This is a genomic window from Virgibacillus oceani (assembly GCF_041521345.1).
GTDB classification, from domain to species: Bacteria; Bacillota; Bacilli; order Bacillales; family Amphibacillaceae; genus Virgibacillus_N; species Virgibacillus_N oceani_A.
Genome location: NZ_JBGOHB010000014.1, coordinates 57,672 through 113,355 on the forward strand (window position 1 = coordinate 57,672; position 55,684 = coordinate 113,355).

A 55,684-nucleotide genomic window follows, 5' to 3' on the forward strand; every position below is an offset into this window, starting at 1 on the left:
AAGACTAAAAAAAATATTATATTATTTTTCAATTTATGCATTTCATCATAGCCTCCTTAATTGATTTTTTTCACGATAAACCTTATTTGAGGTTTTATCTCTTCCTGAACAGATAATATAAAACTTCTACAAGATTTGTATTTATAAGAACTTATCACCTCTTTTCTACAGTCATTTATGAAATCTATTAATATGTTTTTTTATTTTATATATTACATCCCCTTCCTATTAAATTATTATTCTTTTCATAATATATTTTCTAGTTTGATAACAAAAAATCCTTTATTATAAAATAAATTAGTAAAATAACCTATTCTAATTAAAAATACCTATGCATTTATATGAAAGGTGATAATAGTGCGAAGGTGACGGTATATTAGTAAGTTAACATTTCTTTTAGGAAGATTTCGGTGTCAAAGTTATGTAAGAAGGGGAACTCGTTCGTTGGCTAAATCTTAGTGGCGATGATCTAGTTTTGCATGTAAGGAAACGTGCGTTAGATTGTGGGAAAGATAGCTGGGGTGATGTGCGGCTACTTTGGAGAATGCCGGAGTTAGTGCTTACTCCAGCTCGTTTTAATTTTTTAAGTCCTTTAATTTTAAATCTGATAGCAGGCATAATACAGCCTGGAATTAATTCACTAATTAAGTCTGATAAAAATGTATATATAGTTATCTAACAATACAAGAGCCAATAAGATCCATCTTATCTTCAGCATTCTCCAATTAAAACACATCAGATAAGCAATTAGTTATGCATAATATAAATTAATATTAGTCTACTTATACTAACTTCATAATAGGTTCATATTGACTTAATATTTACCCCCTAAGCTAAGAAGGGTTATGCTGATAGTTTTCCAGGATCCGTATGCTTCATTAAATTCTAAACTCAAAAAAAGGTGAGAATGTCGGTGAACCACTAAGAGTACATAGAATTGGAACAAAAAAAGAAAGACATGAAAAGGTTCTGTATTTGCTTGAAAAGGTAGGAATGGAAAATCTTCTCACATGATGAGATATCTACATTCATTTTCCGGCGAGCAGCAACAAAGAATAGGTATAGCTCGTGCACTATCACTCAATCCTAAATTAATCGTATGTGATGAACCTGTTTCTGCCTTAGATGTATCCGTTCAGTCACAAGTTGTTAATCTATTTCAGGATATACAGAAAGAATTCCAATTAACTTATATGTTTATCTCACATGATTTGTCCATTGTACGTTATATAAGTGATCGAGTTGCCGTTATGTATCTTGGTAAAATTGTAGAACTAGCAGAAACAAACGATATTTATGAAAATCCAGCTCATCCTTACAAGAGAGCTCTTCGCTCGGCAATACCAGTCCCGGACCCTGTTGAACAAAAATCACGTGAACGCATTATCTTAAAAGGTGACGTGCCTAATTCTGCATCCCCTCCAAAAGGATGTCGATTTCATACGCGTTGTCCACTTGCGACAGATTTATGTGTGGAGGAAGAGCCGGTATTTAGGGAGAAGAGTGAGGGGCATTGGGTTGCTTGTCATTATGCATGAAATAATGGTGAACAGAGGAAAAAACTTAGAAAGCCTTTGTATTTTTTAGTAAAAAGGCTTCTGTGTATTGTCAAATATAATTAACTAGTAAATAATTCATATTATTTGTAGAGATTACCCATATGTGAGAGTATTAATTTCAGCTTTACTTTCACAACCACATTTGGAGTTGATTTCTTAACTAAACTTTACTGAAGGAAATTATAAGAGCGGGATACATCGTTTTATTATAGCTAGTTGGATAAAGGATAAAAATTTCTATGTAAGCAAAATTATTGTGTGTAATCAAAAAGACTGGGTATAATAGAAATATAAGTAGTTACTTAAAATAACTATTAGGAGGAATTTTAATGGGTCGTTTATCAGATAAAGTAGCAATTGTAACAGGTGCAGCTGATGGACAAGGTGCTGAAGAAGCACGATTATTTGCAAGAGAAGGGGCAAAGGTCGTAGCTACAGATATCCAATCAGAAAAAGTTGAATCTGTAGTAAAAGAAATTAAAGAAAATGGCGGAGAAGCTATTGCACTAAAACATGATGTTGCTAATGAAGATGAATGGAAAAATATTGTAAATAAAGCAGTTGAAGCCTTTGGAAAAGTAGATGTATTAGTAAATAACGCAGGAATCACAGGTGATTTAGCTGCAAAAGCCGGTGATACAGATACTGCAGAATGGGATAAAGTTATTGATGTCGATTTGAAAGGTGTCTTTTTAGGTATGAAATATGTCATTCCTGAAATGCAAAAAGTTGGTAAAGGATCTATCATCAATATTTCTTCGATTGCTGGCTTGATCGGGAATGGAGGCCCGCATGCTTATACAGCAGCAAAAGGCGGCGTGAGGTTAATGTCCAAAAATGCGGCTGTAGATTATGGAAAGGAACAAATCCGTGTTAACTCCATCCATCCAGGTCATATTAAGACACCAATGACAAAAGACTTTCTTGGTAGTGAAGAGCTACTGAAAGGACAATTAGCAAGGATACCGTTAGATTGGATAGCAGATCCAATCGATATTGCTAATGGTGCTTTATATTTAGCTTCAGATGAATCTAGATTTGTGACAGGGACAGAATTAGTTATTGATGGAGGACTTACCGCTAAATCATAAGATTAAATCTAGGTCTGTTATAGTGGTTAGTGGCTATGGCAGCAAAAAAACTTAAAAATGGTTTCGATTATCGGTTCTAGGTGATCGAAACCATTTTTTATTCGTGTATTAGTTGGGTTAAGCATTAGAGTAGACCAGAATACAACAGCTCTGTGTGATGTAGCTGTTTAGCTGCTTGAGCATATACATACCTTTTTTATTGGTCCAATAACGAGTATGGGGTATGTATCCTCATGAATCTGTTTTGAGTAGAATTTATGTAAATTCGATAGCCCGTCACTTAATACCATCCGACACACAGGGAAAATTGGGTTCGACAAGGTCCCCTTTTTTGTATGTCTTGCTGCAAGAACTGCTGCAAAAATCATGTTAAATATGTTCCATATTGCAGTTTCCGTGTATTCAGTTATTGCTTCATATATTTCCGCTAGTTCACCGTGCGCCTGTTCCGCCTCTTCCTATTGGGATAGACCCACGTTCGCAGCTTTCAGGTTGAAAATTTCCGCTAATAATTCCCCATTCTCTGTGACGGCTTCTGATAGTTCCTGTGCTGTTTGAGCTTGAGGGGACAGACTTTGTTTTCTCTATTTCCTATAGTGACTTTCTGATCCTTAAATAGGATTCATTTATTGTTGTTTTTGTGATATCCTTATTCATGTTATAGCTCCTTATAATTGGGGATTTGGACAAGATTACTATCCTAATTATAAGGCTTTTTTTATAGTTGCATACATTATATATCTATATTGGGAATATTTGATTTCTAAATAAGTTGCTTGACAAATCGGGTGTTAACTTAATGCAATGCTGGTGAGTATTCTTATATATTATATATTTTACATGGAGGAGAATGTCATGACTGAAGTTCTAAAAAAAGAAATCCAAAAACTAGAAAAGGAAAATAAAGAACTAAAAATGGTCTTTCAACTAAATTCAGATGAAATATTCGTGACTGATGCAAATGGAATTTGTTTGATGGTGAACCCTATCGCAGAAAAGCATTATGGACTTGAAGGAAATCGATTAGTAGGGAAAAGTGTTTCTGAAATGTTGGAAAACAAACTATTTTACCCTTCAGCCACATTAAAGGTAATTGAAGAGCGCATTCCTGTAAATCTAATTCAATCTACACATGATAACAGATGGCTACATGTAACCTCAGTTCCTGTATTTGATGAACAAGGTAATCTAATAAGAGTAATATCAAATTCACGTGATATAACCGAGTTATTTATTTTGCGCCAAAGAGTAAAAGAGATGGAAAAAATAATTGAAAGGTATAACAAACAATTAGAAAAGCTAAGAAAGGAAAACGATGATTCTGCGGATGGCATTTTAGCCAAAAGTGAAAAGATGAATCATATTTTAAATCTAATTGATCGTATTGCTCTTGTTGATTCAACCGTTCTTTTGTCAGGAGAATCAGGAGTAGGAAAAACAAAAATAGCAAAGTTAATTCATAATAAAAGTCCGAGAAAAAACAACCCCTTTATTGAAGTGAATTGTGCCGCCATTCCTCCATCTCTTTTTGAATCAGAATTATTTGGCTATGAAACCGGTGCGTTTACTGGTGCATCCTCTACAGGTAAAAAGGGTTTATTGGAAGCTGCCAAAGGAGGAACAATATTATTAGATGAAATTAGTGAGCTTCCTATTGAACAGCAAACAAAACTTCTTCAAGTAATTCAAAATAAGACTTTTTTCAGTGTGGGTGGGAGAGAATTAAAACAGGCGGATATACGTATTATTGCAGCAACAAATCAAGATCTTGAAGAAATGGTAAAGAGAAAAGAATTTAGAGAAGATCTTTATTATAGATTATCCGTTGTACCGATACACATTCCTCCACTAAGGGAAAGAAAAGAAGATATTTTAAATCTCACAATTAATTTTCTTGAACAAATAAATATAAAGTATAATTTTAATAAAGTGATGTCTCCAAAAATATTAGAAATGATTTTGTCTTATGAATGGCCTGGAAACGTAAGAGAATTAGAAAACGCAGTAGAACGACTAGCTGTAGTATCTGAGGATTCTGTTATAGATGCTAATTTAAGATTTCTATTCGATAACAACTATGATAATGATGCTATTTCTTTAATTGAAACATTAGATATCGAGTCACAACTAGATAATGAAAATGATACTAGCTTAAATGAAATGATGAATATTGTTGAAGAAAGAATAATTCGTCATTATGTAGAAAAACTGGGTTCAACTAGGAAGGTCGCAGAAGTATTAAAATCGAGTCAGAGTACAATTAGTAGAAAATGTATAAAATACGGCATAGCTACCCATTAATAACGACCCGGGAATGAATCAATGAGAGTTATTTTGACCCACTAATGAATCAATTGCGTTGTAATCTTCTATAACATCAACCCTTTAGCAATTGGCATGATATTTGCATTATAATAAATGACATCATTGAGAAGGGTAGGAGAGCAAATGGTAAAGTACATCAAGCAAATGGAAGATATACAAGTTAGTGAGGTGAATGATTTAGAACAGAATGTAAGTACAATCATAAATAATGTCCACAAAAATGGAGATCATGCATTAAGAGAATACACAAAGAAATTTGATGATTTGTCCATAGATGAATTACGTGTTTCCAATGAAGAAATCGAAAATGCAATGAAAGATACTCCAGTTACACTTTTAGAGGATATTAAGTTTTCTATCGAACGTATTAAAGCATTTGCAGAAGCACAAGCGAACACATTAACGGAATTTGAACAAGAAATGATACCCGGGGTTTACTTAGGGCAAAAAGTTATACCTATTGAGTCAGTAGGTGCATATGTACCTGGTGGAAGATATCCATTGCTATCTTCTGCGCAAATGGCTATTATCCCAGCAAAAGTCGCAGGAGTTTCAAATATTAGAGTAGCCACACCGCCTACTAAGGATGGTGTTATTCATCCGGCTGTTTTATGTGCGATACATTTATCAGGAGCTGATGAAATTTTTTCAGTTGGGGGTGCGCAAGCAATTGCTGCATTAGCATATGGAACGGAAACGATTAAACCTGTAAATAAAATAACCGGACCAGGAAATCGCTTTGTTACTGAAGCTAAAAGACAAGTTCATGGTCAAGTAGGCATTGATTTACTTGCAGGACCGAGTGAAGTTTTAGTTGTTGCGGATAAATCAGCAAAAGCAAATTATGTTGCATCTGATTTACTTGCACAAGCGGAACACGATGTTGAAACACATGTAGTTTTAGTAACTGATAGTGAAGACTTAGCAAACAATGTTTTAGAAGAAATAGAAAACCAACTAACAACACTTCCTACTGCTGAGGTAGCTAGAGCAGCTTGGAATAAAAGAGGCCAAATTATTTTAACTGAAAAGCTTGAAGAATCTGTTCAAGTAACAAATGAAATTGCCCCAGAACATTTGCATATACAAATAGAAAATGCTTACGAACATAAAGACAAATTTACTAATTATGGGTCGCTCTTTTTAGGAGAAAATTCACCAGTAGTCTTTGCAGACAAGGTCTGTGGTACAAATCATATTTTACCAACAAAAGGTGCAGCAAAATACACAGGTGGTGTTTGGGTAGGTACGTTCCTCAAAGTAGTCACCTATCAGCGAGTTAATGAGACAGGTGTACAACAATTAGCGCCACATTGTATTAGACAGTCTAATCGCGAAGGGTTGATTGGACATCGCCGCTCCGCAGAAATTAGATTAGATGGGAAAATTTCTCTGGAATAATAAAAAATATCATTAAGTTTTGTCATGCAAAATTTTGTTCATATCAAATAATAAATCATTCAATATTATGAGGGAGATCATTATGAGAAAAGTTTATGTATTACTCTTTTTGTCAATTGTTTTATTGTTGAGTGCCTGTGGAGATACAGATGAAAGTGGAAGTCAATCAACATATATTGCATCAACGGGATATCCAAATACAGATGGATCTGTTGATACTTTTTCCATACCAATATTAGAAAATGTAATGGAACAATCAGATGCGGTAGATTTTGATATTTTTACAGGAGGAGAGCTTTTTGATGCAGACGATGCATTAGATGCGTTAAATTCTGAATCCATTGATATAGAGATGGTGCTATCACCTACTTTAGATCCGCAACGATTCCCTTATTCCAGTGTTGTGGGGTTGCCGTTGTTAGAATCAGATGCCAGTGTAGCAGCTGAAGCGATTCAAAAGTTAGTAGAAAGCGATGTTGAAATTAGTGATGGAAAGACATATTATGAACTTGAATTCTCGGATAAGGATTTATTTGCTTTACCTATTCATCCTACCGAAACATATGTTATTTCTACCGCAGGAACAAAACTGGATACATTAGATAATTTTAATCAATCTGTTAGTATTAGAGCTAGTTCAAATGTTCATGAAATGTTTATTAATGAATTAGGCCTTTCACCAGTGGCGTTACCAGCAACAGAGATATATGATGGTTTAAGTCGTGGCTCTATAGATGGTGTTATGCTAAATGTCCCTGACTGGCCACCGTATGGAGTCGATGAGCAGACAGATTATACGCTTACGGGGCTTAGCCTAGGACACTTCCCTGTATTCTTCTCCATGAAGCAAGAAACTTGGGATTCTTTTCCTGATGATGTACAAGAAATATTTAAAGAAGAAGCGAGTGAGTTAATTCAATCTGGTCCAGAAGTTTACAAAGGTCAAGTAGAAGAAATTTTACCTGAGTATGAAGAAAATGGTGGAGAGTTAACAGAAGTTACTTCCTTAGATGCAGAAGTTCAGGATAAAATTAATCAAGCGATTTTTAATACATGGGAAAATTGGATAGAAGATTTAGAAAGTCGTGACCATGCTGGAAAAGAAATCGCACTACTTTGGAGAGACTTAATTGTAGAATCAGGTGGAAGCTTACCGCAAGAAATCATGGATATGGAGTAATCATAAAGAAAAGTTTTTATTATTACTTTGATTTTAAAATTCTTTAATACAAAAGTGTTTGAACTTGCTTAAATGAAAAACGAGTTCAAACACTTTTAAAAAGGCTCTATACAGTATTTAACAAAATATCATCTCGCTTAATCAATAATGAAGGGAGTAATATAATATTGGAAAGTTTATTAATTATTATTCCATTCCTTTTATTAATCTATTTATTAATTGTTGGCCAATACATTAGCTCCCTATTTTTATCAATGGGGATTTTAGGTATCTTTTTATTAGGAGGAATGCAGCAATTAAATGGATTTTTACAAAGTGATTCTTTTACACAAGTAGCCAGTTATTCACTTACAACAATTCCTCTGTACATTTTAATGGCTCAATTTGTTATGGGAACAAGAATAGTTGAAGATTTGTATGGTTTAGCATTTAAAATATCGGGCGGAAAAAAAGGGTCACTAGGAGTAATTACGATTATAATTGGTGGTATGCTAGGTTCAGTATCTGGCTCTAGTTCAGCTACCTCAGCAACAATGGCTAAGGTATCTATACCAGAGCTAAAAAGAAAGGGATATAGTGATCAGTTCGCAGGTGCGACAGTAGCAGTAGCTGCTGCTCTTTCTGCAATAATTCCTCCGAGTGTTATGACGATTATTTATGCAGTTGCAGCTCGTGTACCTATAGGAGAAATGTTTATAGCTTCTATCGTTCCTGGTATATTAATAATCGTCATTTTTTCTTTCATTCTCCTGTTATATTTAAGAAAATACGAGCCTGAAGTACCTGTAGTAGATGAAGAACAGGTGGAGGATCCGCCTAAATCTCGTTACATTATAGCTATAACCATGGCAGGAGCAATGGCGTTAGCGATTTTTGGTGGGATTTTCACTGGAATATTTACACCAACGGAAGCAGGTGCAATTGGAGCTTTCCTTGCTTTCCTTATGGCGGTATTATTGAAACGGGTAAATAAAGAATTTTTAAAAAATACGCTGACGGAAACGACAAAAATTACTGTCATGACAATGTTTATTGTAATAGGAGCTTCTTTATTTGGACGCTTTGTTTCATTGTCACTTCTTCCTAGAAAGATAATTGGTTTATTAGAGCCCTTACAAAGCACGCCTGTGCTGATTTTAATCATTATATTAGTGTTTTACTTTGTTTTATTTATGTTTATTGATAATATAGCCGTTCTTTTAATGACAATACCTATTATCATGCCGATAATAGAAAATATTGGTGTAGATCCAATATGGTTTGGTGTCATGGTAATGGTTTCTTGTACAATTGGGCTAATTACGCCACCAGTTGGCACAAATGTGTTTATTGTAGGTAGTACAACAGGGATATCCATAGAAGGAATGTTTAAAGTTACGCTTATTTTTGCTATAATCACATCGATAATTGTGCTTGGATTGTTGATTTTATTCCCTCAACTTATTACTTGGCTACCAAGTATAATGATGAATTAAAAAATGGTGAATAAGTAAGTGTATTCATGTTTGGTTGGGACTTGAACTTCAATTATAAAATAAGTCAAAAGTGATTATCCCACTAGCTCAGAATGAGTAGACTTGGTAGTTGTGCACAACGATATTAAACGACTGAGCCACTCCTCCTTAACCCAGTACTTGTTGAATGAATGGTCATTAGTCCCCATTCCGAATATTTCAACCTGTTCGGTTGTCAGGGGAGCTATTCTGAGCAAAAGGGATACTCATTAAGTCAAATGATAAAAGAACAACTTAAATATTGGGGGTGGAATTATGCAATATATAATGAAGACGAATAAATTCATTCAGGAAATTGGCAAAAATATAAGTGGATTAGCAATATTGTCTATGATGATTATTATTGTATTAGACGTAGTAATGAGGAATATTTTTCAAATATCTATCCCCGGTTCATATGTAATCATCGAAAATTTTTTAATGCCAATTGCTATTTTCCCTGCATTAGGTTATGTATATATGGTTCATATTTTACCTAGGTTAAGTGAGTTTATTGAAAGAAGATCGAGACGCTTTGAAAGATTTAATAGGTTTTTGCTATTGGGAATTGATATCATTGTTTTTGGGTTATTAACGTATTATACGTTTTTATTCTTTCTGGATGGTTATAATAATCAAATTGCAATACCGGTAGCCACAAACTTTATACCATTGTGGCCAATATATTTTTTAATACCACTAGGATATTTTTTAGTGTTACAAGAAGTAATACTACAACTCATACAGGAAATAAGGCTCTCACTTATGAAATAATCCAGTGAACCATGGTGACAGCTGCCGTGGGCCTTGTAGTAAATCTTCACCAGCGTGAGTTTCCTACCCTTTGTAAGAAAGGCATGATATTACAGGCTTTAAAGTTTTCGTATAAACTTAATAAGCATCTGAGTACTAAGTTGGGTCAAACAAACGATCTCACCTGATTTGGCTCGTTTCCCCCGGATAAATTGGATAGCCGGCACTTCTGAAATCAGATGGGTACAGTTACAAATAAGTAATTGGAGGAGGCAGGAAAAGCAGTTACGCGTCACATGATGGATTAAGATCTATTGTCCTCGAGTTTACGATTTTATGACTTGACCAATTTCGCGACGTTGCCACAATGCATGAAAAATCGGATTTAGTGAAAAGTGGGAGGGAAAACAATAGCGAAATGATTGATAGCAATTCGCGTTGGTTCAGATGGTTACAAAAAAGCTCCTTTTTCCAGTGCCGTCATATATTTATGAGGGAAATCAAGTAAACAGTGCGAGATTTGTTTTTTAAACAATTAAAGGACAAATTGTCCGAATTTCAGATAGCTGTTGCAGTGTTTAAGATTGCCTTTGATAAGGGAAGTAATACAAAAAAGAATTTTGCCGAACTGGATGCCTCTGAGGTTCAGTATATGGCATTGTTATCATTGGCGTGTTATAAAGGTTTGGTGAACACCTAATTAATGTAGAGTTTCATACCCTGGGAGCTTCTTCCCGCGTTCCATTCCTAAGTTAGCTTCATGCATAATTCGAGCAACTTTCTTATGATTCATCATAGTGCCTTTTGATTTGAATTCCTTGGTGATCCGTTTGGCACTGTAGGTATTTTTATGCTCTCTGTATATTTTTTTATTTGACCCAGCAGCTTCTTTTCTTCCTTGGACACGATTTATTTAACATGCTTTAAATAAGCATAATAACCACTTTTGGACACACCAAGTACACGGCATAAAAGCACCACAGGATAGTGATGAGCCTTTCTTAAATAAGAATAGCGTCATATTTTTTTGCTACTCGTTCTTTTTGAGAAAGGCCTGAACGAGGAGAATTTGATTTATCGGAAGTCTTACTAACTGATGGTACTCTGAGATAGGGAAAGCCTATTACGCGGGGAAGCGGTTAGCAGAAATTGAATCAATCGAAGGAAACATGAGCTTCATTTAAAGGAAGATTTCGTCCCTTAATTCAACGTAAGGAGAAACCAATCATGAAAACTGGATTAGAGAGAATAGCAGTAAAAGCTCAACAAGATTCAAACCTACAATTTACATCGTTAGCACATCACATTACAAAAGAACTGATTTGGGATAGCTTGCACCATATGCCAAAGAACGCCTGCCCGGTATTGATGTGTCACAAGAGATATGGCTGCAATAGACTTTGAAAGTTGGATTGGCGGGATGATGAATGTAACCCACAGGAAAAGTTATAAACCGACCGCAGTAAGAAGGGTTTGGATACTAAAGCCTGGGAAATTGGGAAAAGACCAATCGGTGTACCTGCGGTTGCGGATAGTGCGTTACAAAGAAATACGGCAACGGTACTTTCTTCAATTTATGAACAAGACTTTCTAAATTGTTCATTCGGCGGACGACCAAACATAGGAGCACACAATGCCTTAGCTACACTTAACGAAACAATTTCAGGCAAGAAAGTTAGTTGGGTACTAGAAGCCGATCTAAAGAACTTCTTTGGCACCTTAGATCATGACTGGGTAATTGATTTTGTACAACATAGGATTGGTAATCCCAGAATCATAAGTATAATCGTAAAAGCAGGCGTAATGGAAGGTAAAGAAGTGCATGTCAGTGAGACTGGGACACCGCAAGGGGGTTCAATAAGTGCACTGTTAAGCAACATTTATCTACGTATTAGATTTATGGTTTGGCGTTATTGGTAGTAGAAGACAGAAGAGCTATATAACATGGGAAAAGTTCAATGAGATTAAAGAGATTTTCCCTCTGGAGCGTCTTAAACTTTCATTCCGTTTTCGAAACTGAAAATGTACGCAATACTGTGAAATAATTTCTGTAGAGCCCGGTGCGGGAAATCTGCACGCCGGGTTCTGTGGGGTTCCAGGTCGCCAATTGGGCGACCATTTCTACCCGGAGGCAGCCACACAAGTGGGTGCCTTACTCTCTGTCAATCAGCTTTTGCTATACGTTGTTGGAATCATGGCATAGCAGTTGTATTTCAATATTTTTTCCATGCTTCTTCCAACCTTAGTCCTTATTACTATTCAACAATATTAATGTTATACTCTTTTAGCCAAAGATTAACTTGGATTAGGTACGCCATCATTTGTGGCCCAGTCATTAACTGCCCGAACCATGGCGATGGATAGCTTTTACCGCCCGATTCTGCAATTTCCCTAACCTTCCCTGCATCAATTAACTCCAATAATGGGGAGGATGTGTCATCAAGAATGTTCAGTAACCAGGTCTTTACAGCTTTCGTATAATGTGGGTTGTGTGTTTTGGGATATGGACTTTTCTTGCGGTATAATATCTCATCGGGTAGCCAGCCTTTTAATGCTTGCCTTAAAATTCCTTTTTCACGGTTATCGATCATTTTCATTTCCCAGGGGATATTCCAGACATATTCCACGAGCCGGTGGTCTGAGAAAGGAACGCGAACCTCTAAACTTGCGCCCATGCTCATTCGGTCTTTGCGATCAAGCAGTGTTGACATAAACCAGTGGAGATTCAAGTAAAATAATTCCCGCCGTCGCGCTTCTGTTTGGCTTTCTCCATCAAGTTTCGGCGTTTCTGCAATCGTCTGTTGATAACGCTCGTGCTGATAAGCAGGTAGCGTTAATTTCTTACGCCAATCCGGTTTCAATATTTTTTCGCGTTCCTGATTATATTGCATCCATGGAAAACCTTTGTGAAACAGCAGCTCCTGATTATGAAACCACGGATAACCTCCAAAAATTTCATCCGCACATTCCCCGGATAAGGAAACAGTTGCCTTCTTTTTTATTTGTTTGCAAAACCAGAGAAGCGAGGAATCGACATCAGCCATCCCAGGCAGGTCCCGGGCTATCACTGCTTCTTCTAAAGAAGCAACAAGTTCCTCCGTATCAATCACTTCCGAATGATGGTTGCTTCCAAGTGTAGACACCATTTTTTTAATCCAGTGTTCGTCAGCGTTGGGCTGAAATTCACTTTTCATGAAATATTTATCGTTGTTGATATAGTCCACAGAAAACGTATCAAGTTTTCCTTTTCGATTCTTTTTATAGTAATCGTTTGCTATGGCGCTAATCGCACTGGAATCAACCCCTCCGGATAAAAAAGTAGAAAGCGGTACATCAGAGACAAGCTGACGAATAACGGAATCCACAAAAAGGTCTCTAACTTTTTCAGATGTTTCATCCAGTGTATCTTCATGGGCTTTACTTTCCACATCCCAATACCGCCATTTTTTTAAACCATTCTTAGAAAAGCTAAGCGCATGACCAGGTCTGAGCGAATCAATCCCCCGAAACACACCATGGCCCGGTGTTCTTGATGGACCCAGCCCAAAAACTTCCTGGAGCCCTTCCAGGTCCACTTCAGCTTTTATATGATTATGAGCAAGAATCGCTTTCTGCTCTGAACCAAAAAGAAATCCCTCTGATGATACCGAATAGAAAAATGGTTTTACACCTAAACGGTCACGTGCAGCAAACAATTGCTGCTTTGCTTCATCCCAAATGGCAAAGGCGTAAATACCATTTAAATATTTGAGACAGTTTTCCTCCCAGGCTATATATGATTTAAGCAGTATCTCCGTATCGGAATGGGATTGAAAGCGATGGCCAAGCTTCATCAGCTCCCTGCGAATGTCTTCTGTATTATATAACTCTCCGTTATAGCAAATAGTATAATCACTGTCGTCATATTCCCGGCTCATTGGCTGTTTGCCTCCAGCCGGATCTACTACGGTCAACCTGGTATGACCCAGCAGACAATGACGGGAGGACCAGACATTAAAATCGTCCGGCCCCCTTTTCACCAAAGTTTTCGCCATTTTGTCTACAGTACCAATCTGTTTCGTTAAATCTTTCTGAAAATGAACCCATCCGGTAATTCCGCACATATTTCTCACCTCTCTGCTGTATAAAAATATTGTATGCACTGAAAGCTTGCCCCATGTTACTATACAAAATCTGAGTTTATTAGTTGTTAAAAGAAATAAAATTATTTAAACTAAATATTTAGCAATGGCGGTTATCCTTACTTCAGGCTTAAAAGGCATAGAACAGCAATTGGAAGCGCCGGCGCCAATCGAGCAGAATATTTATGAAATGGATCAAGATGAAAGAATAAGAAACGGAATACAGGATCTTCCTGCCACACTACATGAAGCAATAAAGTTATTAAAAACGGATCAAGTGATCATCGGAGCGATGGGAGAGCACATAATAGACCATTTTCTTGAAGCGAAGGAAATTGAGTGGGATATGTTCCGTACAACCGTACATCCATGGGAAAGAGAACAGTATTTAACGTCTTACTAACATTGACATGACAACTTTGAACTGAATTTAATCGAAGGATTATGGGGTTGGTTGAAAAAAACAGTAATTTTTAATGTGTTTAATAAATCCGTTAATGAGATCCGTGAAGCCGTTCAATCATTTATCTCAGAAAACAGCAAGAGTCCTGGTGCCATAGTTCGTAGGTTGTGTACTAAATTATAATTGTTAAATTCGATTTATATAGTACAAGGGTATAGAAAATCAATAAACATTACACACAGGATAAATTGTATAAGGATTAATAACAATAAGACAAATTTAAAAGAAACATTCAGCGCTTAATAAGTCTGCTTATCGGAGAACAGCTGCCGATTTTCTTTATAAATAATTGTCGCATAACCTTCTTGCCTACTTTTCTTTCGATTGTATTATTGAAAGGTAAGGAGGCTTTTTCATATGGTGGATTCATTTAAATTATTACCACCACTTATTCCCCTGCACACCAGGCACCAAGGAAATAAATTGCCTCATAAGTGGAGTAATGGGTCTGTCTTTTCGATAAATCACTGAAATATAGCGGTTAACTGGCATTTTTGGGACTGGTCTTGCAACTAAGTGACCATGTTCAATAAAGGTGTTTACAGCACGTTTTGAAATGATTGATATACCGGATTTCATTTTTACCATTGTACATATAGCTTCAATAGAACTAAGTTCCATTTTAATTAATAATTTAATATTTTCATCCTGACTCCAACGATTGATCATTTCCCTTGTTGATCCTTGTTTATGTAAAATAAATTTCTCTCCTTGCAGGTCATCGATTGTTATAGCTTTCTCTGTGTTTAACGGATGATCCGGAGAAAGAATAAGCACTAAATCATCATCTGTTACCCTATGGATTTCTAATGTATCATCATGCATGTTCTGTTCAGAAACAATACCAAAATCTATTTTTCTCTCTTTAATCATTTGTACAGTTATTGGTGTGGACTGTACCGTCAAGGAAAGGTGGATATTCTGATTTTTTTCAGTGAAAATACTGAGAACCGGAGGAAGAATATAATTTGCTGGAATGTGGCTTGCCCCAATTAGTAATTCCCCTCTACGATAAGTTTGATAATCTTTCATCACTCTTTCAGTTTCTTGTACCAGTGATAGTATTTCCGCGGTGTAGGTCTGAAGCATTTTTCCTGCAGGTGTCAGGGTAAATATATTAGGCCGTTTATTATATAATTGAACCCCGATTTCCTCCTCCAGTTTTTTCAAATGAAAAGAAACCGTAGGCTGTTTAATTCCAAGCTCGTTCGCAGTTATTGTGACACTTTTTGTTATGGCAAGCTTATGGAAGATTTCCATTTGATGTAAATTCATATACGTACCTCCATAGATAAAATCTATCATACTATTGATACTACATTAGTTTTTTTAAAAGAATATTAACGTTTAGTTAAAAATCAATTAATATTTCTTCTGTATAGTTAACTGTGTAGACAATTTTATGCTAGTCTTTCAGAATTTCCAGAGAGAAAATGAGGTGACTTCCAAAAATTAATGGTAATAGAGTTAGAAATAAGCTTTGCCAGTTTATTTTCATAAGCATTTTTCAAAAAAGAGCATGCTACATAAGCCTGCGGATACTATTTTAAATATTTTTCAATCAGACGACAGCTGCTTCTTTTCATTGCGCCATAAGTAGGAAGGAAAACAAAAAATAGCTCAGTTAAGACCTAGTTCCGTATAACTCACTGCATGCAGAGTCTAATTATGTAGTAAAGGAGGAGCGAATTGCATATAGAAGTTTCTGGAATTGAAAAGAAATTTGGATATTTACAGGCGCTATCGCCCCTTGAATTGATAATTGAGAAAGGTGAGTTTGTCAGCTTGCTGGGACCATCCGGCTGTGGAAAAACTACCTTTTTACGAATACTTGCCGGACTGGAAACACCAGATCAGGGTGCGATCAAATTCGGAGGGGACACTATTTTTTCTAAAACAAAGAAAATAGAATTGCCCCCTCAAAAGCGTAACATAGGAATGGTATTTCAAGATTTTGCTTTATGGCCGCATATGACAGTATTCGATAATGTTGCATACAGTTTGAGAGCAACCGGTGAAAAAAAAGACCTGAAACTAAAAGTGGAAAAAGCATTGGAAAATGTTCATTTGGAGGCATATAGAAACAAGTATCCACACCAGCTATCAGGGGGGCAGCAACAACGAGTTGCCTTTGCCCGTGCGATTGCTAATAATCCACCCATAGTTCTTTTGGATGAGCCCTTAAGTGCATTAGATGCAGCACTTAGAGATGATATGCGTTTTCTTTTACAAACACTTGTGAAAAAACTTGGAATTACTGCCATTTATGTAACGCATGATCAGAGTGAAGCAATGGCTATGTCAGATCGAATTGTTGTTATGAACCAAGGGAAGGTTATGCAGTTTAATACACCGGAGGAAATTTATCATAAACCGGAAAATGAAATGGTGGCAGCTTTTGTAGGTCGAGGTGTTTTACTTAAGGGATCAGTAGATAAGAAAAATGGAGAGGGATATCTTTCATTGAACAAGCATGCAGGTGTTCGTTTTCCAATAAATAATTGGCATGCTGCACCAATCAGCGGTGACATTACAGCCATTGTTCGACCAGAGAATGTATCCATATCTGAAACAAAGGATGATCAAAGTATTGTTGCTATTGTGGAAAGTTCCAGTTTTTTCGGGGAGCATTATGAACTATTGCTTCGAATTAAGAAGAGCGATCAAACTTTGCTTGCCTATTCATCTTCACGTTTTGAGATAGGGAGAGAAGTTTATTGTCAGATAGATAGTCAGCATGTAAATTTAATTAATCAATCTGGAGGGCAAAATACGTATGAAACAGCTTAAATATTTTCTTGTAATGTTAACCATAGTTATTTTACTGGCAGCCTGTGGTGACGCTGAAGAAACCGATGTTTCAGAAGAAAATCAGGATGTGCAAACAGAAGATCAAGCAGGGGAAGCATCTGAAAACACGGATGAAGCTAAGGAAGAAACTGCACTGGAGGAAACAGGAGAACTTGTACTATATACTTCTGGACCCGGAGGTATGGCAGAGCAATTAGTAGAAGCATTTATGGAGGAAACGGATATTGAGGTGGACATGTACCAGGCAACGACTGGCCAGGTGTTGGGTCGTCTAGAAGCAGAGCAAAGCAATCCGATTGCCGATGTTGTTGTATTAGCATCCTTACCAGCAGCAATGGATTATGCCGATCAGGGTTTGATATACCCGTATGAATCTGAATATGCGGGTCAAATGCGTACAGGCTGGTATGATGAAGATTTTCATTATTATGGTTTTTCCGGGTCTGCTGTTGGGTTAAGCTATAATACGGATCTTGTTGAGGAACCACCGGCAGATTGGGCAGATTTACTTGATGAAAGTTACCAGGATAGTATTGCTATCCCTGATCCAAGTCAATCGGGAACTGCACTAGATTTTATCTCTGCATATGAGAATCAGTATGGGGATGAAGCGTGGGAGCTTTTTAGCAATTTGAAAGATAATGGACTCATTTTGGAAGGCGCGAACAGACCTGCTTTGGATTCCGTCATCAGTGGGGCGAACAAGGTAGTCATGGGTGGTGTTGATTATATGGTGCACAGCTCTCAGGCTGATGGTGAACCTGTTGATATAGTTTTTCCAAGCAGTGGTACCATGATTACTCCACGTCCGGCATTTATTTTGGAATCAGCACAAAATCTGGATGCTGCACAAAAATATATTGATTTCATCCTTTCAGACAAAGGGCAGGAAATTGTGGCAGATGCTTATTTAATACCGGGACGTGAAGATGTTTCCACTCATACGGATCGTGCACCAATAGAGGAGATTGAAGTGCTGGATTATGACTGGAATTATTTAATAGAAAATAGTGAATCCACTCTTCAGGAATTTACTGAATTGGTACGATAATCAATGAAGAATGTATCAGAAAAAATAAATAAGTATTTAGTATTAGTAGCACTTGTTATATTAGTTCTTATTCCTTTAGGGAGCTTGCTTCTGAGAAGCATTTTCCCTGAAGGAAACTTTGAGGGGTTTTCCTCCTTTGCTTTATTATTGGAGGAAAATAATCGGGAAATCCTGTTAAATTCTTTGCTGCTTGGGTTGGGCGTTGTATTTGTTTCCACTCTGATTGCCGGTCCGCTTGCCTATTTGATGTCACGTACGGAAATGCAGAAGCATCGATGGATAGATGTTGTTTTAATTATCCCATTTATGACACCGCCCTATATCGCATCGATGGGCTGGATTATTGCGATGCAGCGTAATGGATTTGCAGAACAAATTTTTCCTTTCCTTGATAAGATTACACCTTACTTTTTCTCTTACTTTGGAATGGTACTGATTATGAGTTTTCATTTGTTTCCGTTCATCTATTTAATTATGAGAAATACACTGTCTAATATTGGTGGTCGACTTGAGGAAGCTGCCATTATACATGGCGGAAGTTTTCCGTATCGCTTAAGGAAGATTATTATACCGCTTTTTTTATCCGGCTATAGTATGGGAGCATTACTGGTATTTGTAAAAACAATCGGTGAGTTTGGCACCCCGGTTACACTTGGAAATCGAATTGGATATAATGTCCTAACATCTGAAATTCATCGTTATACCTCTGTTTGGCCGATAGATTATGGAACTGCAGCTATTCTTTCCACCATGCTACTTGGAGTGAGTATGACGGTATGGTTTATTCAGCAGTGGATATCCCAAAGATCTCAATCACGTGTTGTGTCTGGAAAAGGACATACGGTTGCACGGGCGAGGCTGGGAAAAGGGAAAATATTTGCGTGGGTCTATCTGTTTATTATATTGGCATTGGCAATAGGAGTTCCTTATTTCTCGATTGCGACAACTGCATTTATGAAAATACAGGGTGACGGATTTATGTTATCGAATTTCACCTTGGATCATTTTAAAGAATTGTTTGCAGGCAGTGGAATGAGTGCATTGCTCAATAGTGTATGGCTTGCTGCGATTGCTGCAATTATTAGTGTGATAATTGGAATATGGATTGCTATTACGGTCTCAAATAAAAGAGGAACCGCTGTTAAAACAATAGATTTTCTTAGCCTTACACCAAACACCGTACCAGGGATTGTTATTGTCGTCGGTCTCATTCTTATGTGGAATGCTGAGTGGGTGAAAATTCCGATATATAACACATGGGTGATGCTCGTACTAACCTATGTTGTTCTTTATTTACCATTTACGGTGCAAAATATTAAAGCAATATACGGGCAATTGGGAGATTCCTTGTTCCAGGCAGCTATGGTGAGCGGTGCTAGTAAGTTTTATCAGTTACGGACGATTTTATTACCACTTTTGATTCCCGGTATTCTGGCAGGATGGGTGATGACCTTTACCATATCCATGCGCGAACTTGTGGGCTCTCTTATTTTGCGGCCGCCGGATATGCATACAACTGCAACATTTATTTATTCTCAGTTTGAACAGGGTTCCGCTTCCTTAGGTATGGCAATGGCACTGATTTCAGTTGGAATTACAACAGCGGTAATCGTAGGTATAGAACAAATTAAATATAAACTGCAATTATATCGCAAATAACCTTGAACAAAATTTTAGGTTTACATAGAGAATTATTTGTCTTTATTACTAAAGGGTGGATCGAATGATTGTAACTTTTTTAGGAGGGGTGGGCGAATATGGCCGTTCCTGTTTTTTATTGGAAGTAAATAAGCAAAAAATACTCATAGATTGTGGCGTGCTGAAAAGTGGAAGAACCGTACAGGAACAATATCCATTATTAACTCCTGAATTGGCAAGTGAAGTAAAAGCGGTATTTCTTACACATGCCCATGAAGATCATACGGGTGCACTGCCGTATTTAGTACACCTTGGGTTCACGGGTGAGGTTTATGCTACTGCTGAGACGATAAAGCAGACCAGGTTTTACCTGCGAACATGGAGAGAAACACAGCTTGTCTCTGGTAGAAAACTTCCTTACACCTTGGAGGATGAAGTTTCGTTGTCTTTTAGAACCCTGGATGAATGGAAGGGGGGATTGATACCCGGTCTTACTTTCGACCATGGGAGAAGTGGACATATTATTGGATCTGTCTGGTTTTTATTTCAGTACAATCAGGAAACAGTCTATTTTTCAGGAGATTTTTCAATGGAATCACTACTACTGCAATTTGATTTTCCAGCAAGTAATACTGTAGTTGATTTTGCCGTAATGGATGGTGCATATGGGATGGAGAAGCACACACAACATGAATACTGTGAGCAGATTGTTTATAAAGTAAAGCAAGCGGAGAAGGAGAATGCTTCTATCATTTTTCCACTGCCACCATATGGACGTGCACAAGATTTATTGTTTCTATTAAAATCTGTGTTCGTGGAATCCTCTTTTTCCATTATGGTTGATGAAAGAATCCTGGAGGCTACAGAAACTTATTTGAAAGCAGAGAGCTGGTTTAAGCCAGATGTGTTTACAAGCTATAAATCATGGATGAACTATTTAAAGGAGAATAAAACGAATGAAAGAACTTCTCCTTTTATTGCTTTTTATAGCGAAACTCATTTATTAAAAAATACATGGTGGTTAGAAGATGAAGGGAATATTCTCTTTGTATTTACTGGACCTAAAAATAAGAAGCTGATTAAAAAGATAACGGAAAAACAAAAAGGTACAGTCAGTATGGAAGAATTACGCTATAAAGTACATCCAGCTGCATATGAAACGGAGAAACTGCTGCATCGTATTAAGCCAAAACATACCGCGTTGACACATAGTTTAGTTGAGCGCAGTGGACCTCTGGCAAAAGAAATATCCATTCGAACTGGATTGGATGTAGGGGTACCTGTGTGACCCCTTTAAAAATAGACAATAAAATTGGCAAACAGGCATTCATCTTGTGCTGTAAATAATATGCTTTTATATAAATGAATCCAAATTTCTTTGGGTTCATTTATCATCACCCGAGTTCAACAGTAAATAGGCACAATTACAATATTTATTTTATTTGCCAGTGTTTTTATGATGAAATACAGGCATGTACATAAGAAGAGTTAGCCGTAAAAATAAAGTTGGATCAAAGGTTTCTTACATTCAGCCGGCTCATATCGAGTGGGATTCAAAGGCCAAATTTGCGAAAGCGAAGGCGATTTACACTTTGGCCGTGAAGCTTGAAGATAAAGCTGATATAGCCATACTTGGACGACTGGCCCAAAGTATTAGCAGATTCCTTACTCCGGAAGAAGCGCTGAAGTCAAAACAACAAATCGGTAATGCGGAGGAATTTCAATTTCATTCCGCTAAGCAGGTTGGTGGCGTGTGGCTGTATTATCCAGTTGATCCATTGACACTTTGAAATTGGTTTGGGAAAGAGATAGCAAATCTCTTTCCCAAATATCAGCATTTGAATAATCCCATAAATATGGACCAATCTTTAATATCTATGTCCATCTAAACTTACCTGTTTATTAAGATATAAAAATGATTTGGCATATGAAAAATTCTCGTAATCACAAGTTTTCAACATTTTGGCGATTGGATAACCTTCCTAAGGGCCGTGAAAAAGTGTCAAAACGTCATTGGGTATAAAATTAACTACGTGATCAAATATACGATGAACGCTTCCTATGATTTCCCCTGTTTCCCTATGATCCAGCCACTTGAGAAGCTGAAAATCCATACAATCAATCTTGTAAACTAAGGTATTACTCGTTTTGCCAGACTTCATTATGCTTTTTGGTCCTCCACATCATCCTTGTTACGATATAAATACAAAGCCAACAATCCAATACCCATGGAAATATAACCAATGGCAGCATTTAAGCCTGTTCCAATGCCGATTTCAGATGCATGTATAAATCCGAAATAGGATAATATGGCAGTAATGAAGCTATATATTGCTGCAATTTTATATTTTTTATCAATCAAAAATATAACGATTGTTATTAACATCATAGACACTAAAATGTCGGAAGATCCCAGTGTATTCCAGCCAATATAATTTATACCGTTATCAAGCAGTGTGTCGAATCCGACTGTGGCTGCATCTGTGCCTGCCGCAGTGAGCGCATTATCTACCTGTTGAATGATATAACTGGCTATAAAAGGAGTTAACCCGAGTATCATAGCCGGTAGATGCCTTGCTTCGGCAGAACCGAACGCTTGAGCCCCGATCGTCATAGTAATATAAACCAGGATTGGCAGTAATGCAACAAGTGGAATAATTGACATCACTAAAGGCAATAATCCAATAAACGCAATAACAATCACAGTTATCCCTGTTGCCATGGAATAACCTACACGAGCACCTGCTTTTTTCCAGCCGGGTTGTCCAATATAAATGACGGTAGGATAAACACTGCCCAATCCAGCCCCCAAAAGGGTGAGCAGCCCTGGAACAAGTAATGATTGTGTGGTTGGGTATTTGTCCCCGGCAACTTCTGCACTTTCGATATTATCCAAGCCTTCCAGAAATCCATATATGGCCAGCGGGATGGCAGCAGCTAAAAATGGAGATAGGTAAGCAAAACCTTCTGCAAGGTGGCTAAGAGCTAAAGTTGGTAAAGCAATGGAAAATCCGCTTGCAGCTTCTCTAACTGCTCCTACATCCATAAAACCTGTTACCCAAGCGATAATCATACCAATGATAATTGCTAATAATCCAGCCGGCATATTACCAGGTAACTTTTTATGGGCAAGCCACCCAGCCAGAACGATTACAAGTGTTAACAGACCAATGTAAGGTGTGCTGTAGATTTCTCCCATAGGATTCATCACAATGTAAGTCAAAGCAATACCTGCTAATGAACCAAGCAAAGCCGTACGTGGTATATATTTCTGAATAAATGGTCCTACAAATGCACCAATTGTCATGATGATACCTTGAACAAGGTTCCAGGCAATTCCCACAGACCAGGCTAATATCCAATCCTGCGTCTGTGCATAAACTGGCAGCATTACAGCAAATGATGCGACAAAGTAATGAGGTACACTCAGGCCATAAGGCATTGCAGTTACATCAGCCCTGTTTTCCTTTATGGATTTCTTCCGGGCCTGTACGGCAAATATAATACCCCCAAGCCCGATAGTTACTGCTGTTGCAGGAACAATATTTCCATAAATTATTTCTGCCGGCATGCTTATGGCAACTAATAAACCGATAGCTGCAAGAAAATTTGTTAATACATTACTAAATAACCCGAAGAACCCATTAATATCCCCTTTAACAAACCAGGAAGTTCCTAAATTATTATTCAGTTTCATCCCCCCCTTTCCCTAATTCTTGAGTGCTTCCAGAAGGTTTTTAGATGGAGCAGTCCATCCAAAAATGGCACCTTGCTGATGAATCATCCGGATAGAATCTTCATGATCTTTAGGGTCGAATGCAGCTGAACAGTCTTCCAACAGCAGGCAATTAAAACCACGATCATTTGCTTCACGAATCGTTGTTTGAACACATACGTGTGTCGTTACGCCGCCTACCAATAAATTAGTAATCCCTTTGTTCTTCAAAATAGTTTCTAAATCGGTTTGATAAAAGGCACCTTTTCCAGGCTTATCAATGATAACTTCACCTTCTATTGGTGTTAACTCGTCAACGATGTCATGTCCATATTCACCACGGACAAGAATTCTCCCCATTGGACCTTCATCGCCAATGCCTGCTCCTTGTTTTCGGCCGCGATTCAATTTGCTTGGGGGACAATCTGTTAAATCCGGACGATGCCCTTCCCGTGTGTGAACAACAAACAGGTCACTTTCACGCGCTTGGTTCAATACGTTTTCAATTGTAGGAATTATGGAACTGGTTGCTGTAACATCATTACCCAATTTTTCACCAAATCCTCCTGCCGCACAGAAGTCACGCTGCATATCAATAATGACCAATGCTGTTTTTTCAATATCAAAATCAAATTCATAGGGTTTAGCTTTCATTGTGAATTGTTTGCCCATTTCAGATGTCCTCCTGTTGTATTTGTTTTTTATTTTTATAGTGAATGACCATTAATATTAAACCAACCATAAGATAACTTATTGCTGTTTCAAATCCGACTGCCCAGCCTGGCGAGGCATAATGGATAATGCCAAAAAAGGATAAAAATCCTCCGATCCAACATGCCATCGATGCTTTTTTGAAATTCCGGTCAATGATAAAAACAAGGATACTTGCCCATAACATACCGATTATGATAGCCCCTGAGCCCAGACTTATCATACCGTTGTATTCCAGGCCTGCATCCAGCATCGCATGTAAGCCAATATCGTCCGCAGTAGTTCCTGCACTTTGGAATGCAGTATCGGCTATGTTTTGCCCCCAGTTAGCAAGCCAGGGAATCATTGCAAATATAACTGCTGGTGCATACTTCAAATCAACATGCTGGAAGGCTTGCGCTCCAATAATAAGTCCGATATATATCAGGATTGGAACGATAGCTTCAAGCGGGATCACTGTCAGTAATAATGAAACTAAGCTGAACCATGTTAAAATCAGCACTGACAAGCCTGTTGCCCAGCTGTAGCCAATCCTGGCTCCGGCATCTTTCCAGCCTACATGACCTACAAATACTGCTGTCGGAAAAGGACTTCCAAACATACTTGCAAGTAAAGTTGTTGACCCATTTGCTGTTAATGTTTGTTTGGTATCATAACGATCACCGGCAACTTCGGCACTTTCAAGATTGTCAATGGTTTCAAAAAAATTATAGATACCCATTGGAATGGCAGCAATCAAGAATGGAGCTGCTTCAGAAAAGCCGGATAGGATTCTTTCTACTGAAAAGGTCGGTATAGCAAGTTCGACTTGCTGCGAAGCTTCCTTTACTGCGTTCAAATCCATCTGTCCGGAAGCCCAGCCAATTAAGGTTCCAATAATAATTGCAAACAGTCCTACTGGAATGCGGAAAGGAAATTTTACCTTTCCAAACCATCCAAGCAATATGATAATCAATGAAACAAGACCAATATATGTAAGGTCGAATGTTTGCATAGCGGGAGTCATTACGATAAACGTTAATGATACGCCGGCAAGGGAACCCAACATGGCTGCTCTGGGCAAAATTCTTCTAACTGTAGGACCGATAAGAGATCCTGATAACTCTATAATACCTTCTATAAATCCCCATGCTAATCCAGCAAACCAAGCTAGATATGGATCTCCTGTTTTCCAGTAGACGGGCCCCATAATCAAAAACACGATCAAGAACATATGCGGTACACTAGTCCCTGAAGGCAGTGCAGTAACGCTATTTCTTTTTTCCTTTTTTGCAAGACGATAGGCCAGCCACGTATAAAGAATACTACTGGCAAAAATAGATAGACCTACTGCAGGAAGTATATTTCCATAGATAATTTTTGCTGGCAAATCAATAGCGATCAATAAACCTGCCATGACGAGTAAATTGGTCAAGTTATTTGTAAACAATCCAAAAAAACCGTCAATATCCGCTTTTTGCCACAGTTTTACACGCCCGTCAAATTGGTTCATTACTCCCCCTCCTTATATGGGGTTTCAATTTAGTCATATATCTAAACGTTTTATAAACACTAACTGGCTAATTTATTTCAGTCACCTGCCTATACATATTTATCACTAACTGGCTAAATTTTTATAATCCCTCCTTCCTGTCTCTTATTTAAATCTTATCAAGATTCTGGTCGGAGAGTGTTGTGCATTTTATACAAAAAAAAACTTTATTTTTGGCACATTTTCATATTAAGAATTGATTTGTGGTAAAAAGCAGGGGTGATAGTAAGACAAAAAAGTATAGGAAATATGCTGATTAGCTGAAGAAACCGGTTTTACTGATAAGGGTGTCTGTTCCTGCTGCTGTTATAAATAGGACAGTATAGATGAAAAAGTCAGCCGGGGAATCCGGCTGACCTTGTACTACATATGGTGTATGGTTTGACTTTATCGCAGTGTAACTGGCTGGCCGACAAAAACGCCACGTCCTGGGACTGTGCGTAAATGCTCGTCCCACCGAAAACCTTTGGGACTACGGGACAGTAGTTCCTCGTCCCATCATAAAGAATTGTGGCATTGTCGGCACTAGCACGTCCTGTACGTCGTAAGACTCCCACTTCAAGAATGAAGGAAACATGAAAATGCTAAGTGGGAGATCCAACAGCCAGTAACGACCCGATTCGTTCAAGGGCCTTTAGGTCATACCCTTGCGGTGCTAACATTAAGTGGGGGATGAAAAGAAAACCCCCACTTAATGAAGTTTCACTTTATTAAGGACTATTTAATTTGTGCACGTCTCCACTGTAACCATGATTAATAAACTTGGAATATTGATGCAATTCGAGCGCAACAGATACTTCTGTTAAATCAAATCCATTTTTCATATCAATACCTAATTCTTTTAGTTTATTAACACGGTAGCGAAGCGTATTGTAATGTATATACATATCATTTGCGGTTTTTTGCAAATTGCCATTATTTTTGATCAAGTATTTGACAGTTTCCATTAGCTCTGCATCTTTCTTTTGATCATATGCAAGAATTTCACCTAACTTTTCTTCAACAAACTCCTGGATATACGCTTTATCCTTAATTCTGTAAAACAATTTATACAGACCCAGCTCATCATAGAATTCAATAAAAGATGTTTTATTCATACTGCCTGCATGAATATTATGTACGAGTATAGAATGTTCATATGATTCCTTGATCTCATCAACATAATTAGCCATATCAGAGATACTGATCGCAATATCCCCTATTTTTTTGAAATTTGATATGATCGATTTGCTTATTTCCCTTAAACGCGGTTTAAGCCTGCTTTCAAATGCAAGACTAATAAAACAAATAATGGAATCATTGTAATATAGGACCTTAAAATTTTCAGGAGGAATATCCAAAAAATGAGATATGATTCTTTCAATAAGTCCTGAATCAAGCATTTTATAATAAGCAGATAGTCTTTTTTTACTTTCTTTTATGTTTAATTTAATATTTAATATCGTGATAGGAAAATGAAAATTCCAATTAAATATTTTCGCTTTTTCAATTACATCGGGTTGTGATACGTAGCGTTCATTAAAAATATCCTGAATAAAATTTCCCAGATAGCCTCTTTCCCTTTGTATTATCGTGTTTTCCGTCTGAAATAGGAATGCAAGAAAAATGGTAGCCTGGCCAACGGCAGCAGTTATAGTATCCGTCACACTTTTTCCTTTTTCAATTAGCACCACCATATAACCAAAGTTTTCTTTCCCGGCCTGTATTGGTTGAACTAACAAGTTATCATTCTTATAACTTTTATCATTAATTGAAACTGTAATTTCATTCAACGGTAATGAGTAATGTAATGAATAATTCCTTTCCTGGTCTATTTTAATTTCATTTTCATTTTCATTCATATCAATAGAAGATTGTACATATCGAAAGTCATTGTCAAAAACGAGGATATGTTCGTGCACAATTTTTCCCATTGAAATAACGAACTGTTTCAAGTCTGCCCCCTCAAGGAGTAAATTTAACAATTGACCATGTATTTGATCACGAAATTCCAGCATGGATGTTTTTATACCCAGCAGGGCGGATAGTATATGATTCGTTAATGTCGATAAATTAGCATCATAATGCAGTTTGATTAGAGGAAAGTGATAATGATCAGCTTGTTCAACCATAAAAGCCGGAATTTTATTAATATACCTCCCTGGTTTAATAGCAATTCCTGCGAGATTTTGTTCTGCCAATCTAGGAATTAATGTTTTAATATCATTTTGATTATCAGCTATAGGAAACAGTGTTGTCAGCAACAAACCATTTTCATCAACAAAAGAATAAATATCCGGGACTTCCATAAAGTAAACATTTTGCACACGCCGTTGCAGTCCTGATGCCCCCGCTATGAACTCTACTTCTTTAAACGCTTCCATTTCCAATATATCTTTGACAGTTATATACATGCTATCATCCTATCTCCTTGATAATTATAATTATATAAAATTGCAAACGTTACTATAATACTAACGAATAACTTGTCCCTTTTTCCACATTTTAGTAAACTTTTGTTCGTTTATAAAGAATAGGTAACTATCATAGCAGCTAAAATCCATGTTTTGGAGAGCGGACGTTGTGCATTATTCGCCTTTTGACTGGTACTGTCTCGACTATTAATTGCTGTCTGGCAAAAGTTATGGAAATTCTGTCTGTATAAAAATAGATCGAGATATAAGTTGAATTTTCAAATGAAAAGATATAGTATAGTAAATACTAACTGGCTATAAATATCTACAAAATATATAAAAAATGTAAATATACATGACAATAGTAGGATATAGTCCTGTTTTTTAGGTATAAAGTAATGTTTATTGTTGACTTTGCCGTGCGATGATTATTATTAATTTAATTGCTTTTATTTAAACTTGACTATTCTTAGCCTCTTTGAATAGTCAAGTTTTTATTTTGGAACGAAAAATTCTTTGTTCGACTAAAATTACTTACATTTTGTGGCGTATCATCTTTTATATTTTGAAAGGAGAATTTAATATGGGTTTTATAAAGAATGCGAAAATCAGCAGGAAATTGTTAACATTAATTATTGTTTCCATTCTGATGGTTGGTACAGTAGGATTTACAGGTTATAAATATATGACAGATATGGCAGAAGGTTCGGAGGTTATATACAATGAATATTTAACTTACATTGACAAGTTAGGGAACATGCAGAAAAATAATTTTGCCATTGATTCTTATACAATGGAAGCAATGATCACAACGGATACAGCAGAACATAATCAACTGATCGAAAACATTGACAGTTTAGTAGAAGAAAACCTCAGTCTCGAATCTGAAGAACTTTTTCCTGAAGAAGTAATCGACATGGATACATATTATGAACTTATTGATGTCTATATATCAGGAAGAACTCAAGCGCTTGAAATGGCACAGACTGATAACCAAGCAGCTTATGAATATTATTTGGACAATGTTTATGACTATCGTTTTGAACTGGATAACATAGTGACAGAGATACAAACATATTTTGCCAATGAGGCTAATGCGATTAATCAAGACAATGAGCAAAGACTAACAGTAGCAAGTCTCATATTACTTGGAGTAACTATTGCAGGTTTAATATTATATATTGTACTTGGAATTTTGATTACAAGAGCAATTGTGAACCCGATAAAGCAACTTCAAAATCTGATGGCTAAAGCGGAAGCAGGTGAATTAAAATCCGGGGATTACCAATCTAAAGACGAAATTGGCCAGCTTGCTTCATCCTTTAATGGCATGATTGATGGGATTACACAAATGATTTGGAAAGCGAAAGAAACATCTGAAATTGTTGTATCATCATCAGAGCAATTAAGTGCTAGTGCAAAGCAAGGTACACAGGCTTCCGAGCATATTACCTCAACCATACAGGAGATGGCATCAGGTGCATCCAGTCAATTGCAAAGTGTGGAAGAAACGGCTGAAACCATGGATAAAATGGTGCAATACACGGAGCAAATTGCAGATAATGCAGAGGTTATTTCCAATAGTACAAATGATACTTCAAACATGTCTGCTCAAGGTAAGCAGTCAATCGACAAAGTAACAGCCCAGATGAATGTAATCAGCGAAAATGTAGACGGATTAGGTAGTACGATTAAGAATCTTAGTGAACATCTGAATCAAATCGGTACCATTAATGAAGCCATTACAACTATTGCTGAGCAAACAAATCTATTGTCTTTAAATGCAGCAATTGAAGCTGCAAGAGCTGGAGAACACGGAAAAGGATTCTCCGTTGTGGCAGAAGAAGTAAGGAAACTTGCGGAGGAGTCTGCGAATTCGGCAGAAAAAATAAACGATTTAATTGGAATGATACAAAATGAAACAAACAAAACAATGGAATCGATGGAATCCTCTCAACAAGAAGTGAAGGCTGGAACACTTGTAGTAAATGAAGCCGGAGAAGCATTTGACGATATTGAAGTATCAATCAATAACGTTGTTGAACAATTCAATAACATTAACACAATAATAAACGAATTAGCTACAGATGCCGAACAAGCTAAGCAGTCAATGGATTCAGTTAAGAATGTCGCAGAAGAATCAACTGCTAGTACACAAAATGTATCAGCCGCAACGGAAGAGCAATTGGCATCCATGGAGGAAATTCAGGCTTCCTCTGAAGATTTAGCGAAAGTATCAGAAGAACTACAAGATGCAGTTGAAAACTTTACAATATAATTTTTAAATCAAAACAGAAAATGTGCCGGACTTTGCCTAATTGGTAACAATTTGCGAAGTCTGGCAATAAGGATTGAATATATACAATGATAAGCTGAACAATTAGAATCCCGGTCGACTGTTCATCAGCTATGTACGCTGCTTCGAAAGCATTCATTATTTTGAAGTTCACGATGAATATAGCTGCAAGGGAAGAAGGACAGTTGAAAACATGTTTTATCAGATAAAGGCAAACTATTCGAAAGGGTAGGACGCAAAGCTTAGCCCAATTTTTTAATATACACGTATTAAATCTTTGGCTATTCAATTGCGTTTTGAATAGCTTTCTTTATGGGAGAATCATTAGATTTCTATTCATTAAATCTAACTAAAGCATACATAAAGAAAGCTAAATATGAACATAAGATCATTTACTATACGAATAAATAGGTAAATCGATATGAAATATTATGGAGGTTACATGATGGATAAAGCATCATTTATAGGGTTACTATTTGGGATTATTGCAGTCGGGGCCGGAATGGTGTTAAAAGGTGTAAGCCCGTTGGCAATTATAAACCCGGGGGCGCTATTGATCATCTTTCTAGGTACGGCAGCTTCCGTTTTGATCGCTTTTCCGATGAGTACTTTAAAAAAAATACCAACACTTTTAAAGATAATTTTTACAGAAGATAAGAACCATAACGCTGCAGAACGTATTACGGATTTTACCAATTGGGCGGAAGCAACCCGAACAGAAGGGATCTTGTGGCTGGAAGGGCAGTTGGACAAGATGAATGATCCATTTTTGCGCTCCGGAATGCAATTAGCCATTGATGGTCAATCCTCTGATTTTATCAAGGAAGTATTGACTGAAAAAATATATGCAATGGAAGAAAGGCATCAGAAAGGCGTATCCATATTCACGCAAGCTGGTACATATGCCCCGACGTTAGGTGTGCTTGGCGCTGTAATTGGTTTGATTGCTGCGCTTAGTGATCTGAATGATATGGAAACTTTAGGAAGTGCTATAGCAGCTGCATTTGTAGCGACATTATTGGGGATTTTTTCCGGTTATGTTTTATGGCACCCTTTTGCGAATAAGCTGAGAGAGAAGTCGGAGAATGAAGTCCGATTAAAACAAATCATGATAGAAGGCGTGCTATCTTTAACAAATGGGGAGTCTTCTCAAATCATTAAAGACAAGTTAAGCTCTTACCTATCTTCAGAGGAATTGGCCTTGCTAAGGCAGGAGGACGAAAATGCGAAGACAGCGGCAGCGTAAAAGTAATCATATCAATGAATCATGGCTGCTCCCATATGCTGATTTGCTAACGCTGTTAGTGGCATTATTTATTGTTCTTTTTGCAATGAGTGAGATTGATTCCCAGAAGTATGAGAGTCTTGTTCAGGTGTTTGAAAGTGAGTTTAGCGGTGGAATCGGGGTCGTTGAGAGCACCAATGACAATCACGGAGAGGTTTCAGTTGGAACAGACAGCGAAAATAATGATGAACCAAAAGAAGAACAAAATGAAGAACAAAATGAAGATCAACAGGGAATCAATGAACTGCGTATGCTAGAGGAACTGCAAAAACAGATCAATCACTATATTGAGCAAAATAATTTATCAGAAGTCCTGGGCACGAAATTATCAAATGAAGGGTTATTTGTGACTATTTCAAACGATGTATCTTTTGATACCGGCAGTGCTGAAGTAAAGGAGGAAGGCAGGAAGATTGCAAAGGAAATTTCCAATTTCCTGTATACCGACCCGCCTAATCAAATGGTGGTAAGCGGCCATACCGATAATCGTCCAATAGACAATCATGCGTTTTCATCCAATTGGGACTTAAGTGCTGCGAGAGCTATTAATTTTATGGAGCTGTTATTGGAACATGAAAACTTGAACCCTGAACAATTTAGCGCGAAAGGGTTTGGCGAGCACCATCCCCTTGTTCCCAATGATAACAAAGTGAATATGGAAATAAACAGGAGGGTGGAAGTACAGATTCTGCCAAACTATGACATTGATATTGAAACAGAGGAAGAGGAGTAAATAATCATGCAAATTACTATAAACGAACGAAATAAAGTAGTCACCACCTTACTGAATGGTGCTTTAACATCTTTGGAAGGTGTGGTTCCGATTGATTACACTAGATCATCACCACGGTTAGTACAGCAAAATTTTGTTCTGAACTTTGGCGTTTTGATTGGAATCATCGGTGATGTCAAAGGAAAGCTGGTATTATCCGGGGATCTGGAGGTTTTTGGCAATATTGGGGAAGCCATGTATGGAATACCCCTTGAAGGTGAAATGCTTCTATCCTTTAGTGGTGAACTGGGAAATATGATTGCGGGCGGACTATCATCGAACATTGCTGTCGATGGCGTTGATATTAATATTACTGCTCCAACTATTATGCAGGGGAATACAACATTATCGGGGTTTAAGCATGGGCTTAGTGTAGCAACTGCCTTTGGTCATCAAGAAGACTTGGAACTTTTCTTATTGCTTGATTAAACGAATCGTTAGGAAGGAGGGACTTTAAATGGATACAAGCGATTACCTTAATGTATTCCTTGAGGAAAGTGATGAACACCTGCAATCTATCAATAATCATATACTGGAATTGGAACAAAACCCCGGGAATCTTGAGATTGTCAATGAAATTTTTCGATCAGCCCATACATTAAAAGGGATGGCAGGGACGATGGCGTTTCATGATATTGCATCTTTAACCCATCAAATGGAAAATGTTTTCGATAAAATGCGGAACAATGAATTGGAAGTGAATGAAGGCGTTATTGAGATCATTTTTCAGGCGGTTGAAGCGCTGGAGGAAATGGTCGAAGCCATTCGTAATGGTGAAACCGGCAGCATGGATGTTGATGAGCTAGTTTCTCATTTAAAAAGTTTTGAAGGGAAGGATGTAGATTCAGGTGCTAAAAACCGTTCTTCGGAGGGTCAGCCGAATTCATATTTGCACTTGGATGAATATCAGTTGACCGTAGTCAAACAAGCTGAAGAGCAGGGATTTAGTGCTTTTCAAATTACAGTGAAACTTTCCGAGGATTGTTTATTAAAAGCTGCCAGAGTTTATATGGTTTTTGAAATCTTAGAGGAATTGGGAGAAATCATCAAATCGGTTCCCGGTGTTGAGGAGCTGGAGGAAGAAGCGTTTGAGACGGAGTTTTCGGTAGTTATTTTATCAAAAGCTTCAGCAGCTGATATTGAAGCACGAATATATAAAGTTTCAGAGATTCAGTCTGTAATGGTTATGCCCATTGATGCTGGGGTGATGAATAAGAAAGATAAAAAAGCTCAACAGGAGCAATCGGGAGGAAATAAGGGCTCACTGGATAAATCCAAAGGCAATTACAATAATGGGAAACAGGCATCCTCTAAAACCATCCGCGTCAGCAGTGAACGAATTGATCATCTTATGAATCTTTTTGAGGAATTGGTGCTGGATCGTGGACGCCTTGAGGATATCGCAATGAATAAAGATGATGATGAACTGACGGAGACAGTTGAACATATTGCTAAAATCTCACAGGATATGCAGGATTTAATTTTAACGATGCGCATGGTGCCTGTTGAACAGGTATTCAACAGATTCCCGCGTATGGTGAGAGGGCTGGCAAAAGAACTTGATAAGGAAATTGACCTCGAGGTTATGGGTGCTGAAACGGAGCTTGACCGTACAGTAATTGACGAAATTGGTGATCCGTTGGTTCATCTTATTCGTAATTCTATTGATCATGGAATAGAAACACGTGCAGAACGTAAGAGATCAGGCAAATCCAGTAAGGGCAAATTAGTCTTGCGTGCTTTTCACAGCGGAAATCATGTTTTCATAGAGATTGAGGATGATGGGGCTGGTATTAACCGGGACAAAGTCATTAAAAAGGCAATAAATTATGGGTTGATTACGACTGATAAGGCTGAGGATTTAAACAATGAGGAAGTCAATCAGCTGATTTTTTCTTCAGGACTCAGTACAGCAGATAAAGTATCTGATGTCTCAGGGCGCGGAGTCGGGCTTGATGCAGTCAGCAAGAAGATTGAATCACTGGGCGGACACATTTCGATTGAATCAGTGCCTGGTCAGGGAAGTAAATTTTCCATACAATTACCCTTAACCCTTTCCATCCTTTCGAGTTTATTGGTGAATGTGCAGAGCGAAATATTCGGGATACCTCTTTCTTCTGTTATTGAGACGGTGCTGGTGGAAGAGAATGATTTCATGAATTCTCACCGTCAAAAAGTGATGGATTTTCGCGGGAAGGTGATTCCGATCTTGTCATTACAGGAGGTCCTGGGAGTTCCGGATAATCAGCAGATACGGAGAACAGCTTTTGAATCGGTCGTAATTGTGAAAAAAGGGGAAAAAATGACAGGACTTGTTGTTGATTCATTCATCGGAAAGAAGGAAGTGGTTTTGAAATCACTGGGGAACTATATGAAGGGGACATTTGCCATTTCCGGTGCGACCATTTTGGGTAATGGAAAGGTTTCGCTAATTATCGATCCCAACGCACTGGTAAAATAATAAGGAGGTTTATAAATGGATGCATCTATGAAAGTAGTGGTTTTTCTTATGGGAAAGCAGCAATACGGTATGCCTGTGGAAAACGTTCTGGGTATAGAGAAGTTACATATGATCACCAGCGTTCCAAAAACATCAGATTTCATAAAAGGTGTTATTAATCTCCGCGGGGACATTACCCCTGTACTGGATTTAAAACAGCGACTTCAGCTTGGTGAAACAGCGTATGCTGAACAAACGAGGATTTTAATTGTTACCATGAATGACATGAAAGTGGGTTTAATGGTGGATGGAGCAACAGATGTGATGGATATTGATTCAACTATTGTAGAGGATGCGCCGGAAGTGATAAATGGGGTTAAGGAGTCATTTTTAAAAGGTGTTGCTAAATTAGAGGATAAATTACTGATATTGCTGGATTTAGAGTTTGTACTGGATTTAGCTGAGATTAATGAAGTAAATACAATCATGGAAAACTAATAGTACTGGAGGACATGGGAATGGCAAAAATACTTGTGACAGATGATGCAGCTTTTATGCGTATGCAGCTGAAAGATATTTTAACCAGGCTGGGCCATGAAGTAGTAGGTGAAGCTGAAAATGGCAAGGATGCGATAGAGAAATGTCAGCAATTGAATCCGGATCTGATTACGATGGACATAACCATGCCTGAAATGGATGGGATAGAAGCTGTTGCGGAAATCAAGAAGACAAATCTGGACGTTAAGGTAATAATGTGTTCAGCGATGGGCCAGCAGAGTATGGTTTTAGATGCGATAAAAGCAGGTGCTGCAGACTTTATTGTTAAGCCCTTCAATAGCGACCGTGTTAAAGAAGCATTAGATAAAGTTTTATAGTTGCGGTGTCGTCCAATAGGGACTTGCCGGGCATGGTAAATTATGTGATTGGAAACTGGCAATGAACATGTTTGAATGGCAAGTTTATTACGTGGGTTTATTTATTAGAAAATGAATATGTGAAAAAATTGGAGGGGACAGTTGCATTGAGGTCTGCCCCCTTCGGAATGATATGCGTTAGTGTTATAAAGTGATTTTATTGAAACTTAATTAAGGTACAGCATGCTATAAATTTGAACAAGTGAGTTTCTATTATTAATCGGTAGGCAGCTATGGAAAAATAAAATATTATGGCTCTCCGCTATCTAGTGTTGAAATTACAAATTGTTCGTGTAAAATGTATGCAATTAATTTAATTGATTCCATGGTGTATCTACTATTAACCATGATACGATCAAAGCAAAACCGGACAAGGGAATGAGTTCAGTTGCTCGCTCAACATTTTCCGCCTGATACTCAAATAATCATCCGCACTATTGAGACTAAGCAATATGTCCGGTTAAACACTATATAGCGAGGAACCAATATTATTTAGTCTAAAAGGGGTAAATAACAATGAGCAAGATTGCTATTTTAAAAGATCCTGACACGCTGCGTGAAGGAATTTTTACAGTAATTAAGGAAGAAATGCCTGGCTCAATCGTGCGGGTATTCAGCTTTTCACAGTTTAATGAACTCAAGGATAAGGCAGCTTCATTTGACTTATTGATTCTGGATATGGAAACGGTCATGAATAAAATTAGTCAAATTGATTATTTTCTAAGCCCACAAATAAAAATTGTCGTATGGATTTCCCAGGTAGACAATAAGGTGCTGACAGAGCTATTTAAAAAAGGGCTGGATGGTTATTTCTTTAATGGGATGCAATCTAATGAACTCGTATCTGCAATTAAAGCTATGTTAAACAATAAGCAATATATTCATCCGTTTTTGTCGCCTATACTACTGGACAATTATTTACATTTAACTCAAACCAAAATAAATCGTCCATCCGGTATATTGACTAAACGTGAGTGGGAAGTTCTAGAACAAATTGTAAAAGGGAATAAAAACTCTGATATAGCCGACTGCCTTTGTATATCAATTACGACGGTGAAGAATCATATACTATCAATTTTAAAAAAATTAAACGTATCTAATAGAACAAACGCGGCTTTATTGGCAGTTAGGAATAGGTGGTTTGCTTTGTAGACAAGAAGCAGAAAGGTTTAGAATGGAGATAACTGAAAATACAGCTGGCAAGTTGTAATAAGGTGTCTATCCTGCTGTGTAAGGAGTGATGATTTTTTGAGCAGATCATATCCAATCTTGGTGAAAAACATAAATATTTTTATAGAAGGGGACACCATCACGAATGGATCCCTTTTAATGGAAGGTAGTAAAATCACTGGTGTCTATTCTGCTGAACCAACTGATTTACCTGCACAAACAAAGATTATTGATGGGATGCATCTAAACGCAATTCCCGGGTTTATTGATGGGCATATTCATGGAGCAAATGGTGCGGATGTGATGGATGCAAAGGAAGAAGCATTGGATGCGATGGCTTCAGTTTTGCCGCAAGAAGGAACGACAAGCTTTCTGGCAACAACGATAACGCAATCAGAAGAAAGTATTGAAAAAGCATTAGAAAATGCTGCGAACTATGAAAACAAGCCTGAACATGCTGAAATGATTGGTATACATCTTGAAGGCCCGTATGTTGAAAAGTCGAAAGCTGGTGCACAACCGCTTGATTATATAGTGAAACCAAATCTTGACCAATTCAAAAAATGGCAAGCTCTTTCCGAGGGGAAAATAAAAACGATCACACTTGCGCCTGAGCATGATGAAGAAGGAGAATTTATCAACTTTTTAGCTGCATCTGGTATGAATGTATCAGCTGGTCATACGAACGCAGGTTTTGAAGGAATGAAAAAAGCAGTAAGAGAGGGCGTAAGTCAATTAACACATCTATGTAATGCAATGAATGGTATCCATCATCGTGATATTGGTGCGGTAGGTGCGGCATTTGAGCTGAAAGCATTGCGAGCGGAACTTATTGCAGATGGAATTCATGTGGTACCGGAAATGATGCAGTTGATTTATAACAATATGGGAAGCGAAAGATTAATTTTAATTACGGATTCCATGCGTGCGAAAGGGTTACCGACAGGATGGTATGAGCTGGGAGGTCAACCAGTAAAAGTAACTGATGAACGAGCTGTATTAGAAGATGACACATTAGCTGGGAGTATTTTGAAGATGAATGAAGCCGCTAGACAAATGTTGCAGTTAGATGGCGTGGAAATAGAAAATATTATTGAAATGGCTGCCATCAATCCAGCAAAGCAGATTGGTATTTATGATAAAAAGGGAAGCATTGCAGCAGGTAAAGATGCAGATATCTTATTGGTTGATGATGAAATGAATATTAAATGTACCTTTTGTCGTGGGGTAATGGCATATGAAGGAGAATGAAATGAAATTTATTAAAGTGAAAGATTATGAAGCATTGAGTGAGAAGGCATGTGATTTCATTGTAGACAAGGTAAAACGGTTAGAAAACCTTGCGTTAGGATTAGCAACTGGCTCTACACCTGAGGGGTTATATCAAAGGGTAATAGAAAAGTATCGACAAGGTGAGGTATCCTTTAAAGATGTATCCACATTTAATCTGGATGAATATATAGGCTTGGCCAAAGATCATCCTAATAGTTATTATCATTATATGTATGAAAAGTTGTTTAAGCATATTGATATTTCGATGGATCAGGTGCATATACCGAGCGGAGATGTTGTGAATTTACAAGAAGAATGTATGTCTTATGAAAGACGGATTCAACACGCTAATCAAATTGATGTGCAAGTATTGGGTTTAGGTGTGAATGGTCATATCGGATTTAATGAACCTGGAACGCCGTTATCCAGCCGGACACATGTTGTTGATTTAGATGCGTCTACAAGAAAGGCAAATGCCAGATTTTTCAATTCGATTGAAGAAGTTCCTGAGAAAGCAATTACAATGGGTATAGAAACAATAATGGAAAGTAAGGAGATTCTTTTACTCGTATCAGGAAAGAGCAAGGCTAAGGCTGTCAATCAATTAATAAATGAGGAAGTTTCCTCTGCGTTTCCAGCATCTGTTTTGCAGAAGCATGGGCGTGTTACTGTTATTGCTGATAAAGCGGCGTTGGGGGAGGTTGAAGGGTAGTAGAGTTATTGTAGGGAGAGGCTTCTTCAAGCCTATGAATTTAGCGTTTTTAAGGTTTTTAATCAGTTGAATTAAATCCTGAGAAAATGCTCTTATCTGAATGTTATTTGAGTCGACTATTTCCATCTGTATGGTGAAGAAGGAAAAGGAATTTCAGGATCCCCTACCTGCCATTATTGCTGAATACATAACCCCCTCACCCCCTTACCAAGAGAGCGAGGGGGTGTATTTACTTTTTAACTGCTGATGAATCCAAGCTAAACTAATATCAAAGACAGTGATTCAAAATAAGTAATAATCAGAAGGGCGATTATTAAAGCAATTAAATAAGGTATGATTTTCACGATTAATTTTTCGACTTTTAAATTTCCTATATTACTGGCGACATATAAACAAGTTCCTACAGGCGGGGTTATCTGGCCGATGGAAAGGTTGACCACCATAATAATACCAATCAGTATAGGATTAAGACCAACACTTGTTAAAACTGGAAGCAATATAGGCGTTAAAAGTATTATAGCTGCTGTTGGATTTAAGAATGACCCTGTAATTAATTCTGCTGATTTACTCAAAATATTAGGAATGTCTTTGAGTTTTATCTCTTTATATATCAATAAACCGACAGCTAGACCATAAAAAAACAGCTACTGCCGCTGCCTCTGTAGGTGCAAGAAGACCGAGGTAAATACCTCCGAGAATGATAATTGGCATTAAAAGCGCCCATAAATTGCTAGAAAGAACATTAGTCACATCTTTAAAAGAATACTTTGTATTGTCACGTGGAATGTTATTCTTTTTCGCATATGTATATGCGACTATTCCCATACTAAAAACAAGTAAAAGACCTGGTAGAATTCCTGCAATAAACATATCACTTACTGAAACACCAGCTAAAACGGCATAGAGTATCATCGGAATACTCGGTGGAATGACCATGCCAATGGTTCCAGCAGCAGCAACAGTCGCACCAGTAAAGTATTTATCATAATGTCTTTTATTCATTTCCGGCATCATCACGCCGCCGATTGCTGCGGTGGTAGGCGGAGAAGACCCTGATATTGCCGCAAAGATAGCTGATGCAAATATGGACACATTAGCCAAACCGCCTGTTATTCTACCAACTATCATACTCGCAAAAGAAACTAGTCTTTTAGATATTCCTCCAGCAGTCATTATATTTCCTGCAAGGACAAAAAAGGGTATAGCCATAAGCGGGAACGAATCAACACAGATGGATTGAATGCCTGCTACCAGCGGTACATCGGTTCCGAGAAATAGCGTTACCACTGCTGCTAAACCAAGGCTGACTGCCACCGGAACACCTATAATTAATAAAACGATAAAGGTAAGGAACAATATTATGGTCATTGGTAATTTACCCCCTTTATATTTTTCAATGCATATAGGAGGCATAATAATATGCTGCCTATGATTATTCCAAGATATGGAATTCCAATTGGCAGTTTCATTGCAGGAGAAGTTTGGGACATCAATGTATCAAAAACCGAAATGCCCAAAATAGCTAATAAGCCAAAGAAAAAAGAAGTTATTGTTTGAGAAATAGATTTAATCCCTTTTTTAAATTTTTTACCGAACACATTTTGAAATATCTCGATCCCTATATGTTCATTATTTCTACCCGCAATAACAGCGCCAATGAATGTCACCCATATAAACAAAAAACGAGCTAATTCATTTGCCCAGGGAATTGACGTTTGAAAAATATACCGGGATAACACTTCAATACAAATAATAAGGGTCATCGTACCTATTAACACTACTGCGGCCCACTTTAGTATAACGTCCATCTTTTGAATAAAAGCATCGAAAATTCTTGTCATATTTTACCTTTCCAGATATTCTATTATTCAGTTATTTCTAAAATTTGATTGAGGGTGTCTCCGTATTCGTTTTAATAGTATTCATAGACAGGGAGTACTGCTTCTCGAAACGCTTCTTGGTCCGGTGTTGTAACTTCATCAATATTATCTTTAATCTCTTCCAGATAGTCTTGTTCCATTTCAATTGATAGTTCACGTTGATAAGATTCGTTGTGAACTTACAAAATAATATGTAATTATTTTAATGAGGGTGTACTGTTCAAAGTACACCCTTTTTGTACGACGGGCAGTCGCTCAGGCCAGATGGAAGCGGGAGAAGTTTTATTTAGATTGGTAGGAAAATCTTGAATAATGTTTTCATATATTAAAAAACCCTAAAAAAAATTAAAAATTCACTCTTGACAATCATACTACTAAGGTAGTATGATTAATTTAATCAAAATTACTATCCAGGTAGTATTATTTGAAAGAGGTGAGTAAATTACAAAATAGAGATATTGTTAGCACATTAAAAGAACTTGGGTTCACAGAATATGAATCAAGGATTTATATTGCATTATTAACAAATCATCCTTCAAACGGAAATACAATTTCTACTCTATCAGGTGTTCCAGGTCCGAAGGTATATGAAGCCTTACGGAAAATGAAAGAACAAGGGTTAGTATTTACGGTAACCGAAAGTGTGAAGGGGAAGCAGGTTCATTATAGTCCACTTCCATATGAAGAGTTGTTAAAAAGTAAAAAAAATAAATTCATGAATGACTTAAGTTTTTTAAATCAAGCCTTTGATAAGATATCTTCAAGAGTAGATACTAATTGGTCTGAATTATTTGTTATTCAAGGGTATGCTGCATCAATAGAAGTTGTACGATCAGCGATATTAGAAGGTAAAAAAGAAGTTTTAATCAGTTGCTGGAAAAAAGAATTTACTGAAGTCAAGGATTATCTCTATCAATCCCATGAAAAAGGCATTGAAATTACAACTTTCCTATTTGATGGTAAACAAGAGGGGTTACCTTGGAACTGTTTCGGTCATTATAAAGAAAAACTAGCTTTAGATAGGCATACTGGTGAACTTTCGATTGTCATTGATGAACAAAAAACAATTTTACTTCACTCCTTAGATGAATCACCTCACTCTGTTGTATCAAGCCATCCAGTAATGGTATCTACAACTAAAAATTATATAAGGCACGATATCTACGTAAACAGAGTAATTAATGATTTTGAGAAGGAAATGAAAGGTTATTATGGAAATAATCTTGAAGGTTTGATTGACGATTTTTAATTTTTTTAAACGAAATTAACTGACAATGTTGACTATATTAAGATTTATAATATAGATAAAAATGAAAGCGTTTTAATGTTTATAGGAGGAGATTAAATGGAAAAATTAATTATTACTGTCGCAACAACGGGAGCTGTAACAACAAAGGAAAACACACCATATTTACCCACAACGCCCCAAGAAATTGCAGATGAAGTATATGAGGCCTATAAGGCTGGAGCATCTATTGCACATATCCATGTTAGAGATGATGATGGGAATCCATCCATGGATTTTGAGAAGTTTAGCGAAACCGTCAAATTAATTAAAGAAAAATGCGATATTATTATTAATTTAACCTCATCTGGTGGGTTAAATTTAAAAGAGGAAGATCGGTTGAAGGTTTGTGAATTACACCCAGAATTTGCCTCATTAGATGCAGGTTCAATGAACTTTGGCCCTTCCGTTTTTGTGAATAGTCCAGATTTTCTTGGGAAATTAACCAAGAAAATGCTAGAACATGATGTGAAACCGGAAATAGAGGTTTTCGAAACAGGGATGATTAATAACGCTTTGAGGTTAGCAAAACAAGAATTAATAAAACCTCCATTTCATTTTCAGTTTGTATTGGGAGTTCCAGGAGGAATGCCAGCAACTCCTAAAAATTTACTGCATTTAGTAGAAACGATACCTGAAGATTCGACTTGGTCGTCAATTGGGATAGGTAAGTATCAGTTACAAATGAATACAATTGCAATTGCGATGGGTGGTCATGTCAGAGTAGGGATGGAAGACAATGTGTTTTATAGACCAAAAGAATTAGCTACATCTAACGCTCAGTTTGTTGAACGAATAGCTCGTATTTCTAAAGAGTATGGACGAGAAATAGCAACACCTACTGAAGCAAGAGAAATGTTAGCGTTAAAATAACTCATGAACCATATATATTTTGGAAAATATTTTAAAGGCTTTCCTCGGATTGTTATAAAATAAAATTAATTCTAAGTAAGTTAAGGGGTAGGGTAAATTGTATTCACCCTACCTGGTTGAAAATTAAAAAATAAATTAGTTAATCTAGGGAGGGGTCATCTATGAAAATCATAGATTTAAGTGTTCCACTGAGTGAAAATATAAAGGAACCATTACCGGCAAAAATTGCATATAAAGACCATAAACAAGGGGCAAAACAAGCAGCTGGAATGTTGGGGTTAAAGCCTGAAGATTTTCCGGAAAGTAAGGCGTGGGCTGTTGAAGATATAACTCTAAATACGCATACGGGCACACATGTTGATGCACCGTGGCACTACTGGCCAACATCGGAAGGGGAGAAATCAAGAACGATTGATGAGGTGCCTTTGGAATGGTTTTATGGAGATGGGGTGGTTTTTGATTTTTCTGATAAGCCGAAAGGTTACGAATTGTCCATAACCGACCTTGAGAAAAAGTTAGAAGAAATTAATTATGACCTGAACCCTTTAGACATTGTATTAATTCGATCAGACGCAGACAAGTATATCTATAACCAAGAATACGCCAGTATCCATGTTGGTGTCTCTGCAGAAGCAACAGAGTGGTTGATCAAGCAAGGGATAAAAGTAGTAGGTACTGACGGATGGGGATGGGATATTCCCTTGAATTTACAAGCAGAGGAATATAATCAAAAGAAACAAGATGGAATATTGTGGGCTGCTCATTTTGTCGGTAAAGATTTGGAGTACTGCCAAATTGAAAAATTAGCAAACCTGGATAAGATTCCAAAACCATATGGATTTAAAGTTGCTACTTTTCCAATTAAAGTGGAAGGTGGTAGTGCCGGATGGGCGAGACCGGTAGCAATAATAGATTAATGGAAATTAACAAAGGTAGGTGGTATATCTAATGAGTTTTAATGTGACTTTTCTCATTTATGTTTTAGTATTTGCTTTAGTATTAATTTCTGCAGCGACGGTAACAAGAAAATGGGTCTCAAGTTCCAATGATTTTATACTAGCCGGCAGAGAAGTTGGATTAGTGGTTAATATCTTTGGTATAGCAGCAATTGGGTTTGCTGGTACAATTATTACTTTAGGTCCTGGGTTAGCTGTTCTTAATGGATTCTGGGGTTCTTATGGATTTGGCTTTGCATTTTTATTTTGTGGTCTTGCATTGTATGGTATATTATTCGCTCCTTATATAAGAAGATCTGGAGCCCATACATTACCTGAGTGGTTGGAAATGCGCTTTGACTCAAGAACAAGGCTATTAATAACATTTGCATCTATTCTAGGGTTATTAGGGATAATGGCAAATAACATTGTTTCTATGGCAATCGTCACAACTGGTTTTACTGGGTGGTCCTTAATGTGGACTTTGGCAGGAATATTTTTTGTGTTTCTACTATTCACTTACATTGGTGGGTTTTGGGCAGTTAATCTAACAGACTTCATTCAAATGTGTGTAGGTCTAATAGCCATGCCAGTTTTAATAATATCATTAATTTCAAGGTATGGAGGAATAAACTTAATTGGTCAGAATTGGCCAGGGGGCTTTAGTTTCTGGACACACGGTATAAGTGATGGTCAACTTCCCATCCTATCTTTTCAGTACCCTAGTATGCTAACTTTCATTATAATGTTTGGCTTTTTCTTAGTATGGGGTAATAATTATTATTGGCTACGTGTATCTTCTGCCCGTAATGAAAAAGTTGCAAAACGATCATTTATATATGCTGCAATTATACTGGCAGTAGGGCCATATCTGATTTTATCACTCGTTGGTGTCTATGCTGGTAGCTACTTCTATGAATCTTTCCCTCCATATGGAGATGGTGACCCGATGGCAGCATATGGTGTAGTGCTTGCAGGACTTCCAATAGGTGTTGCAGCTCTTGCGTTACTGGGTTCATTAGCTGCATCAGTATCTACGTCCACCACTGCCTTGATGGGAGCATCTAGTACAGCAATGCGAGATATTTACCAAAAATATATTAGGCCAAAAGCTAAACCGCAGCAATTAGTTTTACCTTCAAAAGTAATTACATTGGTCTTAGGGTTAATGGTTTGGTTACTTACTTTTTATCCTGGAGGCCCATTATATTTATTTGCATTCTCTACAGCATGGTTAGGACCACCATCACTTTTAGTGTTTTTAGGTATGTGGTGGAAAAGAACTACAAAACAAGGTGCATTTGCGGGAGCAGTTGTTGGTATAGTTGTTACTTCGATAGTAACGATCATTGATTTAACTGTATTTGATGTAAGTGCTTATACACATATAGGGGTAATTGGTCTAGCTTTTACTTTAATAACTACAGTGGGAGTTAGCTTATTAACTAAACCTAACTATTATGGAACTAAAGAGTGGGAAGAAATAAATACAATGTATTTAGAAAAATCTGGTTCATTAACTAACGCCGAAACTGAAGTTTTAGAATTAATTTATAGAAAATATAATACAATGTCTGAAATAACAGATATGTTAGGTGTTGATTCATCTGTAAGTAATAAAATGGTTGAAAAATTAGATCAGGAAGGTTACTTAAGGAGAAAAAAATTGGCAGGTCCGGGATTCTACACATTTATTTTATCCGATAAAGGGGATAAATGTGCAAAAAGAGGTATTGTATTTGATGTTGATAGTTTGACTAGTGAGGAAGTTACGTTTATAGATAATATTAGAAAGGGAGTAAATGCTTTTAATAATTATGTCCAAGAAGAATCCTTAGATTCATTGAAGGTTTCTGCAATATTTACAAAGTTACAGGAACAAGATTACTTAATCGAAAGGGGGATTTGGAAACGGAAAATATTGTTAACTGATAAGGGAGAAAGTATTATTAATGATCTTAATAATAAAGAGAAATTAGTATAATTTTTTCTAGTGATGCAGGAAGAAAGGGGGATGAGGTGAAAGAACCTAAAAAAGTGAGAGTACGATGAATTTTGATTGCATTATCACCGGTTGGGGCGTGGTAAATTCCAATTGACATTAGTATCCATGAATACCATCCTCGCCAATTGATCTGGCTGCGGGTGGCTTGCCAATCGAATAGAAGTAGGCACATCGGGAAGTGAAAGCGTGCACCATTCTTTAAAACATTGAAATATAGAAATATGGGAATTCGACTAAGCAACTCGGGTTCCTTGTCGTTTACCTGCCTTGGAAAATACAGTGGTTACATCAAAAGACAAAATTGAATATTATAAAGCGCGTAAAGAACAGCTCGAGATGGAAAAGCTGGAGGCAAAATTAAAATGGTACTAAGAGCAATTTCGTCTTAACCAGCAATGCCAATTCGGATCTTCCAGTGAGTAACCAATACAGATCAACTTTCCCTTTTCAATGAAGCTGAGGACACTGCCAGTCCAAATGTTGAGACAACTATATATGAGCGCAGAAACAAAAAGGTCAACGTGACCAAAAACTTGAAAACCTGCCTCGTAACGATCGAATATCGTTTATCTGATGAGGAACAGATCTGTTCTTGTTGCGGTGGTGCACTGGATAAAATGAGCAACGAAGTGCACGAAGAATTAAAAGTTATTCCAGCATAAGTAAAGGTGATTGAACATGTACTCGATGTTTATGGTTACCGTCATTGTGAACACAATAAAATTGTAAGACCTATTGTGACAGCGCAGATGCGTATTATCCAATTGGCTAGCGTTTAACGTGGTATAGAAACCCTAAATCGCTCCAAATTTTTTCCTGGTGATATAATGGCATAATTTCTACATATATTTGTCCCAAGCCATCGCGATAGAGAAGCCAAATTCCCTGAAAACACAGGTTCCGACGGCGTCAATACCTGGCTTGAGCTGATCTACGATGAGATACCTGCCCAACTATTGGAACTGGACACTTTACGTGCGGACGAGACCCTATCGTCTTGTATGTTATTAACAAACACCGAGCCGGTAAATACCCAAGCCTAATCTTGGAAGGTTTCCAAGGGTTCTAGCATGTAGACGGTTATCCTGGTTAAAACATCCTTTCCATTACCTGAGCTATTTGTTTGAAGAACTCCCTAATTTGTATACGATAGAAAAGAGAAATTAGCTCAACTTCTGCCATGGTCAGCGTCAGCCCCAAGTAATGTCGTGTTCCTAATAAATCTAAATAAAAATATCCCACCTGAAATAGTAGGCGGGATTTATTTGACACTTACAGTGATGACAAACAGAGGTGGCAGTGAAATGCCGGGGATAGGGTGACAGGTATAGGTTGCCTTTATTTGATCTCTATTTCTTTGGAATTTCAACAAATAAATTCTAGACACTGATCTCTGAAGCACAGTTTATAAAAGGTGAATGGGGGATGCTGAAGGGCGCATTTTCTTCATCAACTTACCAGTAACCCTTCTCAAATGAGCGAATCGAACACGGTATTCAAGCCCTATTTGTCTAAATATTAGATATTAGGATGAGCCATTATTAGTCTTTGTACGCAATGTATGACTATTATGTATTAAAATCTGGTACAATCTCACTAAAAACCGCCATAGACGTTATGAATTCAACGTTACTGGCGGTTTTAAAACACTCAAAAACTGCGTACTATTTTCCTTTTTTGGTTTGTTTTAAAATTTTTTTCATGTTTTTTTGAGTAACTATTTCAAAGTCGGTTCTGAAGCCAAATGCGTCATGTAAAGCATCCGTAATCTCTGTTCGGGTATATACAGGTATGTACCCTTCTCCGTCCAACTCCCACATGTTCATATTCCTCAACATACTGATTATTTCAGGGCATGTAAAGCGTTCATCTAATTTTTTTCCAAAATACGATACATTAATAAGGATAGAAAACATGTTAAAAAATGTGCTTTTATTCGAGATTCTCTTTGTAAGTAAACAGGGCGGCGGGCCTGGAATTCATTTTTTAATATTCGGAACGCCTCTTCAATCTCCCATCTTCTATGATTAATCCTGATGATTTCCTCAATAGTGGATTCCAGATTGGTACATACTGCATAAAATCCATCATACATGGATTCATTATCGATTTGGTCCTTATTCAGGGCTGCCTGAGTTTTGTCTGCAATTTCACCATCATCCGTAACATGTGTTGCTTTGATGAATCGCTTTGGGTCATTTTGATTATGTTTATTCAAAGAGCTTGGATTTTCCACTTTCTTCTTCATGAGTTCCACTTGAACGGGGGAGTCATTCTAGGGGCATATGATCAAGATGAAATAATTGGATTTTTATACAGTTTTCCGGGGTTTGATGGTGAAAGAACATACCTATGTTCTCACATGCTTGGCATAATGGCAGACTACCGTAAAGATGGCCTGGGTAAGAAAATGAAGCTGAAACAGGCAGAGATAGCCAAGCAGAAGGGTTTTTCCAGAATCAATTGGACATTTGATCCACTTGAAAGTCTGAATGCGTATTTGAATTTACACAAACTTTGCGCAGTCGGTGCCAGGTATAAAGAAAATCATTACGGTTACATGAATGATGACCTTAATCAAGGGCTTCCAACAGATCGGATACAAATTGAATGGGGTTTGGATAAAGACAGACTAGACAAAACCGTACCGCTGGAAAAAGAAAAAATACTTCTTGATGGAGACAAAAATCAACCAATACTCATGGATAGGTTCTCTACAGAACTTACATCAAGTGAACAATGGTTTGTTGCGATACCTGTCAATTTCCAAAAAATGAAGGTGGAAGATTTTGAAATGGCCAAAGCATGGCGCTACAAGACGCGTAAAGTATTCCAAGCTTTATTTTCTAAGGGATATGTGGCCACAGATTTAATACGTCATCATGAGGATGGAACATGCTATTACTATTTTTCAAAACAAGATTAAAAGGAGATAAGAAGCCGTGACGATACCCATTAATTATATTAAATTACATAAACTGAATATGCGTTTAAAGGAACCATTCACTACCAGTTTTGGCACCTTGCAGGATAAGGAGTTTTTTATCACAGAAGCTGCCGATGACCGTGACAATCGTGGTTATGGCGAATCTGTGGCTTTTACCAGTCCATGGTACAGTGAAGAAAGTGTTAAAACGAACTTGCATATGATGGAGGATTTTTTAATCCCTATTCTAAAGGAAAACGAGATTAAGCATCCGGAAGAGGTTTCTACGCTCTTTTCGCCAATTAAACGGAATAATATGGCTAAATCTGCTTTAGAAGGAGCCATATGGGACCTATATGCTAAACGGGAAAATCTTCCACTGGCCAAGGCATTAGGCGGGATAAATAAAGAAGTAGATGTTGGTATTAGTATTGGTATTCAGCCTTTGGAGGATTTTCTTAAAACAATTGATTATTACGTACAGGAAGGCTACAAGCGAATTAAAATAAAAATAAAACCCGGTTTCGATGTGGACGTCTTAAGGGAAGTGCGGAAACACTTTCCGGATACACCTATGATGGCGGATGCAAATTCTGCGTACACTTTAGATGATATTGAGCATTTGAAGCAGCTGGACGATTTGAATTTAATGATGATCGAGCAGCCTTTGTCACATGATGATATTGTGGATCATGCCAAGCTGCAGGAAGTAATGCACACTCCTATTTGCCTGGATGAGAGTATTCATTCACTGGAAGATCCAAGAAAAGCTATTGAACTTGGCAGCTGTAAAGTGATCAATATTAAAATCGGGCGAGTAGGCGGTATTACGGAGTCAAAGCGGATACATGACCTTTGGAAGGAGCATGGTATAGATGTATGGTGTGGCGGAATGCTGGAAGCAGGTGTTGGCCGAGCGCATAATATTGCACTGACAACCTTAACTCAGTTTACTATGCCGGGAGATACGGCAGGTTCTTCCCGCTATTGGGAAAAAGATATTATTAAACCCGAGGTCACTGTGAAAAATGGGGTCATCTCTGTTCCGGATCATCCAGGTATTGGTTATGAATTGGATGAAGAAGCATTGGCTAATTATATTGTGGAGGAAAAGAAGTTTGATTTTTATTGATAAATTAAATCCTTGTAATACATTTTATTCGCAACTTTGATATTAATACTAATACAGGATAAAATCCTATTATTTAAATTAAATGAAATTATTTTTCAATTTCTGTTGACCTGCTCATGATGAGAATGTATAATGACGTAAAGCTTTTGCTTTAATCAGAAAAATTATTGAAGTAAGAACTTCGTCATCATGAAAGGGGGTTCAAATGGAGGAACTTATAAAAAGGATTAAAAATTTGGACAATCTTTCTCCGGGACAGAAAAAAGTTGCAAAATTTGTTATAGACAGCCCTGATCAGGTGGCCTTGCACTCTGCGAAAAAGGTCGGAGCGTATTCGGATACAAGTGAAACAACAGTAATACGACTTTGTTATGCCCTGGGGTACTCCGGTTACAATGAGTTACAGACAAAAGTACGCATGTCGATGTGGGGCTCTAACAGCAGAGAACAAACGTTACAGGATTTCCAAGATGTTTCTCATCATCCCGATATAGGGAGCGGCTTCACGGAAGCCGTGCTGGACGAAGAGGATAAATATCGTCAGGGTAATCAGTGGGATGATGCTGTTATTCAAGAAGCAATTGAATCTATTAATCAAGCGAAGCAAATTATAGTGATTGGACTGCGTACATCATACGCACCTGCTCATTGGCTTACGTATACGCTAAATGTCGTGCGGGGAAATACTAATCTTTATCAAGGGCAATTGGCAGATCCAAATTTTCTTGCAACCAGTGTGAATAAAGAGAGTCTTATTATCGCATTTTCTTTTCCTAGATATACCAAGGAGACGCTTCATTTTGTGAAGGCTGGCAAAAGGAATGGTGCAACAATAATTGGTATAAGTGATCATGAGTTGTCACCGTTATCTCTTCAGAGCAACATATTCTTAAAAGTGCTTACGCCAAAGCCTACTCCAACGAAAGGAATGAGCATCATATTCTCTTTATTAAATGTTATTGTCACCGGAGTAATTGCAGAGAATGAGGCACAGGTAGAGCAGCGTATGAAAACATACAATCAATCAGAAGAACATTTACAATTTTTTTGGGACGAGAATAAAGATTAAAATTCAGAATGGTATGGGAATTCCTTTTTTAGGTGTAGGGTGATATATCATATATTGGATTTAATTTTCACTAGAAGATACTTAAACTGCGCCAAGGCAAGTAGGATATTACATTTCCTGTCAGTTATAAGTGTTGTAATATATTTCCATTTAAAATAAGGTAGTTTGCTATGAGGAGTTTGAGTCTTAAAGAAAACGGAGGGGAATGGGCATGAAACAAGATAATACGCATTGGGAGGAAGATCCCCGCTTTAAACAATGTAACCGAGAGTTTTTCGCAACTTTATTGTTATTTTTGTTCAATGTAATCATTGTATTAGGTGGCGCTTCTTTACTTGGCCATGGGGCAGTTGGTGAAAATATGCAAATGGTGTTTGGACTTCCGGCTTGGTTCTTTTGGGGAGGCATTGTTGCAACTGCTGTATTTTGTTTAGCTTCAATTATTATGGTTCGCACTTTTTTCAAAGACATGTCTCTGAAAGCGGATGACCATCGCTATGAAGAATGAGTTAAAAAATTAGTGCAACAAATACTTTTTTGGACTAAGCATTAAATCTATTATCTCGATAATCAATAGGCAAGTGCTAGTTGTAATATATTCCTCCAAATTGAGGCGACTACGAGAAGAGGTGAGCAAATGAATTGGGAAGTTCTAGCACCAATTATAATTTATTTATTTTTAACGTTTCTTATAGGTATTTTTGCCAATAAGCTATTGAAAAAGGGTAAAGGGGAGTTTAAAGAAAGTTATTTTGTTGGAGGGCGGAGTCTCGGACCGCTGCTTCTGACGTTTACCATTCTTGCGTCTGCTGCAAGTTCAGGTACTTTCATTGGTGGGCCTGGTGTAGCGTATGATATTGGTTTTGGCTGGGTGCTAGTTTTATTAACACAAGTAGGTATGGGGATATATATTTTAGGAATCTTGGGTAAAAAATTCGCAATTATCGCAAGAAAAATCAATGCGGTGACTCTTACAGATTTCTTGAAGGAGCGTTATAATAGTAATCTTGTGGTAATAGGCAGTGCCATTGGAATTGTTCTCTTTATGACAGCATATATGATTGCACAATTTGTGGGTGGAGCCATTATCTTAGAGGCGGTAACAGGTTTTCCCTATGAAGCAGGGTTAATTTTGTTTGGTTTGATTCTTGTTATATATACCACTATAGGCGGATTTATGGCAGTAGCGCTGACTGATGCCATCCAGGGTTTAATGATGATTCTTGGCGGCGTAGTATTGTGGGTTGTCTTCTTTAATACTACTGGAGGGTTTTCCTCGCTCGCCGGTGATATGGTATCAAATCATCCGGAATTGCTTGAGTTGCCGGGACCAGGTGGTATTTCTAGCGCATTGCTCTTCTCTTATTTTCTATTGTTCGGGATAGCTGCAATTGGGTTGCCACATGCGTCAGTACGTGGGATGAGTTTTAAAGATTCTAAAGCCATGCACCGTGCTATTATGTACAGTGGGATTGTCATGTTTCTATTCACAGTTGGTTTTGCCACTTTAGGCCCTTTTGTAAATTTATTTCTACCTAATTTGGAAAATCCGGATATGGCACTTCCTGCACTAATTCTAGAAATTATGCCAGGATGGCTTGCTGGGTTAGTACTCGCAGCTCCTCTGGCTGCGGTAATGTCAACTGTAAATGCTATGTTGCTTGTAGCAAGTTCCACCATTGTAAAAGATCTGTACTTAAATTATATTAAACCTAAAGCTACCCAACGAAGTGTGAAAAAGGTTTCTTACTTTAGTACAGCCATCATTGGTTTAATTGTCGTATTTCTATCATTAACGCCACCGGATTATTTACAGTACCTAGTCATTTATGCAATTGGAGGGTTGGAGGCGACGTTCTTCGCACCGATAGTTTTTGGTTTGTATTGGAAAAGGGCGAACCGGGCTGGTGCCATAGCCTCTATGTATAGTGGGTTAGGAAGTTATATTTTGCTAGATATATTTACTACAGAACCATTTGGCATGCATACTATTGCTACTTCGCTTGCCATTTCTGTAGTGGCGATGGTGGTCGTGAGCTATCTGACACCGAAGCCTTCTGAGCAATTGATACAGAAATTTTGGGGTAAAGAAACTACTAATGCTAAAAATCAGATGAAAGAGGGATCTTAATGTTTGATATTAAAATTGTAAATGGATATATTCTGGACGGTACAGGTAATCCTTGGACGAAAATGGACATCGGTATCACTGATGACACCATCTCTGAAATTGGACAATTAGCTGATGCTCCCAGCAAACAAACAATTGATGCAAATTGTATGACAGTTACTCCAGGTTTTATTGATACGCACGTACATTCTGATCTGCTGTGTACGCGGCCGGAGATTCATAAAATAAAGGCCCTACAGGGTGTTACAACAGAACTTTTTGGTCAGGATGGTATCTCTGTTGCACCGGTATCGGCTGAAACGAAGCCCCTTTGGCAAAAACAATTAAAAGGTCTCGATGGGGACATTGGTGACTGGCCTTGGGAGACAATTGATGAGTACCTTACTTTTCTTGAGAATTCAGATTTGATAGGCAATAATACTTATCTTGTCCCTCACGGTGGTGCTCGTACTTTAGTTATGGGCTTTGATGGAAGAAAAGCCACTAAAGAAGAAATGGTAGAAATGCGTAAGATTGTAGAAAAGGGTATGGAGGAAGGTGCTGTCGGCGTATCATCCGGCTTGATTTACCCCCCTAATTTATACTCAGATAAAGAGGAGCTTATTGAGATTTGTAAAGGTGCTGCGCGCTATGACGGCTGTTTCGTCGTTCATATACGAAACGAGAGTAATAAATCGTTGGAAGCACTTGATGAAGTCATAGATGTTGCCCGTATCACTGGTGTGCGCCTTCATGTATCGCACTTTAAGGTTGCAGGAAAACTAAACCGTGATAAATTTACTAAATCTTTGGGGAAGATGGAAGAGGCTCGCAAGGAAGGCATTGAAGTAACCTTCGATCAATATCCTTACACTGCTGGTTCCACCGTTTTCCATTCCATTCTCCCGCCATGGATGCATGAAGGGGGTACTGACCAATTACTTGAGCGACTACGTGATACTGACGTACGCAACCGTATTAAAGAAGATTTTCTTCATAATGATGAATATGAAAACTGGGTACGTAACTGTGGATGGGAAAATATTGTCATCGCTTCTGTAGCCACGGAAATAAACAAAGAAGCTGAGAACAAGAATATGCTGGAGGTAGCCAAATTGCGCAACAGCACACCTGAAGATGCTGCTTTCGATCTTCTTTTGGAAGAAGAGGCAAATATCACGATGATTGCGCATTGGGGAGACGAAGAAGATATTATTTATGGGATGCAACACCCTTTACAGATCGTTGGCTCTGATGGTATTTTTGGTGGTAAACCACACCCGAGACTCTATGGGACTTACCCTAGGGTACTTGGTGAGTATGTGAGAAAGAAAGCCGCTTTATCACTTCCGGAAGCAATTCGACGCATGACAGGTGCACCTGCACAATTACTTCGACTCCATGACCGGGGATTGCTGAGAGAGGGGTATAAAGCAGACATCGTTATTTTCGATCCGAAGACAGTAAAAGACCATGCGACCTATGAGGAACCACTACGAGAACCTGAAGGCATCAAACATGTTCTTGTTAATGGTCAAGTAGCTGTGGAAGATTCACAGTACACTGGGGAGACTGCTGGTGCTGTTATTAGGAGAAGAGGGGCAAATTCAATAAGTGTACAGTCTAGGTAACTTTCATTTTATATTAAAGAGCATCGATAGTCTGTGAACGCTGCTCTTATAAATCAAGGTGAGAGAATCCCTTCGAAATATGTATAGAGATGAGATGAAAAAAGATCTCCCTCCTGTCTTAATAGGAAGGCATACCCTCAAGGGAGGGAGATCTATTGTATTTTATTGGGATTGTGAGTGATTTGTACATTAAAAGAAAATGATATAGAAATAGCCATCGACTTGCGAATTTTACTAATGCGGTAGGGTCACGGTTTCAATTCCCTTTACTAGGTTCAGTCAGGTAGAAATGCCGTGGAGACTTAATTTAGTATTAAAATTTGATTATTCTGCTTACATTGTTTCCCAGTTGGTAAAAATGGTAGTGCCCTACTATATCATTTTGAAGAATACCTTATATAGGAGAGGTTATTGTGTTAAATCATAATTTTTCAAAATTGCAAGTAAGCAAAAGTGAAGAAAAATTTACCGAAGATAAATTGGCTGGCACTTTTTCCAGGTGGCTTGAATCAGATCAACAGCGCTTACGTGTTGTGCTTTATCCAACAGATTATGAAGCTGACCACATATGTTATAATGGACACGCGTTATTTATAGTTGAAGGAAGCATTAAAATTGGTTAGCACCCAAAAACTAAGGTTTTTATTTTAATTTACAATCCCAATCCATAAAAAAAGTATTTTCTTTGGTTCAGAAGTCTATTTTTTATTTTGAAAAAGAAATCCCACCACTTTATACGGT

Annotated in this window: 45 protein-coding genes, 4 pseudogenes and 1 riboswitch (1 of these 50 running past the window's edge); of the genes and pseudogenes, 37 read left to right on the forward strand and 12 right to left on the reverse strand. The window is 37.5% G+C overall.

Annotated features, from left to right (window positions below; all coding sequences use genetic code 11):
* Positions 1 to 41 carry the 5' portion of a M14 family zinc carboxypeptidase gene (locus ACDX78_RS11860; RefSeq protein WP_486028126.1) on the reverse strand. It extends 2,416 nt beyond the left edge of the window, so the window shows 41 of its 2,457 coding nt (coding positions 1-41); its start codon is at positions 39 to 41; its stop codon lies off the left edge, out of view.
* Between the two features lie 969 nt (positions 42 to 1,010).
* Between ACDX78_RS11860 and ACDX78_RS11865 the strand changes: the two genes are divergently transcribed.
* The 7 genes from ACDX78_RS11865 (at position 1,011) to ACDX78_RS11895 (ending at position 9,823) form a co-directional block, all read left to right on the forward strand.
* On the forward strand, positions 1,011 to 1,538 hold the full coding sequence (locus tag ACDX78_RS11865) for an oligopeptide/dipeptide ABC transporter ATP-binding protein (protein ID WP_486028128.1): 528 nt from the start codon (positions 1,011 to 1,013) through the stop codon (positions 1,536 to 1,538).
* Positions 1,539 to 1,888: 350 nt separating this feature from the next.
* A complete protein-coding gene (locus tag ACDX78_RS11870) occupies positions 1,889 to 2,650 on the forward strand; it encodes an SDR family NAD(P)-dependent oxidoreductase (protein ID WP_486028130.1) in 762 nt (253 codons plus the stop codon).
* A gap of 855 nt (positions 2,651 to 3,505) precedes the next feature.
* Positions 3,506 to 4,951, forward strand: coding sequence for a sigma-54 interaction domain-containing protein (locus tag ACDX78_RS11875; RefSeq protein ID WP_486028132.1), 1,446 nt, complete (start codon positions 3,506 to 3,508; stop codon positions 4,949 to 4,951).
* 147 nt (positions 4,952 to 5,098) lie between these two features.
* Positions 5,099 to 6,376: a histidinol dehydrogenase gene (gene hisD / locus ACDX78_RS11880; RefSeq protein ID WP_486028134.1), complete on the forward strand. Its 1,278-nt coding sequence runs from the start codon at positions 5,099 to 5,101 to the stop codon at positions 6,374 to 6,376.
* An 82-nt stretch (positions 6,377 to 6,458) separates the two neighbouring features.
* The gene (gene dctP, locus ACDX78_RS11885; RefSeq protein ID WP_486028135.1) at positions 6,459 to 7,556 is read left to right on the forward strand and encodes a TRAP transporter substrate-binding protein DctP; all 1,098 of its coding nucleotides are present in this window, start codon (positions 6,459 to 6,461) and stop codon (positions 7,554 to 7,556) included.
* A gap of 167 nt (positions 7,557 to 7,723) precedes the next feature.
* A complete protein-coding gene (locus ACDX78_RS11890; RefSeq protein WP_486028137.1) occupies positions 7,724 to 9,031 on the forward strand; it encodes a TRAP transporter large permease in 1,308 nt (435 codons plus the stop codon).
* A gap of 294 nt (positions 9,032 to 9,325) precedes the next feature.
* Positions 9,326 to 9,823 carry a TRAP transporter small permease gene (locus tag ACDX78_RS11895; RefSeq protein WP_486028138.1) on the forward strand — a complete coding sequence of 166 codons (498 nt, stop codon included), beginning with the start codon at positions 9,326 to 9,328 and terminating at the stop codon, positions 9,821 to 9,823.
* 679 nt (positions 9,824 to 10,502) lie between these two features.
* Here ACDX78_RS11895 and ACDX78_RS11900 read toward each other — a convergent pair.
* Complete coding sequence (locus ACDX78_RS11900) at positions 10,503 to 10,715, reverse strand: IS3 family transposase (RefSeq protein WP_486028198.1); 213 nt, start codon at positions 10,713 to 10,715, stop codon at positions 10,503 to 10,505.
* Between the two features lie 314 nt (positions 10,716 to 11,029).
* Between ACDX78_RS11900 and ACDX78_RS11905 the strand changes: the two genes are divergently transcribed.
* On the forward strand, positions 11,030 to 11,206 hold the full coding sequence (locus ACDX78_RS11905) for a hypothetical protein (protein WP_486028140.1): 177 nt from the start codon (positions 11,030 to 11,032) through the stop codon (positions 11,204 to 11,206).
* 69 nt (positions 11,207 to 11,275) lie between these two features.
* The gene (locus tag ACDX78_RS11910) at positions 11,276 to 11,722 is read left to right on the forward strand and encodes a reverse transcriptase domain-containing protein (RefSeq protein ID WP_486028142.1); all 447 of its coding nucleotides are present in this window, start codon (positions 11,276 to 11,278) and stop codon (positions 11,720 to 11,722) included.
* 335 nt (positions 11,723 to 12,057) lie between these two features.
* Here ACDX78_RS11910 and asnB read toward each other — a convergent pair whose 3' ends face one another.
* Positions 12,058 to 13,905 carry an asparagine synthase (glutamine-hydrolyzing) gene (gene asnB / locus ACDX78_RS11915; protein WP_486028200.1) on the reverse strand — a complete coding sequence of 616 codons (1,848 nt, stop codon included), beginning with the start codon at positions 13,903 to 13,905 and terminating at the stop codon, positions 12,058 to 12,060.
* A 115-nt stretch (positions 13,906 to 14,020) separates the two neighbouring features.
* Between asnB and ACDX78_RS11920 the strand changes: the two are divergent.
* Positions 14,021 to 14,326: pseudogene (locus ACDX78_RS11920) on the forward strand (type I glutamate--ammonia ligase); the annotation flags it as partial.
* 438 nt (positions 14,327 to 14,764) lie between these two features.
* Here ACDX78_RS11920 and ACDX78_RS11925 read toward each other — a convergent pair.
* Positions 14,765 to 15,661 (reverse strand): LysR family transcriptional regulator, encoded by an 897-nt coding sequence (locus ACDX78_RS11925; RefSeq protein WP_486028143.1) that lies wholly within the window; start codon positions 15,659 to 15,661, stop codon positions 14,765 to 14,767.
* A 414-nt stretch (positions 15,662 to 16,075) separates the two neighbouring features.
* On the opposite strand from ACDX78_RS11925, the gene ACDX78_RS11930 reads away from it, so the two are divergent.
* The 5 genes and pseudogenes from ACDX78_RS11930 to ACDX78_RS11950 all read left to right on the forward strand — a co-directional run.
* Positions 16,076 to 17,176 (forward strand): ABC transporter ATP-binding protein, encoded by a 1,101-nt coding sequence (locus tag ACDX78_RS11930; protein WP_486028145.1) that lies wholly within the window; start codon positions 16,076 to 16,078, stop codon positions 17,174 to 17,176.
* Complete coding sequence (locus ACDX78_RS11935) at positions 17,163 to 18,248, forward strand: ABC transporter substrate-binding protein (RefSeq protein WP_486028147.1); 1,086 nt, start codon at positions 17,163 to 17,165, stop codon at positions 18,246 to 18,248. Before ACDX78_RS11930 ends, ACDX78_RS11935 begins: the two co-directional genes overlap by 14 nt.
* 3 nt (positions 18,249 to 18,251) lie before the next feature.
* Complete coding sequence (locus ACDX78_RS11940; RefSeq protein ID WP_486028149.1) at positions 18,252 to 19,907, forward strand: ABC transporter permease; 1,656 nt, start codon at positions 18,252 to 18,254, stop codon at positions 19,905 to 19,907.
* A gap of 64 nt (positions 19,908 to 19,971) precedes the next feature.
* Positions 19,972 to 21,174 carry an MBL fold metallo-hydrolase gene (locus tag ACDX78_RS11945; protein ID WP_486028151.1) on the forward strand — a complete coding sequence of 401 codons (1,203 nt, stop codon included), beginning with the start codon at positions 19,972 to 19,974 and terminating at the stop codon, positions 21,172 to 21,174.
* Between the two features lie 184 nt (positions 21,175 to 21,358).
* Positions 21,359 to 21,646: pseudogene (locus ACDX78_RS11950) on the forward strand (IS1634 family transposase); the annotation flags it as partial.
* A gap of 401 nt (positions 21,647 to 22,047) precedes the next feature.
* Here the strand turns inward: ACDX78_RS11950 and ACDX78_RS11955 are convergent.
* The 4 genes from ACDX78_RS11955 to ACDX78_RS11970 all read right to left on the reverse strand — a co-directional run bounded on the left by ACDX78_RS11955 (position 22,048) and on the right by ACDX78_RS11970 (position 28,236).
* Positions 22,048 to 23,583, reverse strand: a complete 1,536-nt coding sequence (locus ACDX78_RS11955) for a xanthine permease (RefSeq protein WP_486028153.1) — start codon at positions 23,581 to 23,583, stop codon at positions 22,048 to 22,050.
* A 12-nt stretch (positions 23,584 to 23,595) separates the two neighbouring features.
* A complete protein-coding gene (locus ACDX78_RS11960; protein WP_486028155.1) occupies positions 23,596 to 24,273 on the reverse strand; it encodes a cysteine hydrolase family protein in 678 nt (225 codons plus the stop codon).
* A 1-nt stretch (position 24,274) separates the two neighbouring features.
* On the reverse strand, positions 24,275 to 25,804 hold the full coding sequence (locus ACDX78_RS11965) for a permease family protein (protein ID WP_486028157.1): 1,530 nt from the start codon (positions 25,802 to 25,804) through the stop codon (positions 24,275 to 24,277).
* A gap of 749 nt (positions 25,805 to 26,553) precedes the next feature.
* On the reverse strand, positions 26,554 to 28,236 hold the full coding sequence (locus tag ACDX78_RS11970; protein WP_486028159.1) for a PucR family transcriptional regulator: 1,683 nt from the start codon (positions 28,234 to 28,236) through the stop codon (positions 26,554 to 26,556).
* 583 nt (positions 28,237 to 28,819) lie between these two features.
* On the opposite strand from ACDX78_RS11970, the gene ACDX78_RS11975 reads away from it, so the two are divergent.
* From ACDX78_RS11975 to nagB, 10 genes are all read left to right on the forward strand, one after another.
* Positions 28,820 to 30,514 (forward strand): methyl-accepting chemotaxis protein, encoded by a 1,695-nt coding sequence (locus ACDX78_RS11975; protein WP_486028161.1) that lies wholly within the window; start codon positions 28,820 to 28,822, stop codon positions 30,512 to 30,514.
* Between the two features lie 218 nt (positions 30,515 to 30,732).
* Positions 30,733 to 30,821, forward strand: a riboswitch (cyclic di-GMP riboswitch).
* 156 nt (positions 30,822 to 30,977) lie between these two features.
* The gene (gene motA, locus ACDX78_RS11980) at positions 30,978 to 31,778 is read left to right on the forward strand and encodes a flagellar motor stator protein MotA (RefSeq protein ID WP_486028163.1); all 801 of its coding nucleotides are present in this window, start codon (positions 30,978 to 30,980) and stop codon (positions 31,776 to 31,778) included.
* Positions 31,756 to 32,550, forward strand: a complete 795-nt coding sequence (locus ACDX78_RS11985) for a flagellar motor protein MotB (RefSeq protein ID WP_486028164.1) — start codon at positions 31,756 to 31,758, stop codon at positions 32,548 to 32,550. Before motA ends, ACDX78_RS11985 begins: the two co-directional genes overlap by 23 nt.
* Before the next feature lie 6 nt (positions 32,551 to 32,556).
* Positions 32,557 to 33,018 carry a chemotaxis protein CheX gene (locus tag ACDX78_RS11990; RefSeq protein ID WP_486028166.1) on the forward strand — a complete coding sequence of 154 codons (462 nt, stop codon included), beginning with the start codon at positions 32,557 to 32,559 and terminating at the stop codon, positions 33,016 to 33,018.
* Between the two features lie 28 nt (positions 33,019 to 33,046).
* The gene (locus ACDX78_RS11995; RefSeq protein ID WP_486028168.1) at positions 33,047 to 35,050 is read left to right on the forward strand and encodes a chemotaxis protein CheW; all 2,004 of its coding nucleotides are present in this window, start codon (positions 33,047 to 33,049) and stop codon (positions 35,048 to 35,050) included.
* Between the two features lie 15 nt (positions 35,051 to 35,065).
* Positions 35,066 to 35,527 (forward strand): chemotaxis protein CheW, encoded by a 462-nt coding sequence (locus tag ACDX78_RS12000; RefSeq protein WP_486028170.1) that lies wholly within the window; start codon positions 35,066 to 35,068, stop codon positions 35,525 to 35,527.
* Positions 35,528 to 35,547: 20 nt separating this feature from the next.
* Positions 35,548 to 35,904 (forward strand): response regulator, encoded by a 357-nt coding sequence (locus tag ACDX78_RS12005; protein WP_486028172.1) that lies wholly within the window; start codon positions 35,548 to 35,550, stop codon positions 35,902 to 35,904.
* 555 nt (positions 35,905 to 36,459) lie between these two features.
* On the forward strand, positions 36,460 to 37,095 hold the full coding sequence (locus ACDX78_RS12010; RefSeq protein ID WP_486028174.1) for a response regulator transcription factor: 636 nt from the start codon (positions 36,460 to 36,462) through the stop codon (positions 37,093 to 37,095).
* Between the two features lie 96 nt (positions 37,096 to 37,191).
* Positions 37,192 to 38,364 carry an N-acetylglucosamine-6-phosphate deacetylase gene (nagA, locus tag ACDX78_RS12015; protein WP_486028176.1) on the forward strand — a complete coding sequence of 391 codons (1,173 nt, stop codon included), beginning with the start codon at positions 37,192 to 37,194 and terminating at the stop codon, positions 38,362 to 38,364.
* A 1-nt stretch (position 38,365) separates the two neighbouring features.
* Entirely contained in the window at positions 38,366 to 39,097 is a 732-nt protein-coding gene (gene nagB / locus ACDX78_RS12020; protein WP_486028177.1) for a glucosamine-6-phosphate deaminase, read from the forward strand.
* A 257-nt stretch (positions 39,098 to 39,354) separates the two neighbouring features.
* Here nagB and ACDX78_RS12025 read toward each other — a convergent pair whose 3' ends face one another.
* The 3 genes from ACDX78_RS12025 to ACDX78_RS12035 are packed head-to-tail and all read right to left on the reverse strand — an operon-like array spanning position 39,355 to position 40,938.
* Positions 39,355 to 39,711, reverse strand: coding sequence for a TRAP transporter large permease subunit (locus ACDX78_RS12025; protein ID WP_486028179.1), 357 nt, complete (start codon positions 39,709 to 39,711; stop codon positions 39,355 to 39,357).
* Positions 39,701 to 40,465 (reverse strand): TRAP transporter large permease, encoded by a 765-nt coding sequence (locus tag ACDX78_RS12030; RefSeq protein ID WP_486028180.1) that lies wholly within the window; start codon positions 40,463 to 40,465, stop codon positions 39,701 to 39,703. Before ACDX78_RS12030 ends, ACDX78_RS12025 begins: the two co-directional genes overlap by 11 nt.
* Complete coding sequence (locus ACDX78_RS12035) at positions 40,462 to 40,938, reverse strand: TRAP transporter small permease (RefSeq protein WP_486028182.1); 477 nt, start codon at positions 40,936 to 40,938, stop codon at positions 40,462 to 40,464. The genes ACDX78_RS12030 and ACDX78_RS12035 overlap by 4 nt, the downstream gene beginning before the upstream one ends.
* Before the next feature lie 472 nt (positions 40,939 to 41,410).
* Here ACDX78_RS12035 and ACDX78_RS12040 point away from each other — a divergent pair, with 472 nt between their 5' ends.
* From ACDX78_RS12040 to ACDX78_RS12060, 5 genes and pseudogenes are all read left to right on the forward strand, one after another.
* Positions 41,411 to 42,226: a TrmB family transcriptional regulator gene (locus ACDX78_RS12040; RefSeq protein ID WP_486028202.1), complete on the forward strand. Its 816-nt coding sequence runs from the start codon at positions 41,411 to 41,413 to the stop codon at positions 42,224 to 42,226.
* A 96-nt stretch (positions 42,227 to 42,322) separates the two neighbouring features.
* Positions 42,323 to 43,135, forward strand: a complete 813-nt coding sequence (locus ACDX78_RS12045; protein WP_486028183.1) for a beta-keto acid cleavage family enzyme — start codon at positions 42,323 to 42,325, stop codon at positions 43,133 to 43,135.
* Between the two features lie 161 nt (positions 43,136 to 43,296).
* Positions 43,297 to 44,052 (forward strand): cyclase family protein, encoded by a 756-nt coding sequence (locus tag ACDX78_RS12050; RefSeq protein ID WP_486028185.1) that lies wholly within the window; start codon positions 43,297 to 43,299, stop codon positions 44,050 to 44,052.
* A gap of 31 nt (positions 44,053 to 44,083) precedes the next feature.
* On the forward strand, positions 44,084 to 46,054 hold the full coding sequence (locus tag ACDX78_RS12055) for a sodium:solute symporter family transporter (protein ID WP_486028186.1): 1,971 nt from the start codon (positions 44,084 to 44,086) through the stop codon (positions 46,052 to 46,054).
* Between the two features lie 288 nt (positions 46,055 to 46,342).
* A pseudogene (locus ACDX78_RS12060) lies at positions 46,343 to 46,827 on the forward strand (IS66 family transposase zinc-finger binding domain-containing protein); the annotation flags it as partial.
* A gap of 912 nt (positions 46,828 to 47,739) precedes the next feature.
* On the opposite strand, the pseudogene ACDX78_RS12065 reads toward ACDX78_RS12060, so the two are convergent.
* Positions 47,740 to 48,335: pseudogene (locus tag ACDX78_RS12065) on the reverse strand (IS1634 family transposase); the annotation flags it as partial.
* Between ACDX78_RS12065 and ACDX78_RS12070 the strand changes: the two are divergent.
* From ACDX78_RS12070 to ACDX78_RS12100, 7 genes are all read left to right on the forward strand, one after another.
* Positions 48,282 to 49,001 carry a GNAT family N-acetyltransferase gene (locus tag ACDX78_RS12070; protein WP_486028188.1) on the forward strand — a complete coding sequence of 240 codons (720 nt, stop codon included), beginning with the start codon at positions 48,282 to 48,284 and terminating at the stop codon, positions 48,999 to 49,001. The pseudogene ACDX78_RS12065 and the gene ACDX78_RS12070 sit on opposite strands and share 54 nt — an antisense overlap.
* Before the next feature lie 22 nt (positions 49,002 to 49,023).
* Entirely contained in the window at positions 49,024 to 50,133 is a 1,110-nt protein-coding gene (gene menC, locus ACDX78_RS12075; protein WP_486028204.1) for an o-succinylbenzoate synthase, read from the forward strand.
* 205 nt (positions 50,134 to 50,338) lie between these two features.
* Positions 50,339 to 51,202: a MurR/RpiR family transcriptional regulator gene (locus ACDX78_RS12080; RefSeq protein ID WP_486028190.1), complete on the forward strand. Its 864-nt coding sequence runs from the start codon at positions 50,339 to 50,341 to the stop codon at positions 51,200 to 51,202.
* A gap of 211 nt (positions 51,203 to 51,413) precedes the next feature.
* The gene (locus ACDX78_RS12085) at positions 51,414 to 51,710 is read left to right on the forward strand and encodes a DUF997 family protein (protein ID WP_486028192.1); all 297 of its coding nucleotides are present in this window, start codon (positions 51,414 to 51,416) and stop codon (positions 51,708 to 51,710) included.
* A gap of 129 nt (positions 51,711 to 51,839) precedes the next feature.
* Entirely contained in the window at positions 51,840 to 53,333 is a 1,494-nt protein-coding gene (gene panF / locus ACDX78_RS12090) for a sodium/pantothenate symporter (protein WP_486028193.1), read from the forward strand.
* Positions 53,333 to 54,943 carry an N-acyl-D-amino-acid deacylase family protein gene (locus ACDX78_RS12095; protein ID WP_486028195.1) on the forward strand — a complete coding sequence of 537 codons (1,611 nt, stop codon included), beginning with the start codon at positions 53,333 to 53,335 and terminating at the stop codon, positions 54,941 to 54,943. Before panF ends, ACDX78_RS12095 begins: the two co-directional genes overlap by 1 nt.
* Positions 54,944 to 55,356: 413 nt before the next feature.
* Complete coding sequence (locus tag ACDX78_RS12100) at positions 55,357 to 55,566, forward strand: hypothetical protein (protein WP_486028196.1); 210 nt, start codon at positions 55,357 to 55,359, stop codon at positions 55,564 to 55,566.
* Positions 55,567 to 55,684 lie beyond the last annotated feature (118 nt).

What these genes read in the sequence shown, in the direction of transcription:
- ACDX78_RS12005 (WP_486028172.1), top strand. Translation starts at nt 35,548, where the DNA reads ATGGCAAAAATACTTGTGACAGATGATGCAGCTTTTATGCGTATGCAG.
- asnB (WP_486028200.1), bottom strand. Translation starts at nt 13,905, where the DNA reads ATGTGCGGAATTACCGGATGGGTTCATTTTCAGAAAGATTTAACGAAA.
- ACDX78_RS11955 (WP_486028153.1), bottom strand. Translation starts at nt 23,583, where the DNA reads ATGAAACTGAATAATAATTTAGGAACTTCCTGGTTTGTTAAAGGGGAT.
- ACDX78_RS12070 (WP_486028188.1), top strand. Translation starts at nt 48,282, where the DNA reads ATGTTTATTCAAAGAGCTTGGATTTTCCACTTTCTTCTTCATGAGTTC.
- ACDX78_RS11975 (WP_486028161.1), top strand. Translation starts at nt 28,820, where the DNA reads ATGGGTTTTATAAAGAATGCGAAAATCAGCAGGAAATTGTTAACATTA.
- ACDX78_RS12000 (WP_486028170.1), top strand. Translation starts at nt 35,066, where the DNA reads ATGGATGCATCTATGAAAGTAGTGGTTTTTCTTATGGGAAAGCAGCAA.
- ACDX78_RS11945 (WP_486028151.1), top strand. Translation starts at nt 19,972, where the DNA reads ATGATTGTAACTTTTTTAGGAGGGGTGGGCGAATATGGCCGTTCCTGT.
- ACDX78_RS12045 (WP_486028183.1), top strand. Translation starts at nt 42,323, where the DNA reads ATGGAAAAATTAATTATTACTGTCGCAACAACGGGAGCTGTAACAACA.
- ACDX78_RS11935 (WP_486028147.1), top strand. Translation starts at nt 17,163, where the DNA reads ATGAAACAGCTTAAATATTTTCTTGTAATGTTAACCATAGTTATTTTA.
- hisD (WP_486028134.1), top strand. Translation starts at nt 5,099, where the DNA reads ATGGTAAAGTACATCAAGCAAATGGAAGATATACAAGTTAGTGAGGTG.
- ACDX78_RS11905 (WP_486028140.1), top strand. Translation starts at nt 11,030, where the DNA reads ATGAAAACTGGATTAGAGAGAATAGCAGTAAAAGCTCAACAAGATTCA.
- ACDX78_RS11895 (WP_486028138.1), top strand. Translation starts at nt 9,326, where the DNA reads ATGCAATATATAATGAAGACGAATAAATTCATTCAGGAAATTGGCAAA.
- ACDX78_RS12010 (WP_486028174.1), top strand. Translation starts at nt 36,460, where the DNA reads ATGAGCAAGATTGCTATTTTAAAAGATCCTGACACGCTGCGTGAAGGA.
- ACDX78_RS11865 (WP_486028128.1), top strand. Translation starts at nt 1,011, where the DNA reads ATGATGAGATATCTACATTCATTTTCCGGCGAGCAGCAACAAAGAATA.
- ACDX78_RS11985 (WP_486028164.1), top strand. Translation starts at nt 31,756, where the DNA reads ATGCGAAGACAGCGGCAGCGTAAAAGTAATCATATCAATGAATCATGG.
- ACDX78_RS12095 (WP_486028195.1), top strand. Translation starts at nt 53,333, where the DNA reads ATGTTTGATATTAAAATTGTAAATGGATATATTCTGGACGGTACAGGT.
- ACDX78_RS11940 (WP_486028149.1), top strand. Translation starts at nt 18,252, where the DNA reads ATGAAGAATGTATCAGAAAAAATAAATAAGTATTTAGTATTAGTAGCA.
- nagB (WP_486028177.1), top strand. Translation starts at nt 38,366, where the DNA reads ATGAAATTTATTAAAGTGAAAGATTATGAAGCATTGAGTGAGAAGGCA.
- dctP (WP_486028135.1), top strand. Translation starts at nt 6,459, where the DNA reads ATGAGAAAAGTTTATGTATTACTCTTTTTGTCAATTGTTTTATTGTTG.
- ACDX78_RS11925 (WP_486028143.1), bottom strand. Translation starts at nt 15,661, where the DNA reads ATGAATTTACATCAAATGGAAATCTTCCATAAGCTTGCCATAACAAAA.
- motA (WP_486028163.1), top strand. Translation starts at nt 30,978, where the DNA reads ATGGATAAAGCATCATTTATAGGGTTACTATTTGGGATTATTGCAGTC.
- ACDX78_RS11970 (WP_486028159.1), bottom strand. Translation starts at nt 28,236, where the DNA reads ATGTATATAACTGTCAAAGATATATTGGAAATGGAAGCGTTTAAAGAA.
- ACDX78_RS12050 (WP_486028185.1), top strand. Translation starts at nt 43,297, where the DNA reads ATGAAAATCATAGATTTAAGTGTTCCACTGAGTGAAAATATAAAGGAA.
- ACDX78_RS11875 (WP_486028132.1), top strand. Translation starts at nt 3,506, where the DNA reads ATGACTGAAGTTCTAAAAAAAGAAATCCAAAAACTAGAAAAGGAAAAT.
- ACDX78_RS11870 (WP_486028130.1), top strand. Translation starts at nt 1,889, where the DNA reads ATGGGTCGTTTATCAGATAAAGTAGCAATTGTAACAGGTGCAGCTGAT.
- ACDX78_RS12055 (WP_486028186.1), top strand. Translation starts at nt 44,084, where the DNA reads ATGAGTTTTAATGTGACTTTTCTCATTTATGTTTTAGTATTTGCTTTA.
- panF (WP_486028193.1), top strand. Translation starts at nt 51,840, where the DNA reads ATGAATTGGGAAGTTCTAGCACCAATTATAATTTATTTATTTTTAACG.
- ACDX78_RS12080 (WP_486028190.1), top strand. Translation starts at nt 50,339, where the DNA reads ATGGAGGAACTTATAAAAAGGATTAAAAATTTGGACAATCTTTCTCCG.
- ACDX78_RS11965 (WP_486028157.1), bottom strand. Translation starts at nt 25,804, where the DNA reads ATGAACCAATTTGACGGGCGTGTAAAACTGTGGCAAAAAGCGGATATT.
- ACDX78_RS11960 (WP_486028155.1), bottom strand. Translation starts at nt 24,273, where the DNA reads ATGGGCAAACAATTCACAATGAAAGCTAAACCCTATGAATTTGATTTT.
- ACDX78_RS12030 (WP_486028180.1), bottom strand. Translation starts at nt 40,465, where the DNA reads ATGACCATAATATTGTTCCTTACCTTTATCGTTTTATTAATTATAGGT.
- ACDX78_RS12035 (WP_486028182.1), bottom strand. Translation starts at nt 40,938, where the DNA reads ATGACAAGAATTTTCGATGCTTTTATTCAAAAGATGGACGTTATACTA.
- ACDX78_RS11990 (WP_486028166.1), top strand. Translation starts at nt 32,557, where the DNA reads ATGCAAATTACTATAAACGAACGAAATAAAGTAGTCACCACCTTACTG.
- ACDX78_RS12085 (WP_486028192.1), top strand. Translation starts at nt 51,414, where the DNA reads ATGAAACAAGATAATACGCATTGGGAGGAAGATCCCCGCTTTAAACAA.
- ACDX78_RS11995 (WP_486028168.1), top strand. Translation starts at nt 33,047, where the DNA reads ATGGATACAAGCGATTACCTTAATGTATTCCTTGAGGAAAGTGATGAA.